Source organism: Bacillus sp. N6, assembly GCF_052805735.1.
On record NZ_CM127843.1, the window covers coordinates 4,244,662 to 4,302,332 of the forward strand.

Sequence of the window (57,671 nt, forward strand, 5' to 3'; positions counted from 1 at the left end):
AAACAAAGACAAACACTTCTCGAACCATATATCCAATTGCGGCGAATAGACTCAAACCTTTCACCTCCGCCAAAATAGTGGTCTTTATTATGTGTATGTGGGCTTGAGGTTGTTTGTGTCTGTACAGTTTATTTATAAAACTCAACACTTCCAACATTTAAAATATTTTATTGTTATATTATAATTATATAAAATTGTTATTTATATATGAATATGCTATTAAAGGGGAAACTATTCATGCTTACATTAGATCGATTATTAAATGTAACAATTTATTTAGGGGTATTTTTACTTTTCATTTCGTTCATTACTTTTGTTATTAAGAGAGGGCCTGATTTATTATTTTTTCAATTTGGAATTTCTTTGTTTTTTGGAGCTCAAATTATAATTGGAATGAAATTTTTTCATAATTATGGTTTCTCCTTTCACTCAAAACTAGAACTACTTATCTTTATTTTCTATGTAATTGGATTTATTACATGTATACTACTGTTCTTTAACTTTCAAAATCCGTATCGAATTTTTTTATTAATTTGTAGTTTTTTATTTTTAACTGGATCCAATTATTACTTTAAAGAAACATTAAATTTTAGTAAAAAAACTCCAAAGCAACATAAAACTTTTTTAAGTACACAAGAAGACTCTTTTCCAAAAGAAGTCCGTAAATTTTCAGAGGATTACAATAACATAATAAGGAATGATTTTTATGAAATACCGATGATTCCTACTGAATTACAGATTACAAGCAAAAAACATTCTTCCCATAGTACATCTTTCTTAGTTGAACTTTATAATAGCGAGAATGAAATTACTGATGACTCTGTACAATTAACTCCATCAGACCGTTTTTATATACTGTTAAATACACAAAAAACAAAAATATCAAAAATAGTATATGAAGGGCAAAATTTTTTCACATTAACAGTCACACTAAAGGCTCTTAATTTACAGCAAGAACCAGAAATTCATAATATGTTTTTAGAAATAGATAAACGTAGAGCGATGAATCTTCTTAATTTTGAAATTAAAGCCCATACTAAAGAATGGAAAGTAACATTTAAAAGTGATAATTCTTCTTCCAATCTTCCTATCACATTTAATTTTGAAAAACGAACAGACAAATTATAAAAATAAAAAGAGTTATTTTCTTTGAAAAATAACTCTTTTTATTTTACTTACTCCAAATCTTTCTCCCAGTTTGGGCATCAATATAACGAATTTCCCGACTACAATCAAAAGGTTCTTTATGTTTTTCATCTGTCGTTTGTTTGTACAGTAGTTTGTATTTCGTTTCCTCTGCATCATGATCCACAAACCATTCTAATTTAACTCGGATAGCCTCTCTGTATATTTCTAACGCTTTTTCTTTTGTTACTTTTGGTGTTGTTTCATATGTAAGTAATTCTTTTATAAAGTTGCCAGACTCTCCAGAGTAGTGCATCACAGCACCATTTTCTGCATTGATGTTGATCATAATATATTTCCGCTCTACATGAATGTCATTTACATAGATTGAAAAGGAAAACCTCTCTATCCCCTCTTCCTCCTCATAATTATCCCAAAGTTGAACATACTTTGTCGCATCTGGGATAATATGCTCTAAAAATTGAAGTGCCTTGCTTAAACATTGCTCTCTTGATAAGATTGTTTTCCTTTTTTTCTCATCCTTCCACATAAAAAAAGAAAGCAATTGATTTGTTTCTTTATCTAGAGTAATTACAACGAATTCATCATGTTTCAACATCGGAAAATGTTTTTTATAAAACTCATCCATTGAATATGAATCCTTCTCTTCTATTTCTTTTTGTAATTCTTCTTTTAATACAAATTTTATCCGGACTTCATCCTCATCTACTGTTTCATCTATTTTGACAAACTTCCCCTTGTCCCAATCAAATAAATCAAACACATCTTTTTTTTGACTACTCTTTAGCGGTTTATCAACAAGTACTGTAGAAGGTAATTTATAGTGTTCTAGCCCATATAAATCTTTACCTGTACTTGCATCAATAAACGCATGACTAGGCTCTGGTTCATATACAAGATGGTACCCTTTTACTTCTTCCCCGTTTTCATACTCACATGAAGAGTATGTTAAATCTACAAATACAAGTCTCATATCTTGTCTAGCTTTCAAATTTTCTAAAACGATATTCTCCCCAACAATTTCACTTGGCCATAACGGTTTTTTCTCTATGGCTTTTTGTCCATTGTAATGAAAATGCACAACATTACCTGAAGGGTGCACTCGCACAACACACCCAGTATTCGGCAATGGATAGCTATTCACTTCTTGCATATAATTTACTTCTTTCCAACCGCGCCTGTCGTCCTTAACCGTTACATATGTATAGAATTCATATTCTTCTTTTGTATATTTTTTTAAGAATGTATTTGCAACCTCTCTTGCTTTATTCTCCTCTATCGCTCCCTTATCACTCGAAAAAGAATTTCCATCATCTATCCTAAATTCGATTAATTTACCAGTATGTCTATTTAATGTAATTTGTATCTGTTTCTCTTCATCATCTTTATGTCCCCACCATAATAGATGATACGGGTCATCAATCCCTTCTTGATCATCTACAACAAGCCTATATTCATCTGGAATTTCAATAATATGAGCTACGTGCTCTTTTCTTTCTTTATCTTTTTGATTCACCATACCCTCTCCTTTGTTACAATTTAAGGTAATTATAACAAAGAAAACCAAAACTTATTAACAAAAAAAGACTAGAGATATCTCTAGTCTTCTACTTCGTCTCACGATGTAACGTTACTCGCTTTAATCGTGGACAATATTTTTTTAGTTCGATGCGTTCTGGATTGTTTCGTTTATTTTTTTTAGAAATATAATTACGATCACCGCACTCCGTACAAGCTAATGTAATATTTACACGCATAGGTAATTCTCCTTTCTTTCAAAGATCGCAAACTAAAACGTAATGATTACGATTTATATATTATAAAACTTCATTCTATTTGTCAATTGCAAAAACAAGAAGATTCCATTTAGAATCCCCTTGTTTTTATAGTTAAATAAATTTTATTAAAACGATTCGTATGTAACAAACTCACTAATTGGCTTTCGATATCCTCTTGGACGAACTTTAGTCGTATCACTTTTCCCTATCGTAATCATTAAAACAGGTATTACATGCTCTGGCATATTTAATTCACTTTGTACTGCTTTTTCATCGAAACCAATCATTGGACATGTATCATAGCCATAATATTTAGCTGCGTACATAAAAGTCATCGCGCTTAACGAAGCATTTCTAATCGCTTCATCCTCCATGAAACGCTCTCCTTTTCCTTCATATAAACCTTTCGTTTGCCTAATTGTATCTTCATATTCGCATTCATCAATCATTTTTAAAACTTTCATACCGAAGTAAATATTTTCAACATTTTGGTATGCTCTTTTATCACCACAAACGAGCACTACCGCTGATGCACTCGATACTTTATATTGACCGAACGCTAATTCTTTTAATCTTTCTTTTCGCTCTTGATCACGAATTACAACATAATGTGTGTGCTGCAAATTATAGCAAGATGGAGAAAGCTTAGTTAACTCAAATATTTTTTTAAAATCCTCATCAGGGATTTCTATACCTTGTATAAATTTCATTGCAGAACGTCTAGCAATTGCTAATTCTTCAAAGTTCACCATATATCCTCCTTAATAACTATAAATTTAAATATACATTAATTTATACAAATAGATAAATCAAATGAAAACACTTTAAATCCGAATAATAATTATGATTAACAGTAAAAAAGACAAAAAGCTGAAACAATTAGTTCATACGAAATTCACACGAATCTATTACTATAGAAATTGTACATAGTGAACTTATTAACAATCACGTTTATTTATATAGAATCTTACTCGAAAGGAGTTGAAAGTATGAAAACTAAATATCGCTTTATGATCTCATCATTTGCCGCTTGTGCTTATATGATTTGGTATTTAGTATAATAACAACCTCACTTGTAAATAGGAAAAGGTGTGTATATAAATGGAATATAATCAATCAACAGTTAACTACTGGAAAGCTTTTGTATTACCATATACATTTGCTTTAGAAGAGTTAAAAACTAAATTTGAAATTATGAACCGGGAAGCTCAATTTTTAGAGGATTACAACCCGTTTGAACATATAAAAACAAGACTAAAACAACCTGAAAGTATTATTAAAAAGCTTGAACGTAAAAATTTATTACCGACAGTTGAAAATGCCCAAACGCATTTACAAGATATTATTGGTATTCGTATTACATGTTGCTTCGTAGAAGATATTTATCATTTAAAAGAAGTCATTCAAAAGCGTGAAGATATGGAAATCATAGAGGTAAAAGATTATATCGCTAATCCAAAGGGAAACGGTTATAAAAGTTTACACATGATTATTAAATATCCTTTATCACTGAATTCTGGTACAAAAGATGTATTTGCAGAAATTCAGTTACGTACACTGGCAATGGACTTTTGGGCAAGTTTAGAACACAAACTTTATTATAAATATGAAGGGAAAATACCGGAGTATTTAAAAGATGAACTACATGATGCAGCAATGAAAGCTGAAGATCTTGATAATAAAATGGCCACAATTCGTCAAGATATTGATGATATTGAGGCATGCTCAAATCAAATTATGCTACCACTATAAAAAAGGTTCTCGCCAATGAGAACCTTTTTTGTACCATTTTTTAGAAGTGCGACTCCCACACTTATTAAAGTTTCACGTTATTTTTTCTCTATCGTGCGAACCTCTTCAATCTTCCATTTCTCATCTTCTTTTCCAAGAGCGTACTGTACTTTCTTTTGAAGAGTGACACTATCGTCTACTTCCTTTTCTTTCGTTTCAACAATAACATACCCTACTTTACTAGCTTTCATATCTATATGTTCCAATTCAATCTTCTTATTTCCCTTTTGAAATGCGGCTTCTTTTTGTGTTTTTAAGTCTTCAGCACTAGGCATCTTCTTTGAAAATAACTCCATATGTTCTGCAAGATTTTTTTCATTCGTCGTTCGCACAAATGTAGTAATAACATCTTGAATAGATTTCTCTTCTTCTTTTGTTATTTGTACCTTTTCCTCAGTTTTTTTAGTAGTAAATTTTTGTTCTACGTTATTCTCTTCTTGTTGACATCCAACTAGTAATACTACAAATACTAGAAGGAATCTTAATTTCCTAAATATTTTTTCCATATTCCCAACTCCTAAAAAGAAAAGTGAGGCATTTCGCCTCACTTTCGCTCTTAATTAACGTCTTCCTTTATTCGGATCGCCACCGCCAACAATATCAAAGACACGTTTCGCTATATTTGTATTCTCTTGAACGCCTGAGAATAAGTATTTACCTGGACCAAATGCATACACGTTCACATCTTCCCCTGTATGTCCACCAGTTGTCCAGCCTGTAACCGAGCGCTTATTGAAAATATCTTCAATTGCATTATCAATCTTTGTTACATCTTTTGACGGAGCTATATCATTTACAGCTTGAATTTCTTCTGGAGTTAATTGTAAATCAATATACTTTTTCAATGTTTCTTCTACATTTGCACCTTTTGCAATCTCATTTGCCATAAAGTCTGGTGTGCGTTTTGCAGCTTTAATTGGATCTACTTTAAAGTTATACTCGCCATTGGCCCCTAAAGATAATCCACCTGTAGCGTGGTCTGCCGTTGCAACAACTAACGTATTTTTATCTTTTTTCGCAAACTCAATCGCTGCTTTGAAAGCTTTTTCGAAGTCTTCCATTTCACTCATTGCACCAACGATATCATTATCATGTCCAGCCCAGTCGATTTGACTTCCTTCCACCATTAAGAAGAAACCATTTTTATTTTTGTTCAAACGCTCAATTGCTGCATTAGTCATTTCTTCTAATGAAGGTGTTTTATCATTACGGTCAATCATTTTATCTAATCCACCTGGTGCAAATAAACCAAGAATTTGATCATTTTTATCATTTAACAATTGATCTCGATCCGTTACATAGCTATAACCAGATTTCTTAAACTCTTCTGTAAGATTACGATCTTTTCTAACAAAGTTCTTTACGCCGCCGCCAAGCATAACATCTACTTTATGCTTCCCTTTAATTTTCTCATCAAAATAATCATTTGCAATTGCGTCCATATTTTTACGGCTAATGTCATGCGCACCGAAAGCAGCTGGTGTTGCATGTGTAATTTCAGAAGTTGCAACAAGTCCCGTTGATTTCCCTTTTTCTTTCGCTTGCTCAAGAACCGTTTTCACTTCCGCTTTATCATTATCAACTGCAATTGCAGCATTATATGTTTTAATCCCTGCTGACATAGCTGTTGCTGCTGATGCAGAGTCTGTAATATTTTCATGCTCATCTTCTGGGTATGTTTTTTGTGTTCCTACAAGATGCTTATCAAATTCTGTAGATTCCATTTCAAAGGTTTTTGGATTATCTTTCATATAACGGTGAGCCGTCATATATGAAGGGCCCATACCATCCCCAATTAATACGATAACATTTTTAATCTTTGCATTGCTTCCGTTCTCATCTGCATTAACCTCACTAGAACGAGTAAAATTCCATGTTGCTACCGAAGTAACTGCTAATGATGCCACAACTGCAAATGGCCATGCTTTTTTCACAAACTTTTTCACTGTCTTGTCCCCCTAATTAGGTTATTCATTTCCCACTATCAAATTTAATGGAAGACTATTAAGAGAAAATTAGCTGTATGTAAATTTTTTGTTAACTTATGTAAATATCAGTTATAATTTGTATAACTTTGTCTCTTCGTATCAGCCATCCTGCCCTTTACAATTTAAATATAAACAGGTTGGATTTCATTTAACGTAAATCTCTTTTTTTTACATTTTGACTCTATTTTTATGAAATTAAATAGAAATGCGGTGAGCCTTTATGAAAATAGTAAAGCTAAATGAGTCTTTTATTTTTGAATTACTTAATCTTTGCAAATCTGTTGGATGGTTACACGATGAAATTTTTATGAAAAAGCAATTCGAAATGTATCTTTCTATCGGCACACTTGTAGGTTATATTCATGAAAACAAACTCATTGCGACTGGAGGAGTATTTCCTTTTACAAGTAACTTCACTTCCATTGGTATGTTAATCGTTCACCCTAATTTTCAAGGACGAGGAATAGGGCGCATGTTGCTAAATCATTGCTTGGAACAAATTCATCCAAAACAACCAATTGCACTTATTGCGACAAAAGCTGGCGAACCTCTATACACATCATGTGGATTTCAAACAGCAACAACAATTCATCGTTTTGAAAAGCAAACTACTAAGACGTATCCTTCTCACTTAAAACAAGTACGAGAAGAAGACCTTATATCTCTTACTTCTCTTGATCAAATTGCAACTGGTGTGGATCGTTCTCTACTTTACTCTTTGCTATTACCAAGGGCCATACACGCTTTTAAAATTGAAAGAAATAACCGTATAGAAGCTTTTTCATTATGCATACAAAAGGGCAATATATTATGTATCCATCCACTTATCGCCAAGCAAGAAGAAGATGCTATTCAATTATTAAAAAAGATATGTGAATGTTGGAATGGTATAGTACGAATTGATGTCCCACACTCACAATTTATATTTCGTAAATTTCTTCAAACAGAAAATTTCCAAGAAACGCTCCTTTCACCTCTTATGATAAAAAATGGTAGCCAACTTCCTGGAAATCGTAATATGCTATTTGCTATGATAGATACAGCGTTATGTTAGAAAGGAGACACCTAATTGAAGCGATTTAGCTATTTTATGGTAGGTTGTCTTACTCTTACACTATTAGTAGGATGTAGTGCAGCAGAAAAGCCAGTAGAACAAGTAAAGCAAGTGAAAAATACAATTACAGCTAAACTAGCTACCGAGGAAAAAATGGTAGAAATAGATGGTCAAACCATTTACTTTAAAAAGATTGGTAATGAAAAACCACCTTTACTTATGATTCATGGCTTTGGAGGGTCATCAGATGGTTTTCAAAAGATTTACTCCGATTTAGCAAAAGATCATACAATTATTTCTGTAGATGCTTTAGGATTCGGGCGCTCATCTAAGCCAATGGATTTTTATTATTCTTTTCCAACTCATGCAAATTTGTATTATAAATTAATGAAAAAACTAGGGTATGATTCATTCGCAATACTGGGGCATTCCATGGGGGGAGAAATTTCTCTAAATTTAACGTATTTATATCCTGAAGCAGTTACTCACCTTATTTTAACTGATGCTACAGGTGGTCCTCATACATTCGTTACTAAACAAGGCTCACCAAAACCACAATTGCCGACTGATTTAAATGCCGTTTCTTCTATTACTGATTATGATGAGAGCAAAGTGAAATTCAAACGTAACGATGAAGAGCATTATAACAAAATGAAACTATGGCCTAGACGTCTTAAAATTAATGCGAATGAAATGAAACAGCCGACTTTAATTATATGGGGCAGAAATGATAGTAGCGTTTCTTGGAAAGAAGGAGAAACGTATCATCAATTCTTAAAAAATAGCACTTTACATATTATTGAAAAAGGTTATCATGCACCATTTCGCCAAGAACCACAAGAATTTGTCGGGTATGTACAAGACTTCTTTAAGAACAATCCGATCAAAGTTGAAAAATAACATAAACGGGTATCTCATTTTGAGATACCCGTTTTCATATATTAAGCAGCTTGCTTTTGGCGTTTTTGAGTTTTTGATCCTAATACTTTCGGGATAACAAAGCCATCCATTCCAAATTTCCCAGCGTTCATACCGGCAACAAGAACAAACATAGATAAGATAACCATCTCAGGGTTCACACCAATTGACCCACTAAACATATAGGAAAAGTTCATTACAAGACCAAAAAAGACCGCTGTTTTTGTTAAACAGCCTACAATTAAACCAATTCCGACTAAAATTTCTCCCCATGTTACAAGCGTATTAAACAAATCTACATTTGGAATTGCAAATTCTTGTAAGAATGATGCCCACCAAGATTGAACAGCCGGTTGTGCACCTTTAGATTTTTCAATTGCGCCTTGCAAATAACCTGTTGCATCGAATCCTTTTCCTTGTAGTTTACCGATTCCAGCCATTAACCATGTGTAACCAAGATATACTCGAATTACTGCTAATACAAAAGAAACTGCTTTGTTTTCTCTTAAAAATTGAATAACCATATCTTCCTCCTAAAGTTGTAATTAAGTTAGTTACAGTTAATATAATAACATTAGTTACTTATTTTTCAAACGTTAATTATGAATAATTCATGACATGTGTATGAAACATTAAAAACTAACGTTTATATAGTAACTTTTATTACCTGTAAAAACTTGAACATATCATACCACAGGTGATAATCATTTTCATTAAAAAAAATGTAAAAAAATTGTGAGTTAAATGTGAAACACGTTTATTCGAATATAGAATAAACGTGTTTCATACTAATTATAGAATCGAAATGTATGTGTCTCCTCATCAATTAAACTCGCTTCTTCTAACGTTTTCCCATGGTTAATAACCCCATAAAATAAGCGTATAGTAAACATAAGTGCTGCATTTCCATCTACATAATCAATCGATCCAATATATGATTTTGCACCACTATGTAAAAAAGATTTTGCAAGTTTTTGCTCCCCTAATGTGCACCCGCTATTTACAATATGTGTATTATGCAATTTTGCATATTTATAAATTTCTGCTTTACCAAAATACCCTCTCGGTTCATCTTGTTCATATACTTCTTCGCCTAACTCTTCCATGACAAACTTCCCTTCTTCACCATGAAAGCAAAAAATAATATAATTAATATCGTTAAATAAGTTCTTTCCAGAAAGAACTTCCACAAAATCTTTCGGTCTACCAATCCAATATGTCACAACCCTTGCACCAAAATACTCAAGAGATGCTCGTATTGATTGCGCCTCTAAATCCGAATTAAAACCAACTACTAATGCAATATTCAACAAACAACCTCCATCCTATAATCAGCCCTTATCAATCAGACTTTTATGGGATAAATCCATTTCATATATACCTGTTTCTTTCAAAAAATCTGATCTAGTTAAAACGACTTTCTGTAAATATTGCCTATATGCTGTAATTGTTCCATCGTGAGATACAATGCAAATTCTTTCCGCACCCAGTTCATAACACCAAAGAAGAAATTCATCTGCTATTTGCTGAAAACTATTCTCTGAAATAGTGTTTATACCTTCCTTCCATAACTGATTATTTGAGCTTTTCTCTATCGAAAAATGCGGAAATAACTTTGTTATCATTCCCTGATCTACTATATAATCGCACGGTAATGTTTTCGCTCCTTCTCGATAAGGAAAAATACGCGGAGATACATATGGATGGACTATTTTTTGACAAGCTACTTTCGCACTCCATATTGTCGCCGTTTGTAAAGTTCTAAGTGTAGGACTAACAATTAATATATCCGCTTCTTGTAATGATACATCACGTTGAAGTAATTTAGCTTGAGCCTTTCCTACTCTCGTCAATGGTGGGTCAAACACTTGTAAACTTTCTGGTAAATCCGTTGTATGTTTACCTTCACCATGCCGAACAAAAACGATTTTCATATTCAGTCTCCTCTTACTATAAAATCCTCACACATATTTCTTCCCTATTGCATTCTTTATTCCTGCTGTATAAAAACCGATATGTAAAAAAGGTTTGACACGAAAGTTTGTAAAATATTACAATATTACATGTAAAATACTTTTTACACCGAAAGGAGAATTACATATATGAAATGGATAATTGTCTTTATTGGAATGATTGTATGGGGATATATAAACGGCTTCTTTAGTAGTGATAAAACTGCTAATCCTTGGATTACAGATGATGAACGTGAAACAAAAATTAAACAAAAAGCAATTACGGCAAGCTGGTCCGGTGTTTTTATGTTTTGTACCATTAGCCTCTTAAATAAATGGTTAGGTTTAAGCACAAATGATAACTCACCGTACTTACCAGACCCTATCGCAGCTATTTTAAAGGCAAATGTAGAGTTACAAGTTTTACTCATGCTATTTGTTATGTATGGAATATTTTACTTACATTATCGAAGAAAATTAAGTGCCTAACTTCTAACTCATGATTATCCTCCTAAATGGTTATAGTAATCATGACAAAATGAAAGGAGAGATATAAACATGAGTAACTCGAATGAATTTTTAGATACACTACATGAAAAACAAGCAAAAGATGAACGAAATAGAAAGCGCCAAGGGAACGGAAACCCAGCGAAAAAAAAGCCAAATAAAACACATAAATAACAGTAAAAAACTGCCTAAAACAATCTTTTAGGCAGTTTTTTATTCTTCTTTCACCGAGATAACATTTTCCCAATTCCATTTCTCATAATGCCACTCTGGTACATCTACATTTTCAATCCACTTCTTTTCATGTTTTCCATCACTATGAGCTATCCATATATCAGCTTTCTTACGATCTGAACGTATCCATATTAATTGATTGCTCTTCTTCATGAAAATTGGATGATAATCGCCTTGCTTATTAGATGACTTTGTAATTTGATATTGTTTATCGCTTGTGCTATTTATCTCATATAAAGATGGGAATGGCCTTTTTTCTGGCAGAGTTTCAAACCCTCCCTCTTTTGCTCGTGAAACGATAATTACATTATTGTTCTTCCATGTAAAATCCCAATCCACATATCCTTTCGGCGTAAATGTTTGCTGCTGGAGTACTGGCAGTTCTTTTATTTTTAAATGTTTATTCTCTAATGCAACTCTCCCGCTTCCTTCAATATAAGCCAATATGTTTTTTGATGGCGCCCATTTGAACCATTCTGTATTTAATAGCATTTGATCTACTATTTCAAACCGACTACCATCTGCTCGAACTAAGCAAAGCGTATTACTATCAGCTGACCATGAAGCTGTCGGTACCGCTAAAAATGAAATCCACTTTTGATCTGGTGACCACTTAAAGCCACTTGCTACTAGCGCTAGAAAATCATCATGTTCATTTGGCAATGCATACAAATGCTTCATTTTGTGAGGATTCATATGTGCATCTTTTTGCACTTCATATAGCTGAGCCCCTGTCCATCCTGTTGGAAGTAAGTGCGCTTCAGAGGATACAAGAAAGTTCTTTCCATCAGGATACCATGCATAATCACCCACACCAGCCGATACATTTTCAAAATCTGCATTCTTTTTTTCTACATCAAATGTATTCAATGTACCTGTAAATATAAATGCAATTATATTTTCTGTTGGTGACCATTGATAATTCGATGCTTCTGAGTGAAACGGCGTAACTTTCTTTCCATCTTTCAGCCGATATAACTCAAGAATATTTTGTTTCTCCCCTTTTACATATGCCAGCCATTCTCCATCATGTGACCACTTTGGCCCTGTTATGTTCTCTCCTTTTGTAAGTTGTTTTTCTTTCCCATCAACTTTAATCCAAAGGTTATGATGACGAATAAAAGCAACTTTCACACTATTATTTTCTGCGCTAGTAATAGCGATAGAACATAAAAACATAAACAACACTACACTACCACTTACTATTAGCCTTTTCATACCATCACTCCATTTCCCTCATAGCATTCCTCACTTTCTTCCTACAATATGTGAAAAATATCGATTCGACATAATCAGAAAAAATTCCCCAAGAAATTTTCAATTCATAGAGGATTGGTATGAATTATGTCGAAAGTATAGTTTAGCCAACATTTATATTTATAAGTTCTAACTAAAATGTAAGATTACATTTCTGAATATTGGCACTTTTATTAGGGGGAGTATCAATGAAAAAAACTACATCTACACTATTAAGCATGGCGCTTGTCTTTTCTAGTTTTGGAGCTTTAAGCGCTCATGCTGAATCACTACAAAAGGAGAAGCAATTTAGTCCACAATTAAAAACAACGATTGAACAGTGGGGAGAACATAAAATTGCTCAAAATGTTGAAACGAAAACAACAAAAGAAATATCAGTAATTGTAGAATTGCAACATGCACCTCTCGCTGCTCAAAGTAATATTCAGCATGCTCCAGATTTACAAAATAGTAATGCGCAGTCTTATCATGCTGAGCTAAAAAAAGCACAAGAAGATACGACTAAGAAAATAAAAGAAAAAGCACCTGGTGCAAAAATTAAAGAAGTGTATAATACGTTATTTTCCGGATTCTCTATTTCAGTTCCTGGAGATCAAATTACCTCTCTTGCCTCTTTACCTGAAGTAAAAGCAGTCTATCCGAACTTAACATATAAATTGCATGAAACATCAAAAAGTACTACTAACGAAGAAGCACCAAATATCGGTGGACCGACAATTGGTGCACCTGAAGCGTGGAATTTAAAAGATCCATCTGGCAAACCGCTTGATGGAAAAGGCATGAAAGTAGCCATTATCGACTCTGGCGTAGACTATACACACCCTGACTTAAAGGCAAATTATATCGGTGGATATGACACGGTTGATGAAGATAGCGATCCAATGGATGGTAACGTACATGGTACTCATGTAGCTGGAATTATTGCGGGTAATGGAAAAATTAAAGGCGTTGCTCCAAACGCTTCTATTCTAGCCTATCGTGTAATGAATGACGGTGGAACTGGTACAACAGATGATATTATCCAAGGGATTGAGCGAGCGATTCAAGATGGTGCGGATGTGTTAAACCTCTCCCTTGGGCAGGATTTAAATGTACCTGATCAGCCTGTAACATTAACGTTAGAACGAGCAGCGAAACTTGGTGTTACTACTGTCGTTTCAAATGGAAATGACGGACCAAAACCTTGGTCTGTTGATGCTCCCGGTAACGCAAGTAGTGTCATTTCTGTTGGAGCATCTACGGTTTCTATCCCGTTTCCAACATTCCAAGTAGCTGGTTCCAGCAAAACATATCAAGGGTTACCGTTATCAAAATCCGATTTTCCAATAGGAAATGATTCCCCTCTTGTATACGTTGGCTATGGCAATCCAAGTGATTATGCAAAACAAGATGTGAAAGGGAAATTCGCACTTATTTTACAAGGTACTTCTAGTACATTAGTAAAAGCAGAACAAGCGAAGCAAGCTGGGGCACTTGGTGTGTTATTAATCTCTAGCGAAAAAGAAATTAATATGATGCCGGAATATTTTTCACGTGAACATCTAGCTGTCCCAGTAATGCAATTATCAAATACAAATGGGGAAGAATTAAAAACTTTAATTACAAAACGAAAGAAAAATATAAAAATTGGACAACCAAAGCAAACAGAACTTATCGGTAACTTTAGTTCAAGAGGACCATCACAAGGAAGTTGGCTAATAAAGCCTGATGTTGTTGCACCTGGAGTACAAATTACTAGTACAGTACCGCGAGGCGGCTATGAATCGCATAACGGAACAAGTATGGCTGCTCCGCAAGTAGCTGGAGCGGTTGCCCTCTTGCGTCAAATGCATCCTGATTGGACGACAGAACAATTGAAAGCGGCTCTTGCTAACAATGCAAAAACATTACATGATGTCAATGAAAATACATACCCTGTTATGGCACAAGGATCAGGTTTAATTAACATTCCGAAAGCAGCTCAAACAAATGTATTAGTAAAACCTAACAATGTCAGCTTTGGTCTTATTAAGCCAAATAGCGGAAAAGTAAAACTGACGCAAAATGTTACATTACAAAACCTTTCTAGTAAAAAGAAAAGTTTTGTAACTCGTGTGGAGTTACTAGATGCAAACACAAACACAAAATTAAAAGCTTCTGTCCCTTCATCGATTAGCATTCAACCGAATAGTAGTACCGAAAAACCATTTACTATCACTGTAGATAGCTCACTACCACAAGGTGTGTATACTGGAAATGTATATGTAAAAGAACAAGGGGCAAAAGAAGAAATTCGAATTCCATTCACATTTAGTATCGATCCTAAAGATTATAAACGTATCGATGGACTTGAAATTATTAATTCTACTTTTAGCCCAAATGGCGACCACGTACTAGATGATAATCTCATCAACTACTATTTAGTTGCGCCTGTGGATGATGTAACATTGCATGCAAATTTAGTTACGAAAGAACGTGTAACGTATCAAGGGATTATCCATCAAGCTAAAAATGCAACTCCTGGATACAAACCTTTCAAATGGAATGGTACAAAAACCGATGGAACTCCTTTAGCTGACGGGCTATATCAAATCGAAGCAGTTGCTTCTAATTCTGGCGGAGAAACAAAACAAACAGCTGCTGTATTTCTTGATCGAACTGCACCTAAGTTAACATACAAAGTTGACCAAGAAAATCTCGTAATTAGAGGAAAAGTTGATGATATTCTACTAGATTGGATGTCAGAATCTGGTTGGATAGCACCTGGTATTCCAGTGAGAATGCAATATGAAATTAACGGAAATGGTGTATGGGACCAGGCATTCCTGAACCCTTGGGAGAAAAGCTATGACATTTATTTCGATCGTACTCAATTACAAGAAGGAAAAAATACTATTCACATTGTAGCAACTGATGCAGCTGGCAATACCTCTAATTTAACTGTTAATTTAGAAGTGAAATAAAGTGAAACTTCAATCAGTAGAGATTTCGTTCATCCCCACTGATTATTACCCTTCACCAATCGGGAGTTACGGGCAGTTAATCTCCCATCTCACTTCTTTGCTCCAACCGAATTTTGAGGTAGGAATTTTACTGCTCATTAACACGGGATAAAAATTTTTGTTGACAATTTTTTTAATATAGTTTTATAATACAAAACATAGTTTAGTTGAACGAATTATATATCGGCTTTGAAGGAATACTAGTAGCGACTTATATCACTGTCTCAGAGAACTGATGGTTGGTGCGAATCAGTACATATACAAGCGTGAATTACAATTCTGGAGCTTCTTTCCCGTAATGCTTTTTATGCATGAAGAGAAAGACGGATCTTTCCGTTATCGTAAAGTGAGTGGTAAACAATTAGTTGTTTACAAATAGGGTGGTACCGCGATTTTTATCGTCCCTATCGGATTTTCCGATAGGGACTTTTTTGCGTCCATCCTCTTACACAATTTCATATATACGCGTTGAAAGAATCGCAGTAGTATCTTATATCCCTGTTACAGAGAGCTAATGGTCGGTGGAAATTAGCACATATATAAGTATGAATTACAATTCTGGAGCTTCTTTTTCGTAGTGCTTTTATGCATGAAGGAAAAGACGGAATTTTTCCGTTATCATTAATTGAGATGTAAGTATATTTTCACTTACAAATAGGGTGGTACCGCGATTCTTTCGCCCCTATCGGATTTTCCGATAGGGGCTTTTTCTATTTCTCACAGAAACAGATGTTAAATAATTCCGAATCTTATGATAAAATTTTATAAGCGCTTACAAATAATGAAGGGAGGTGATACAAGCTATACGAAATCGATATTCAATTTTATAGAAAAAAAGGAGGATGTCTAAATGACAAAGAAAACAGAAATTCCATCGCATTTAAAACCATTCGTATCCACACAACATTATGATCAATACACACCGGTGAATCACGCTGTGTGGCGTTACATTATGAGACAAAATCATAGCTTCTTAAAAGACGTTGCTCATCCAGCCTATGTGAACGGACTACAATCATCTGGTATTAATATAGATGCAATTCCAAAAGTAGAAGAAATGAATGAGTGTTTGGCACCAAGTGGCTGGGGCGCTGTAACGATTGACGGACTTATTCCCGGCGTAGCATTCTTCGATTTTCAAGGACACGGATTACTACCGATCGCAACAGATATTCGGAAAGTAGAAAATATCGAGTACACACCAGCTCCAGATATCGTACACGAAGCCGCAGGACACGCACCGATTTTACTTGATCCTACATATGCAAAATATGTGAAACGTTTTGGGCAAATTGGTGCAAAAGCTTTCTCTACAAAAGAAGAACATGATGCATTTGAAGCTGTTCGTACATTAACGATAGTGAAAGAAAGCCCTACTTCTACTCCTGATGAAGTTAAGGCTGCTGAAAATGCTGTAATTGAAAAACAAAACTTAGTTTCTGGTTTATCAGAAGCTGAACAAATTTCACGTCTTTTCTGGTGGACAGTAGAATATGGATTGATCGGAAATATAGATGATCCAAAGATATATGGTGCTGGTCTCCTTTCTTCTGTTGGCGAAAGCAAACATTGCTTAACAGACGCTGTAGAAAAGGTTCCATTTTCTATCGAAGCATGTATAGGGACAACTTATGACGTAACAAAAATGCAACCACAACTATTTGTTTGTGAATCCTTTGAAGAATTAACAGATGCGCTTGAAACATTTTCTAAAACAATGGCCTTTAAAACAGGTGGAAAAGAAGGTTTAGAAAAAGCAATTCGCTCTGAGAACTATGCAACAGCTGAGCTAAATAGTGGATTACAAATTACAGGTACATTTAGCGAGACAATTGAAAACGATGCAGGTGAATTAATTTACATGCGAACAAATTCGCCAACGGCATTAGCGCTTCATAATAAACAGTTAGCAAATCATTCTACTTCTGTACACAGTGACGGATTTGGAACACCGATTGGATTACTCACTGAAAATATTGCATTAGAAAATTGTACAGACGAACAACTACAATCATTAGGAATTACAATTGGAACTATCGCTGAGTTTACTTTTGCAAGTGGTATTCATGTAAAAGGAACAGTAACAGATATTGTAAAAAACGATAAGAAAATTGCTCTTATTTCCTTTATCGATTGCACAGTTACTTATAACGCCCGCGTTTTATTTGATGCTTCATGGGGCGCATTTGATATGGCTGTTGGCTCACAAATCACTTCAGTATTCCCAGGTGCCGCAGATGCCGCAGCATTTTTCCCAATGGATGAAGAAGTTCACGAAATTCCTGCTCCACTTGTACTGAATGAACTTGAACGTATGTATCAAACAGTTCGAGATATTCGAAGTGAGGGGATTTTACACGACGCGCATATCGATCAATTAGTAGCAATTCAAGAAGTATTAAATAAATTTTATGCGAAAGAATGGTTGCTGCGCCTTGAAGTATTAGAGTTACTTTTAGAGCATAACAAAGGGCATGAAACATCGGCAGCATTACTACATCAACTTTCTACTTTCACAACTGACGAAGCTGTAACACGCCTTATTAACAATGGTCTTGCGTTACTTCCAGTAAAGGATGTGAAAAATGATGCTAAGATTAACTGAAGAAGAAGTTCACGAAGAATTATTGAAGGTAGATAAATGGATGGTAAAAGATGAGAAATGGATTGAACGAAAATATATGTTTTCCGACTACTTAAAAGGAGTCGAATTTGTCTCTGAAGCCGCCAAACTATCAGAAGAACATAATCACCATCCATTTATCCTTATCCAGTATAAAGCAGTTATTATTACTTTGTCATCTTGGAATGCAAAAGGTTTAACGAAACTAGATTTTGAGCTTGCAAAACAATTTGATGAACTATTTTTACAAAACGAAAAAGCAATTATAAGAAAATAAAAGGAGAAGCCTTTTTAGGCTTCTCCTTTTATTTTGAAATGGATACAATGTCCAAATGGATCCTCGACTTGTAATATTCCATCTTTGTACGTAGCAATCTTGCCAATATTTTTTAAGCTTTCACATACTTGCTCTTTTTGTTTTTCATTCGCTAGTACAACTGTGAAATATTTCAAACCAACAGAACCTGGCATTTGCGGTGGTACCCCTTCACCTTGCCATGTATTTAAACCGATATGGTGATGATAACCACCTGCAGATACGAACAATGCTCCATTACGAGATGGAATCGTTACTTCAAAACCAAGACCATCAACATAGAAACGTTTCGCTTCCTCTAAATCAGCTACATGAAAATGAATATGCCCCATCACAGTACCAGCTGGAAAGCCATTCCATGTACTTCCTTGCTGTAATAATTCTTCACCAGCTAACGGGTTACTAACAAATGGGAGTTCTCCATTCTCATCACGCCAAACTTCTTTTTGTCGATCATGATAAATTTCAATCCCGTTTCCATCTGGATCAGCTAAATAAAGAGCTTCACTAAAGTAATGATCGGCTCCGCCATGTAGTGGATATACCATCTCTACAAGATGACGAAGAACATTCGCTAAATCCTGTCTACTTGGTAATAAAATTGCATAATGATATAACCCTGTTCTTCCTCTTTGCTTCGGAAAAGCTTCTTTCTTTTCTTCAATGATAAGAAGTGGTTCATCATTTTCATTCCCAAATGTAACGACTGCTTCTTCTTCTCTTAGCACCTTCATACTTAGTACTTCCGTATAAAACTCTAGTGATTTCTTTACATTAGATACGTATAAATGAACAACATCAAGTGTTGTATCGGGATGAAGTTGAAAACTCATCTTGTTAGCCCCCCCATTTAAATTAGTTCTTTTTTGACATTTTTTCTTTTAAGAAATTATCTACAAAACCATCAGCTTTTGCAACAAATAAGTATGCACCCATTGCTAATAATGCAAGTTCTAATTCGAAACCAGGATTTTTTCCATCTCCCAATAAACCAGCTGACCATTTCACTTTTACGATTGCTCCAACCATAACAAGTGCAAATAATAATCCAATATATCTTACACCTAAACCTAGAATTAATAATAGACCTCCAACTAATTCAAACGTTGCTACACCGTATGCAAGTCCTCCTGGTAAACCAATACTTGTAAACCATCCTGCAATATTGTCAATTCCTGATTGGAATTTTGTTAAACCGTGCATGAAGAATGTTACCCCTAACACGATACGAATAATTAAGTTACCAATATGTTGATTCATTTCATTCTCTCCTTTATAGTTTTCTTATACAAAACTTTTATTCACATTACAAAACATACACTAATTTTTTTTATTCGTCAATTCATTTTCACTGGGAAAAAATATATTTTTTTTGCTATGATACAAATAGTTGTTTACAAAAAGGAGCTTGATTTTATGAATATTGGTTCTGCAATACGTGAAATTCGTCAACGTAGAGGCATAACAATTGCACAAATTTGCGAGGGAACAGGTCTTTCTAAAGGATTTATGAGTCAGGTTGAAAATAATAAAACATCACCATCTATCTCAACTTTAGAAACGATCTCCAATTTTTTAAACGTTCCCCTTCCCTATTTATTGTTAGAGCAAAAAGATCGATTAAAAATTGTCAAAAAAGAAGAACGGAAATACAGTGTATACGGCAAAGATGAGCAAAGAATTGAACATGTTGCGGAGCAAGGGGGCCTTCGCCTATCTTTAGTAGAAATCCCAACTGGATTCCCGAAAGAAAACTCACCAAATGCCCATGAAGGGGAAGAATGTCACCTTGTATTACGCGGAAAACTAGAAGTTCAGCACGGTGAAGATATTGCAATTGTAGAAGAAGGTGATTCTTTCTCATGGAATGCATGCGTTCCTCATATTGTTCGTAATATAGGAGAAGAAACTGCATTATTACTCATCTCTAGTTATGCGGAAAATCGAAAACGTGTTTATTAAATAATAAAAAAAAGAAGCCTGTTAAACAGGCTTCTTTTTTATCCCCTTATAATTCCATAACTTGTCCCAACTAGTACAGTCTTTTCATGCTGATTGCGATAAACTGACTCGATTGAAACTTTTTTATAGCCTTCCATTTGCTCAACATTTGTTAAAGTTAGTTCACAAGTGATCGTATCTCCTGTGAAAACTGGTCTAATAAACTCACTTACTAATTCTCTTGCTATGTAATGTAACTCTTCTCCCACTTTCGTCCCAATGCTAGCAGTCAATAAACCATGAACCATTAATCTTCCATTTTCATCGTATTCCACATGGTGTCTACCTTTATCACCGGTAATATTTGCAAATTCAAAAACTTCTTCCTCAGTAAATCTTCTTTCATATTTAAATACATCCCCAGCTTTTACACTCATTTTTATCCCCCTAATAATAAACAGAATTTTCTTTTATTTTATCATAAAACGAGCCTCAATCCATTCTCTATTATCAAAAGTCTCAAAATTACCTCGCTATACTTTTTTACTTTCCATTCATTTATCGGTGACCATCTCTTTTCGCGACTTGGTATCCATAATACGCACATGTTCCATTTCTCGATAGCTCTCTAACTTCAAACCCACAACTTCTATAAAAATCAAAATTGTTCGCTGATGTATGCGCAAACCAATCACCGTGGGGAAGTTTTTGCAGGCAAAGAGCTACAAGCTTCTTACCTAATCCCTTCCCTCTATATTCACACTTCACAACTAAATTTACTATGTTCGCAATCATAATTCCATCAGAAATGACTCTAACCATCGCAACCATCTCTTCCTCATCCCAAATTGTGAAAGCCCATGTTGAATTTTCGAATGCTATCGTAAATTTTTCAATTTGCCAAGAAGGGATATTATCATTACTCCAACCAGCATCTTCAAACAAAGCTTTAATTGCATATGCTGGTACGCTACTCGTTCCCTCACGAATAATAAGTCCATTATGATAAATGTACATGTAACCCCTCCCTTTATTTTCATATACCATTCTTCAAAAAATGCAATTTACCTTTAAAAAAGTAATTTTTTCATCCAACACGCTTAATAGAATAAACTAGAACATCGATTCCATGAAATGACGTTGTTTTCTCATAGCTGAGCCCGGTTTTTCTAGCAACAAATATTGAGGCGGGATGATTCGGATTAATAAGAGAAATTAATTTATTCATTCGTAATGCTTGGAAACCATAGTCACGAAATGCTGCCGCCGCTTCTTTTGCATACCCTTTTCCCCAATACTGAGGAAGTAACCAATAACCAATTTCAATTTCCTCTTTTCCATCTATCTTCTGCTTTACCAGCCCTGCATGACCAATTCTTGTTCCCGTTTCCTTTTCAATCAATACAAATAAACCGAGACCGTTTTTATAGCTAGGAATCACCCATTCCTCCAGACTTTTTTTACACTGCATATATGTTTTTAACGTCCCATTTCCAATATAACGCATTACCTTCTCGTTCCCCCACAGTGAAGCGTAGAACTGTAAATCATCCATTGTATATTTGCGAATTTGTAAACGTTCTGTATGAAACATGCTGGCACTCCTTTCCACTAATTTTTTCTTCATTTCACGATCACGTTTTGTGTGTATACGAAATGTTACTATTCATTATAAAGTGAAACTTTAATCAGTGGGAAATTTTGTTCATCCCCACTGATTATTAGCCTTCACCAACCAGGCGTTTACGGGCAGTGTATCTCCCGTCTAACTTCTTTGCTTTAGCCGAATTTTTAGGCGGGAGTCTTACTGCCTGGAAAATAGCGGGATAAATGAACCAACAATAAAATACAGAATATTCATTCTTAATAACTAAAAAAAGCAGTAGACAAATATTGTCCACTGCATCCATATCATAACTAGCATAAAGAAAACTACAATTGAGGGGGGTGTAGGATTTTCAAATATACTAGATACTTATCCCGTTCTAACGGGCGGTAAACTTTCCAATTGTTTCAAGTGAAAAGTTTACCGCACATAAGAACTTCCTTCGTTCATTAAGATAGTATTGCTAAATAATCATATACACGCTTAGATTTCTCTCCACCCATTCGTGCATGTTGAAGAAGAGAAATACCATGAGGGCCAGATGCACGCAATGCTTCTGGTTGAGCTACTAAAATAGCTTGTACAACTTCTAATTCACCAAGCATAGCTGCTGCAAAAATATCCATCCGAGCACCCTTTTCTAGTAAATAAAGAGCAATATCTTTACGACCTACATGTGCCGATGCGCCTAACGCACTTTCCCAATCTGATCCACCCCAATTATAAGAGGCGTGAAGTAAGCTTGGCGATTCAGCTAATAGCTCTTGTACTTTCTCTAAATCCCCGTGAGCTGCCATAACAAATTCTCTTACTAATTCAGTGGTAATACGCTCTTCTGTTTGCATCGCTCTTCTCCCCTTCTAGAAATTCGTTTCGGTGTAAAAAACGGTTTGTCATTTCCTTGAAAAATATCTACATCTATGCCAAATACATGTTGAAACATTTCATGGCATAGTACTTCTTCTGGTATACCATCATACTGAATCTTTCCTCGCTTTAATACGAGTAAACGATCGCTATATTGAGCAGCTTGGTTAATGTCATGTAAAACCATTATAATTGTCATTCCAAACTCCTCATTTAATCGTTTCACAAGTTCCATTACTTCCAACTGGTGAACGATATCTAAAAAGGTTGTTGGTTCATCCAATAATAAGACATTTGTACGTTGCGCTAGCGTCATCGCAATCCAAGCACGTTGCCGTTCCCCTCCTGATAAAGAATGTAAAAGACGATATTCATACCCTTCAAGATTTGTAACAGACAATGCCCAATCAACAATTTCTTCATCTTCTTTATTTAAGCGGCTACTCCATGATTTATGTGGACCTCTTCCGAACTCAATTAGTTCTTTCACTGTCAAATCTAATTGATGATCATGCATTTGTGGTAACATCGCTAATTGCTTCGCTACATCAGCACTCTTCATTATATGAATATTTTTCCCATCTAAAATGATGTCCCCTTCGCTTTGTTTCAGTAGCCTTGCTATTAAACGAAGCAAAGTAGATTTTCCCGATCCATTCGGACCAATTAAACTAACGATTTCTCCAGCCTTAATATGTACATTCATATTTTGCATTTGAAATCTTTCAGAGTGTGCATAAAACACTTTGTTAACGGAAATCACGTTGTTTTCCTCCTCTATGAATTAAATATAAGAAGAAAGGACCACCTAAGAAGGACAGTAAAATACCAACAGGCAATTCGATTGGGTCAAACCAACTTCGAGCTATTGCATCTGCAAAAACAAGTAATACCCCGCCGCCAAGGCATGATAAAGGTAGCAAATATCTATAATCATTTCCAACTAATAAACGTAGCATATGTGGTACGACAAGACCGACAAATCCAATAAGACCAGACACACTTACCGCAATTCCAGCTAATAATGTACTTACTACGATTAAATAAAACCGACTTTTTTCCACATTATGTCCTAATAGTTTTGCCATTTCATCTCCAAGCATTAACACTCGAATATGCTTAATACCAAAGAAAGCTAATATAATGGCGAATATTGCATAATAAATAATCATGTTTAAATGTGCCCAACTTACACCACCAATGCCGCCCGCTAGCCACGGTAACACGGATTGTACTTTGTCACTATGTAATAACATTAAAGCTGACGTTGCTGCACCAATTAATGCATTGATTGACACTCCTACTAAGACGATTCTTGAAGGTGGTGCCCCTTTTTGCCATGATAAAGCATAAATAACCATCGCTGTTATGAAAGCTCCTAAAAACGCCCCTAGTGGTAAAAAAGCTAGATGCTGTGGGAATAAAATCATGATGACAATTGCTACAAGGCCTGCTCCAGATGAAACCCCGATAATACCAGGATCTGCAAGAGGGTTTCTCATAACCCCTTGCAGCAGTGTACCAGATGCAGCTAAACATGTTCCTACTATAAACCCAACGAGAACTCTCGGTATGCGAAGATCCCATACAATTCGATGAACTGTCGAATCTTCATCTTGTATACCTGTTAGAATGTCTCGTACAGAAAAAGATAAACTTCCTGCGAAAAGTCCGTAAAAGAGGCCTAGAATTGTTAATACAACTAAAGTAACTGCTATTATCCATCTTTTTTTCGCAAAAGGATGTTCCTTTTCTCTTACTACTTCACTACTTTCCATACGTATCATTTCCTTACATCTTGTATACTTTTATACATAAAGTCCATTGCTTCTGTAACTTTTGTCCCAGGATTAGATCCAAATAAATCAGGTGGCAAAATAACTACGCGGTTTTGTTTTACTGCATCTAAATTTTTCCACGCTTCATTTTTCATCATTTCGCCTTCGAATGCTTTTTTCACACTTTTTGGATCTCCGTGTGTAATTAAATAAATGACATCTGGATTCGCCTCAATAATACGTTCTACACTTAGCTGTGCATATTGCGGATATTCTTTCGTTTCTGGAAAATCAGAAGCAATATTTTTCCCGCCTGTTTTTTCTAAAACATTACCTGATAAAGATGTTGGTAATGCCGCTAAATAAGTACCTGGTGCGCCATACACTAGCAATGCTTTCACATCGCTCTTTTTCTCATATTTCTTCATTTGATCATTGATTTTTTGATTAAGTTCTTTTGCTTTATCTTCTTTCTTCATTACCATTCCATATAATTCAATATTCTTTTGAATATCTTGTACAGAATTCGCAGAAGAAATGATTACTTTCGTTCCCTGTCCTTCAACCGTTGGCACATTCTTTTGGAATCCATTGTTAGCAACAAGTACATCGGGCTTTAAACTAGCAATTTGCTCAAAGTTCGGTTGATGTGCATTCCCGATTACTTTTGCTTTCTTTAACTCCTCTGGAAGAGTTAATTTCGTATCCGGACGACCTACTACTTTTCCACCTAAAGCATGAATAATATCCATGTCTCCCATACTTAATGTTGCAAAACTTTCTGGTACTTTATCGAATGTTACCTTTCTCCCTGACAGGTCGGTAATTTCAATTTTTTCTTTTCCTTTTTCTATTTTGGTTGCAGACGCTTTTTCGTCCCCTTTGGCACTGCAACCTATTAACAAGAAAAAAATAGATAAAATCGCTGTAAATAGCGTAATAGATTTTTTCATTCCTTCACCTCTAATTGATAATGATAATCATTAACTACTATTCTACTTTAATTGATAAGGATTATCATTGTCAACATGAAACGCATACATTTTTCTACAAAAAACAAAAAGCGCGACAAAAAGATTCTTTCTTTTCGCCGCGCTCTAGTTAACAATATTATTCACATTCATTTTCCTCTAACTGGTCACGCATCACTTTCACACGCTGAAAGAAAAAGAACGATAAACTTAAAAATATAACGATGCTCCCCATCATAACAAAAAATTGGATTGTCTCTTTTGCTCCATCCGGAATCAACAAGCCACCCATTAACAATGTACTTACAGCGAGAAGAATTTGTCCAAACCTAGTATAATCTTCTATTTTCCCTTGTAATTCTTTCATTATATTCTCACTCCTCCATTTCACTTTATCATATTCTATGAAACTGAAAGACCAGTAAATACAGCCATTCTGGGAGATGTTTTCCAACAAAAAAAGAGCCGCTTTACTGCGGCTCTTTTTTAATCATTATTCACCTTTATATGCTTCCATATAAATTTCTTTCAGCTCTGAAATAAGCGGTAACTTTGGATTAGCAGTTGTACATTGATCTTCAAAAGCTCTTTCTGCTAATACTCCAACAACCTCTTCAAATTGCTCTTTATCTACCCCTTGTCCGGCAATACTCATATTAATATTTAAGCTTTTTCCAAGCTCAATAATTGCTTTGACGAGTGATTCCACACCTTCTGCTACTGAGCTTGCTGGAAGCCCGAGCATTCTCGCAATATGTGCATAGCGTTCATCTGCTACAAAGTGCTCATATTTTGGGAACAATGCGTGTTTTCTTGGCTTAATAGCATTATAGCGGACTACATGCGGCATAAGAATTGCATTTGCACGTCCGTGCGGAATATGGAATTCTGGACCAATTTTATGTGCTAAGCTGTGATTAATACCTAGAAAAGCATTTGCAAATGCCATCCCTGCAATTGCAGAAGCGTTATGCATTTTTTCCCGTGCTTCTTCATCATTTCCATCTTTATATGCTCTCGGTAAATATTTGAATACGAGATCAATAGCTTTTAATGCTAATCCATCTGTATAGTCATTTGCCATAACAGACACATACGCCTCAATTGCATGTGTTAAAACATCCATACCAGTATCTGCTGTTACATGTGGTGGTACTGTCATTACAAATTGCGGATCAACAATTGCTACATCTGGTGTTAATTCATAATCTGCGAGCGGATACTTTATATTATTTTTCTTATCTGTAATAACCGCAAATGGTGTCACTTCTGATCCTGTTCCTGATGTTGTTGGAATCGCAACAAACTGCGCCTTATTTCCTAATTCCGGATATTTACATGTACGTTTTCTTATATCTAAAAACTTCTGTTTAATGCCATAGAATGTCGTTTCTGGATGCTCATAGAATAACCACATTCCTTTTGCTGCATCCATAGCTGAACCACCACCAAGTGCGATAATTACATCTGGCTTAAAGCTTCTCATCATTTCCGCACCTTTAAAGACAGTTTCATCTGATGGATCTGGTTCGACCTCAAAGAAAACTTCAATTTTCACATCATTTGCATGCTTGTTTAAATAGTGCGTGACTGTATCCACATAGCCATGTTCAACCATTCCAGGATCCGTTACAATAAATGCACGTGAAATGTTAGGCATATTTGCTAAATACGCTGTAGCATGTTTTTCAAAATAAATTTTTGGTGGCAATTTGAACCACTGCATATTCTTTTTTCTATTTGCCAGCCTTTTTATATTTAATAAATGAGTCGCTGTTACATTTTGGGAAACTGAATTTTTTCCGTAAGAACCACAACCAAGTGTAAGTGATGGAATAAATCCGTTATATATATCCCCTATTCCACCTTGTGATGAAGGTGCATTTACAATGAGACGGCAAGCTTTCATACGTAATCCAAATTGCTTTTGCACTTCTTTATTTGTAGAATGAATAACTGCTGAATGTCCTAAACCACCGAGGTTCAACATTTCTTCGCAATATGTAAATCCTTTTTCTAATGAATTCGCCTTCACACAGGCTAATACTGGGCTCAGTTTCTCACGAGATAACGGGTATGCTGCTCCGATACCTTGAATTTCAGCTACAAGCATTTTTGTATGTTCAGGAACAGTAATCCCAACTAATTCGGCAATATACTGTGCTGATTTTCCTACAATATCACTATTTACTGCACATGTATTTTCATTTATAACGAGCTTTTCTAATTTTTTTCTTTCTTCTTCTGTTACAAAGTAACAATTGTTTTCGATCATTTCTGTTTTAACATCATCATAGATTTCTTTATCGACAATGATTGCTTGTTCCGATGCACAAATCATACCGTTATCAAATGTTTTCGATAAAATTAAATCATTAACAGCTCGTTTTACATGTGCTGATTTTTCTATATAACACGGTACATTACCAGGACCTACACCTAGCGCTGGTTTTCCAGTAGAGTAAGCTGATTTCACCATACCAGCGCCTCCAGTTGCTAGAACGAGTGCCACACCCTCATGGTTCATTAATTGTTTCGTCGCTTCGACAGACGGTCTTTCAATCCATTGAATACAATGTTTTGGTGCACCAGCTTTCATTGCTGCATCATATACGGTTTTCGCTGCTGCCACCGAACAATTTTGTGCAGAAGGATGAAATGCGAAAATAATTGGATTTCTCGTTTTTATCGCAATCAACGCTTTAAACATTGTTGTCGACGTTGGATTCGTTACTGGTGTTACCCCAGCTACTACACCGACAGGTTCTGCAATTTCTATTATTTCTTCATGAGGATCTTCGTGAATAATTCCTACCGTTTTATTTTGCTTTATACTATGCCAAATATATTCAGTGGCAAAAATATTTTTAATGCATTTGTCTTCATAGACACCACGGCCTGTTTCTTCAACAGCCAATTTTGCAAGTGGCATATGTTGATCAACACCTGCTAATGCCATTTCATGAACAATGTTGTCAATCTGCTCTTGTGTAAAACTTTCTAATGCTTGTAAAGCTTGTTGACCGTTATTTACTAACATATCAATCATCTCTTTTACCTCTTGCATTTCATTTACAACTTTCTCTTTGACTACCATGCAAATTTCCTCCTATTCTGTTATCACGGTCTTTATAAGTCCCTATAGGTCATAATAAGTCCCGATTAGCGAAAAAAAATAGAGTTACCGTCCTACATGAATCCCATTGTTTGTGAAACATTTCACAAGTTTGCTCGTGAATAACATTTCATGAATTCAATATACATGAAATCATTTCATTTGTGTATGTCTAATTTGTGAAATGTTTCACAAATTAACATAATAAAAATGCACTGCTCCACATTAGCAGTGCATTTTTTATTACGCTAGCGCTTGTGCTAAATCTTCAATTAAATCTTCACCATCTTCAATACCGACAGAAATACGAATTAATGTATCTGTAATTCCTAATTCTTTACGGCGATCTGCTGGGATTGATGCATGTGTCATTTGAGATGGGATAGAAATTAAACTTTCTACTGCTCCTAAGCTTTCAGCAAGTGTAAAGTATTGCAGTTTCTCAAGTACTTTATTTAATGTTTCCTCACTATCTACATCAAACGAAATAATAGCACCAAATCCATTTGCTTGTTCTGTTGCTAATTCGTGGTTTTGATGTGATTCAAGACCTGGGTAATATACTTTATTTACTTTTGGATGATTATTTAAGAATTCAGCAATAGCGCGTGAATTCGTTTCATGTTCTTCCATACGAATTCCTAACGTTTTTAAACCGCGAAGTAGTAAGAAGCTATCTTGTGGTCCAAGAATACCTCCTGTTGAGTTTTGTACAAAGTGAAGGTCTTCTGCTAGTTGTGGGCTATTTACCACTACTAGACCTGCAACTACGTCACTATGACCTCCTAAATATTTCGTTGCACTATGAAGTACAATGTCTGCTCCTAAAGAAATCGGCGACTGCCAATATGGCGTCATGAATGTATTATCAATAATTGTTAATAAATCTTTCTCTTTAGCAAGAGTAGATATTTTCTTAATATCAGTAATTTTTAGTAGTGGGTTCGTTGGTGTTTCCACATAGATCGCTTTCGTATTTGGACGAATTGCTTCTACAACTTCCTCTAAGTTTGTTGTGTCTACAAATGTATGTTCAATACCGAAGCGGTTTAATACTTTCGTAATAACACGATACGTTCCACCATAAACATCATCTGTTAAAATAACGTGGTCACCTTTTGAGAACAACATAATTGTCGCTGTAATAGCAGCCATTCCAGAACCGAATGCAAATCCAGCATGACCATTTTCTAATACGGCGATCATTTCTTCTAAAGCTGCACGTGTTGGGTTGCCTGTACGTGAATATTCATATCCTTGATGCTTACCAACCGCTTCTTGTTTGTACGTACTTGTTTGATAGATCGGTACGTTTACAGATCCAGTTGAAGGTTCTCCTATGCGAATACCATGAATTAACTTTGTCTTTGCTCTCATTTTTTATTCCCATCCTTTGTATATGTCTTTACTTAAATAGCGCTCACTGCTATCAGGAAAAATGGTTACAATATTTGTACCTGGTGCTGCCTTCTCTGCCTCAAGTAAGCTCGCATGAAATGCTGCTCCTGAAGAGCTCCCAACGAGAAGTCCTTCTTTTTGCGCTAATTCTTTCACTCGTAAAAATGCATTCCGATCAGAAATCGTATGAATTTCATCAAAATAAGATGTCTTCAAAAATGGCGGGATAAATTCCAGTCCAATTCCTTCGGTCTCATGTGAACCAGCCTTACCACCATTTAAAATAGATCCTTCTGGCTCTACGATAACTGTTTTAATATCTATATTTTTTTCTTTCAAATAAGATGCAGTCCCCATAAACGTACCGCCAGTTCCTGCTCCAGCAACAAATATGTTAATCTCTCCATTCAGTGCATCCCAAAGTTCAGGACCTAGTGTTTTGAAATAAGCACGCGGGTTTGCTTCATTCGCAAACTGACTTGGAGAGTATGAATTCGGTATTTCATTTACTAATTCTTTTGCTTTTGCAATTGCACCGGTCATTCCTTGCTCAGTCGGTGTATGCACGACCGTTGCACCTAGTGCTTTCATCAATTCTTGTTTTTCAATACTAAATTTCTCTGGTACACAAACGATAACACGTAAATCATGTTCTAATGCTGCAAGTGCCAGTCCAATACCAGTATTCCCAGCAGTCGGTTCAATAATTGTTCCACCTTGGGTAACAAGCCCTTTTTCTAGCGCATCTTCGATTAATTCTCTTCCTAAACGATCCTTAACGCTTCCGCCTGGGTTATAAAATTCAAGCTTTGCAAATAAGCGGACCCCTTTCGGAAGTGAAAAACGAGTAATTTCTACAATTGGTGTATGACCAATTAACTCATGAACTCCACGATATACATTCATCGTGTTCTCCCCCTTGTTTGCCAATAAAGAAAAGGCAACTGTATGTATTTTCTTTATATGAGACAGTTGCCTTTTTGTTACATTACTTTAACTCTTCTAACACTTTTACGATAAAGTTTGTAGAATGAAGAGCTGCTTGATCTAAAAACTGATCAAATGAAACATTTGATTCTTTACCAGCAATATCAGAAAGTGCGCGAATGATAACAAACGGAACTTCATATTGGTGGCATACTTGTGCGACAGCTGCTGCTTCCATTTCTACCGCATAAAGATTTTCAAATTTATCACGGATGGCTGCAACGCGGTTCGGATCACTCATAAATGAATCGCCTGTTGCAATCATGCCTTTTACAACTTGAATATTTTCTTCAGTTTGCATACATTTCTCAGCTAATGCAACTAACGCCTCATCAGCTTTAAATCCAGGCGGCATTCCTGGTACTTGACCATATTCATAGTTAAATGCTGTTACATCTACGTCATGGTGACGAACTTCAGTGGAAATAACTACATCACCAACGTTTAGAGAATGATGGAATCCACCAGCTGAACCAGTATTAATTACTTTTTCAGGCTTATATTTTTCTAATAAAATTGTCGTTGACATCGCTGCGTTTACTTTACCAATACCAGACTTTAACAAGATTACTTCATGTCCTGCTAATAGTCCTTTTGTAAATTCACAACCTGCAACCGTTTCTGTCTCTGCTTGTTCTAATTTGTCACGTAAAATACGTACTTCTTCTTCCATTGCTCCAATTACAGCAATTCTCAATCTAATCCCTCTTTCTATTGCTTAGTTGCCTCCATTACCCAAACGAAATGATTTAATCTCGTAAACGTTACATGGAAGCCATTGTTTTCAAAAATAGTCTGCATAACTGGAATGCGTGTATAGTATTCCGTTTGCAAATCGTTTGCTAACTGGTGAAAACCTCTTTGTTTTGCTGTTTCAACAGTTTTATCATATGCATCTTGATCTGCAAATATCGTATCAGCAAACACTATTTTACCACCTTTGTTTAGCAATTGACTATACTTCGCAACCGCTACATTTTTTTCATCATCTGTTAAATGATGAAATGCATAGGTGCTTACAATGGTATCAATTGAATTTGGGACTTCAAACGAAAGAAAATCACCTTCTGTAATCGAAAATTCTTTTGGCAATTTCTCTTTTGCAATCATACGCATTTCACGCGACGGTTCTATACCGTAAACTGTGCGGCCAGCAAGTAATAATTTATTTGTTAAATTACCTGTACCGACACCAAATTCTAATACATTACCAAATGACTTGTTAACTACATCCTCTAGAATATCCTCATAATGGGCGAAAACTTCTTTATATTGTATATCTTCGCCTTGTACGAATGAGTCGTACGTATGAGCCCACTCATCAAATAAACCATTAAATTCTGTGCCCATAAAAATTCCCCTTTTTCTTATCGGTTTTATCAGTATGATATTCCCTCTTTCTAAAAATGTCAATTGAAATGTACATGGTATTTCCTTCTTTTCTTTGTTACACTATAGTTGATTACATAGGAGAGGGGCCGTCTTCATGTCATTTACCTTTGAAATGCTAGAAGATAAAGTAGAATTTTTTGAAGCGGGAGACTTAGCTTCTTTAGAACGAAAAATTAGTGAACAAATCGATAATAATAAAGCACTTATGCTTGAAGTTCATCACATCTCACATCAAATGGTTATGGATCCTGAAAGCAAAAGACCGTATTATAGCGCGGTTGTTCATTTTAAATTAAAGAAATTGCGTTAACTAAAAAAGAGAAGCTCCTAAGGAGCTTCTCTTTTTTAGTTTAGAGTTTGAACAAGTACTGGTTTCCAGCCCTCATTGTCTACCCAATCAATATTTACGTAATATCTTTTTCCACTTTGCTTATCTTGAACGTCACCATAAGCTTTACTCTTTCCAGTTTTGTCTCTTCCAACAAAATGGAATACTAATTGCTCCTTCGGTACTTCAATACCTGCAGCAATTGCACTTTGCATCTCATTCCAATCTGATGACCCCTGTTTAAACGTCATCGCTGGTGATGAACCTTGCTCTGTTCCTACAGCTTTCCAAGAAGGTTTTGTATAAGCCTCTTTTGCCTTGGATACAGTTTTTTCAGCTGATACTTTCTCGTTAGCTTTCGCTTCTTCTTCAGCTTTTTTCTTTTCTTCCTCAGCCTTTAACTTCTCTTCTTCAGCTTTTTGCTTAGCTTCTGCTTGCTCTTTTTCTTTTTCTTTTTTCTTAGCAGATTCTTTATCTTCTGATTTTCCAGCTTTCTCATTCTTTGTTGTTTGTTGAGAGACTTTCTTATCAGTAGAAGATGCTTGCTCTTTCGTACTAGGAACGAACAATTGATATGCTACAATAGCTACTAATAGTAATACAATAGCGATTGCAATATTTAAAACACCGTTTTGACGACGTTTTTGTTGTTTCTGTTGGAATCTTGATCCTCCTGCCATTCTCCAAACCTCCATGCAGTTTTTCCTAATTGCTATTGTAACATTAAATCTAGAAAGGTTGAACATTTACAATGATATTTTCATGAAATGAAAACAATTCACTATAAATTGCAAGATTACTTTTCATTCTCCAATTGATAGATTGCTCCTACCATATCTTTAAAAATAGGTGTGACTTTATTCACTTTGTTATCAGTCTCTAGATCAACAACAACTAAAGCATATCTTGGATTCTCATACGGAAAATAACCTGCAAACCAGCGATTCACCCTCGTCCCTTTCCCTGTTTGCGCTGTCCCGGATTTTCCAGCGACACTGAGCGGCAACGAGCGGAATGCCGTTCCTGTTCCTTTCTCCCTTGTTACAACGCCTCTTAATAACTCTTGTAATGTTTTCACTGTTTCATACGAAAGCTGTTTTCCATGTAACGTATGGTTCTCAAATGTAAAAAAATCCGCTCCATTTTTATATACTATTTTTTCAACAGCTTTCACTTCCATTTTTTCTCCATTCCTCGCAATCGTCGCCATCATATTAGCAATTGCTAGAGGTGATATACGTACATCTTTCTGTCCAATCGCTGTTTGCTCTACCGCTTTTTTACTATTTTTATTTTCTTCATTCCCCCAAATAGTAGAGCCTTTTTCTTCTGGCATTTGCTCGAAATGAGGTGTATGAAATACAGAACCTTTCCATCCGACCTTTTCATTTGCTCCTAAAGCTGCTACGTATGTTTCTAGCACCGTCCTATCCTTTTGTAATAGCTCGTTACCTAACTCAGAAAATGTCCTGTTACAGCTCCTAGCAAAGCTCTCTTTGAAGTTAAGTGTACCCATCATAACTTGTGGGTCGTTTTCACCATATAAATCTTTATTACAATTAAATGTCCGATTAAACAAATTTACTTTTTGATCAATGACTGCAGCTGCAACTACTGTTTTAAAAACAGAGCCTGGAAAATGCGGCGTTAACATTTGATTTTCAAGTGTAGTCTTATATAAATTCTTATCTCTTACTTGTAAAGACGGCTTACTGACCATCGCTAATATTTCATTTGTCTTTACATCAAGTAATACTAATCCCCCCTTCTTTATTTCATTTGCTTCAATCACTTCTTCTGCTTTTTGCTGCAACCCTTTATGTAAAGTAGTTTGAATCCTAACGGGGTAAAATGGATTTCCTGGTGAAGTATATTTCGCTTGCTTTCCGAAAATCGGTTCTCCTTGCCGATCTACTTGATACAATACTTTTGCCTCTCCATCAGTCAATAAAAATTCATCAAATGATTGCTGTAATCCTGAAATACCTATCGGCGTTTGTTTTGAAATTTTTTTCACTTCTCCATATCGCTTTTGAAATTCTCTTTCGTTCTCCCCTACATCACCAATTAAATGATTTATCTCCCCAGTTTGTTTTAATCGCACTTCAGCTGCTACAATACCTAATACATGTAATTGATTCACCTTCTCCATCTGCTCTCTTGTCACTCGAAATGGAGCAGTTTCCCCTTGCAGTATAAATGCATTTTTTTTATTTTTCATTTGTCTTCTGATCTCTTGTCTCGACACACCAATGATATGCGCGATTTTCTCTAACATGTCATTTTTTATTTGTAAAAATGGAAAAACAATTAAAACAGGATACTTTTCCTCACCTATTTCTTTACCACTACGATCTATAAACTGCCCACGTCCATCGTCTACTGCAATGGATTGCGTACGTTGCGTAACACTTTTTTCAATTAAATTTATTTTGCGATCAGTAAATGATTCTGTATCTATAATTTGAATTTGAATTAAACGACAAAGCAATAAAAACATAATGCCCATAAAACAAATTAAAACAATTGTAATTCTCCGTTTTATTTTCATAAAAAAACACCTCGTCTATTATAGTTTGGACGGAGTGTTTCATCTTTTATACAAATAAAAAAATCACTCGTTTTTACACGAGTGATTTTTTTATTATTTTACAGAGACAATCTCTACTTGCATTTCTCCGCCTGGTGTTTGGATTGTTACTTTCTCACCAATTTGCTTACCTAATAAGCTTTTTGCGATTGGAGAATCGTTAGAAATTCTTCCTTCAAATGGATCAGCTTCCGCACTACCTACGATTGTGTACGCTTCTTCATCTCCATTTGGTAATTCTTTAAATGTTACTGTTTTACCTAATGTAACAACAGTAGATACTTCGCCATTATCTTTAATGATAACTGCGTTACGAATCATATTTTCTAATTGTGTAATACGTCCTTCTACGAATGCTTGCTCATCTTTCGCTGCATCGTACTCAGAGTTCTCAGAAAGGTCCCCGAAGCTACGTGCGATTTTAATACGTTCTACTACTTCTTTACGTCTTACTGTTTTTAATTGCTCAAGTTCGTTCTCTAGTTTTTGCTTACCCTCTTGCGTCATAGGGTATGTTTTTTCTGTTGACATATTTTCCACTCCTTTTATATACCAATCCCCCGAAAAAAAGAGGAGTTCCATATGAAAACTCCTCCGCTTCCATTGTTAGCGGAGGTTTCTAGTACCCTTGCACTAGCGGAGTTGTCACATACAACCCCGTATTTCCAATTCTTCTTTATATAAAGAAGATATGTATGGAAAGTTGATATAAATATGCCCTCACCTATATATAGATGAGGTTGCATGTTTCATTGTATTCGATGGGAAGGGAAAAAATCCCTTCCTACCGTATATCTTTTACTATGCTATTACAAATTTACTTTTTGTTCAAGAATTGTTGCAATTTTTGTCACCATAATATCAATTGCAACATGGTTTTGTCCACCTTCAGGGATAATAATATCCGCAAACTTCTTAGAAGGCTCAATAAATTGATTGTGCATTGGACGTACAACAGTTACGTACTGATCAATAACTGAATCCATCGTACGACCGCGCTCTTTAATATCACGCTGCATGCGGCGCAGAATACGAAGGTCAGCATCTGTATCAACGAATAACTTAATGTCCATCAACTCACAAAGACGTGGGTCTTCTAAAATAAGAATTCCTTCTAAAATAATTACATCTTTCGGCTCAACTGGAATAATTTCTTCTGAACGCGTATGCAATGTATAGTCATATACAGGCTTATCAATTTGCTCATATGCAAGCAACTGCTGCAAATGTTCAATTAACAGATCATTATCAAACGCAAGCGGATGATCATAATTTGTTTTTAAACGCTCTTCCATTGGTAAATGGCTTTGATCTTTGTAATAATAATCTTGCTCCAAGATTAAAATGGAATGACCTTTAAAATGGTCAAAAATCGCTTTCGTTACACTTGTTTTTCCTGATCCTGAACCACCAGCGATTCCAATTACAACAGGCTTATTCGTCCCCATTCGACTACCACTCTTTCTTATTGAAGTATGCTTTTGCGCATCATATTATTCACATACACTGGTTGATCCACTTTGAATTTCACGATTTGCAACGGATGTCTCGCTGCATCTAATTCGTTTCCATCCTCATCCCAAATTTTCTCCACCGTCTGCGTAAAGTTTTCTATTTCTGGTCCAAAGAACTCCACTTCATGTCCTGGTTTGAAATGATTACGTTGCTCAAGCGTTACGATGCCCGTTTCTTCATTATAATCTAACACTAAACCAGCAAAATCATACGTTGTTTTCTTACTATGATTTCCAAACATTTGCTCTTGATGTCCTGGAACCCCTTCAAAGAATGCAGGAGCTGTATCACGATTTGCACATTTATCAAGCTCATCTAACCATTCTTGTTTAAACTCAAAGTTATCCGGATCCGCACAATAAGCATCAATTACTTTACGATATACAGTTGCTACAGTCGCTACATAATGGATTGATTTCATACGTCCTTCTACCTTTAAACTATCGATTCCAATTTCAATCATTTTCGGAATTGATAAAATTAAATTTAAATCTTTTGGACTCATCGCAAAGTGAGCATCTTCTTCTTGGAATAGAGGAAGCTCTTTTGCATCTTTATGTTGTGATACTGTTTGAACTAAATCATAATCCCAGCGGCAAGATTGGCAACAACCGCCACGATTAGAATCACGCGCTGTCATATGGTTACTTAGTGTACATCTTCCTGAATATGCGATACACATTGCACCATGGACGAATGCTTCAATTTCAATATCCACTTTGTCTTTAATTTCTTTCATTTCTTCATAGCTTGCTTCACGAGCTAATACAAGACGATGTAAACCTTCTTCTTTCCAATACTGTGCTGCTTTCCAGTTGGATAGTGATTGCTGTGTGCTTAAATGCACCTCAACAGAAGGCGCTACACGTTTACACGTCTCAATGATAAGCGGATCAGCAACGATAATTCCCGTTACGCCAGCTTTTTCAATCCCTTTTAAATATTCCTCTAGCCCGTCCATATTTTCATTATGTGCGAAAATATTTGTTGTTACATATATTTTCGCTCCATATTTCTTTGCAAATTCAACGCCTTCTGCCATATCTTCCAGCGTAAAGTTACCTGCATTCGAACGAAGACCAAATTCTTGTCCACCTAAATATACAGCATCTGCCCCATAATGGATAGCTACTTTTAATTTTTCTAAGTTACCCGCAGGGATTAACAGTTCAGGTTTCTTCACAATAACGCGCTTGCCATCGATCACTCGTGAAATTTCTTGTACAGTCATTTCCTACACCCTCCTCGTTTAGTAAACCGTTTCTTTAAAGAAGAATCCTGTGTCTAACGGACGATTTACTGGTTGCATTTCTTCTATTTCTTTATATAGAGCATCTTTCACGTCATAATACGCATCACGATCTTCTACGCATAAATCAATCGCTTGACGATATTTCTTCGTTACTTCAATAATGTATTCAGAACTTTTTAGTACACCATCGATTTTTAAGCTGTCAACTTCAGCTTCGATTAGTTCCTCTAATTCATCGATGAAACAAATATCGTTCGGACTCATAATATGAGTACCATTTTCATCTTCATAGATTGGATATTTATTATTACGCTCTGGGTCATATAAGAACATATTTTCTTCATATTTTTTCTTTTCAATGTCAAGATTACGTCCTTGATACTCAAAGTAGTTTCCTACTAATGAACGCTTCGATTGGAACATACAAGTCATACCGTGAATTTGTACTTCTAGTTCCACTTCAGCATTTTCTTTTAAATCAACAATTTCATCTAAGCTCAGCTCACGAGCTAATACAGCACGCTTCGCTCCTCTTTGGCCCCAGTAATTACAAGTGAACCAATTGGTTGCTGTCGTTTCTGTATTCCAGTGCAACTGCATATTTGGCGCTACTTCGCGAACAGCCATTAATACTGCTGGATCTCCGAAAACAATTGCATCTACATTTACTTCATTTAAAAATGAAACGTAATCTGTTAATTCTTCTACTTTATCGTTGTGGAACATAGCGTTCATTGCTACGTATACTTTCACACCATTTTCATGCGCAATCTTCACAGTTTGTTTTACATCTTCACGTGAAAACTCCCCTGCTAAACGTAAACCAAACTTTTGCTCACCGATCATTACCGCATCTGCTCCTGCTTTCGCAAGAAGTTCGATATCCGCCACCGCTCTTGGCGTTACTAACAATTCAGGTTTCTTCATACCTTGGTCACCCTCTCTTTTTACTAACAGCTACTCCATCACCAATTGGGAAAATCGTTGTATCATATCCTTCATGGTTCATAAGCCACTCATTGTACGTCTTAATACGACGGATTAAACCACGTGTACGTCTGTTTTCAATCTTCTCTTTTGTCGTTACAAGACCATGGTACATAACATTATCTGAAATAATTACGCCACCAGGATTTAATAACGGTTCATATAAGTCAAAAAAGCGACGATACTGTCCTTTTGCTGCATCAATAAAAATAACGTCAAATGTCCCGTGTTCTTTTACTTGTTCACCTGTTTCTAACGCATCACCGTAAATAACTGAAATACGATCTGTTACTGGGGAACGTTCTATATATTCAAGTGCTTTTTCATATCGCTCACGATTGCGCTCAACTGTCACAATACGTGAATTTGGAATAGCTTGCATCATACGAATACTAGAATAACCGATTGCTGTTCCAAGTTCTAAAATGCTTTTCGGTCCAATTAAACGTAAAAATTGCAGCATAAATTCCATTCCAAGTCGATCCATAATCGGCACATGATTTTCTGTTGCATATTCTTCCATTTCAAGAATTAATTTATCTTTCGGATCAATAAATGATAATAGGTACTCGTTAACTGCATCCTCCATAAATGGTCCTCCTTATTTACATGGAGAAGTGCCTCTATGACGTCTTTTCCCACATAGAATGCAATAAAAATACAAGCCAGCTTTACCCTTAGCTTGTACGTCCCGTTTTGATATTAAAAACGATTCTTCTGCCAGTTTTTAACCCGATATATTTTACCACAAAAAAGAGGGATGTGCGACTTTTTTCGCTATCCCTCCCCATTTCACTGTTTTTTCGTAATGTATTTTTGCTTTAATGCATTATGCTCTTCTAATGTTTTCGCATAGTACACTTCACCACTTGGTGCAGCTAAGAAATAATAATAATCTGTTTGCGCAGGTTCTAACGCAGCTTCCACTGAATGTTTACCAGAGTTTGCGATCGGCCCTACCGGCAATCCCTTTACAACATACGTATTGTACGGTGAGTTGACCTTTAAGTCTTCGTATAATACACGTTGTTTATGCTTTCCAAGTGCATATAATACCGTTGGATCCGTTTGAAGCGGCATACCTTTTGCTAAACGATTATAAAAGACACTAGCGATCTTTTGACGATCTGTAAAACCAGTTGCCTCTTCTTCAATAAGTGAAGATAATGTTAAAAGCTGATGAACATCCCAGTTCTTCGCTTTCATTTTCGCCTCATTTTGAACAATGATTGCATTTGTTTTCTCAAGCATCGGAATTACAATTTCTTCTAACGTTGTATCTTTCTTATAAAACGAATACGTTGCAGGATATAAATAACCTTCTAATGGGTATTTAATATTACTATCAAAGATTTTATCCGTTAATAACTTCGGATACTTTTGCTGCATTTTTTGAATAAATGCTTTATCGTTTAATTGACGCGTAACATCATCTTTATTCCACTTTAGTTCTGTCGCAATCGTTTCTGCAATTTCAGTTACTTGCGCCCCTTCTTTAATCGTCACTTTATAAAGAGCTGGACGATGCACGTTGCCAGATGACATTTGTTCGATCACATCTTCAGCATTCATTGAAGGGTTTAATAAATATGTACCTGCTTGTAAACTTTTCGATTTAGCCTTTGTATAAAAACTAAAAACTGTACCGTTTTTTACAGCGCCTTTTTCTTCTAAAATTTCTCCAATTTTACTTGTAGATGATCCTTTCGGAATTTCTACTTCAATCTCTTTTTTATTCCCGCTATCAACTGGTCCTAATGCGGATGAAATATACGCATAGACTGAACCACAAACTAAAAGCAGTGCAATAATCGAAAATAAAAAGATGCGTCTACGCTTCTTTTTCACTTGATTCTCTATCAAAACATTTCCTCCTTACTTAATTGTAGACCGTATGTACACCTTTCTATACAGCACGATGTAAAAACGCAACAAATTCACTTATCTTTTTTTAATAGACACTTTATTTTTCTACAATCCGTCTCATTATACTACAAAGACTTACACAGTTTCGACAAAAAATCTTTCATTTTACATATAAATACAAAAAAAGATGGACTGTATGTCGTCCATCTTTTCAGTACCTATTATTCAGCTTCTTGCTCATCAGCAAGAGTGTTGAACATTTCTTGTACCATTTCCCACTCTTCTTCAGATTCGATTGGAAGTAAGCTTCCGCCCTCTTCTTCATTTTGCTCATAAGCCATTGCATCATAAATTGGGTCTCCATCTTCGTCTACTTCACCGATTGGAGAGAAGACTACATATGATTTTTTACCAAATTTTTCAGCATCAAAAGTGAAAATAATTTCACATAAATGTTCGTTACCTTTTTCGTCTACAATTGTAATTTGATTTTCTTCCATTTTGGTCACCTCTTATTTACTATCTAAAAATCCTTGTAAGATTACGACTGCAGCCATCTTATCGATTACTTGTTTTCGCTTCTTACGACTTACATCAGCTGAAATGAGTAGACGTTCCGCTGCCATCGTTGACAAACGCTCGTCCCACATTACAACGTCTAATTGTAACAGCTCTCGTAGGTTTTCTGCAAATTGTTGGCACGCTTCACCACGTGGGCCAATTGTACCATTCATATTTTTAGGTAAACCTACTACTATTTTATCCACATTGTACTGCTTTACTAACTCAGAAATACGATCAAAACCAAAGTGACCTCGTTCTTCGTTAATCTTAATTGTTTCTAATCCTTGTGCTGTCCAGCCCATTTCGTCGCTAATTGCAACTCCGACTGTTTTTGTACCTACATCTAAACCTAATATCCGCATAAACTACTCCTCACGATGATGTTTCAAGTAAGACTTCACAAGCTCTTCAATAATCTCATCACGTTCAAGCTTGCGAACGATGCTACGCGCATCTTTATGGCGAGGTATGTATGCTGGGTCTCCACTTAATAAATAACCGACGATTTGGTTAATCGGATTATAGCCTTTTTCTTGAAGTGCATCATACACAGTTAAAAGTACATCATTTACATGGACACTCTGTTTTTCATCTTGAATGCTAAACTTCATTGTTTTATCAAAACCGTCCATTTCAAGCACCTCACTTATATAGTAAGTATAGGGAGAAGAACTTCTCCTCTCCCTACCATTGTACACTACTATCTCTTTATTTTGAAACAGATTTAACGTACTCTTTTACAAATGCTAAAGCTTCTTCGACTTGAGCTGGGTTTTTACCGCCTGCTTGTGCCATATCAGGACGGCCACCACCGCCACCGCCGCAACGAGAAGCTACTTCTTTCACAAGTTTACCAGCATGGTAACCTTGGCCAATTAAGTCTTTCGTTACACCTGCTAGGATGTTTACTTTATCGTCATTAACAGACGCTAATACAACAACTGCTGACTCTAATTTATTTTTTAGATCATCCATCATCGTACGTAAGTTGTTCATATCTGCAACATTTACTTTCGCTGCTAATACATTCACACCATCAACTGTCATTACAGAATCAGTTAAGTTTCCAGCTTCGATATTGCTTAATTTCGCAGCAAGAGATTCATTTTCTTTTTGCAGTTGTTTTACTTCGGCAAATAGACCATCAACTCTTGTTAAAATATCTTTCGGATTTGTTTTCATTTTTCCTGCTGCGTCTTTTAATAAACCTACTTGATCGTTCATTAATTCGTATGCAGACTTACCAGTTACTGCTTCAATACGACGAGTTCCTGCACCGATACCAGACTCAGCAACGATTTTGAAAATACCGATAGAAGCTGTATTATCAACGTGACAACCACCACAAAGCTCTAAGCTGTAATCGCCAACTTGTACAACGCGTACAACATCACCGTATTTTTCACCGAATAATGCCATTGCGCCCATTTCTTTCGCTTCTTCGATTGCTTTTTGAGAAATCTCAACATCAATACTTTCCCAAATTTTCTCGTTTACCATACGCTCAATTTTTTCTAATTCGTCAGCTTGTACTTGACCGAAGTGAGAGAAGTCAAAGCGTAAACGTTCAGAAGTTACAAGAGAACCTGCTTGGTTAACGTGTGTTCCAAGTACATCTTTTAATGCTTGGTGTAGTAAGTGAGTTGCTGTATGATTTTTCACAACGCTACTACGGTTTTTCGTATCGATAATAGCTTTCACAGCCGCATCTTTCGTTAATGTACCTTCTTCAACAACAACTTTGTGTAAGTTTTGACCATTTGGTGCTTTTTGCACGTCTTTTACAAGAACTTTCACGCCATCAGCAAGAAGGTAACCACGGTCTGCAATTTGTCCACCGCTCTCAGCATAGAATGGTGTTACATCAAGCATTAATTGTCCTTCTTCACCAGCTTGTAAGCTGTCTGTGTATTCGCCGTTTTTCACAAGTGCAACAACGTTACTTTCTGTTGCAACTGTACCGTAACCAACGAACTCACTCGCTACTTTAACTTCTCCAAGTACACCGCCTTGAACTTGCATTGAGTCAACGTCTTGACGAGCAGCACGTGCACGCTCACGTTGTTTTTCCATTTCATTTTCAAAACCTTCATGATCAACTGTCATGCCAGCTTCTTCTGCATATTCTTCTGTTAATTCAATTGGGAAACCGTATGTGTCATATAGACGGAACGCATCTACTCCAGAAATAACAGTTGTTTTTTCTTCTTTTGCTTTTGTAATAACTTCAGCTAAAATTGCTTCACCATCATGAAGTGTTTCATGGAAACGCTCTTCTTCGTTTTTCACAACTTTCGCAATGAAATCTTTCTTTTCAAGTACTTCTGGATAGAAGTCTTTCATTACTTCTCCAACAACCGGTACTAATTCAAACATGAATGGACGGTTAATGTTTAATTTCTTCGAATAACGAACAGCGCGGCGTAATAAACGACGTAATACATAACCACGGCCTTCGTTAGAAGGAAGAGCACCGTCACCAACAGCAAATGTTACTGTACGGATATGGTCAGCAATTACTTTAAACGCCATATCTTTTTCTAAATCGCCATTACGATATTTCTCACCAGAAATTGATTCTGTTGCACCAATCATCGGCATGAATAGATCTGTATCAAAGTTCGTAGGCACATCTTGAACGATAGATGTCATACGTTCTAGACCCATCCCTGTATCAATGTTTTTCTTAGGAAGTGGTGTATATGAACCATCTGGATTATGATTAAATTGAGAGAATACAAGGTTCCATACTTCTAAGTAACGCTCGTTTTCTCCGCCTGGATATAATTCTGGGTCACTAAAGTCATTACCGTAAGCTTCTCCGCGGTCATAGAAAATCTCTGTATTCGGTCCACTTGGTCCTTCACCGATATCCCAGAAGTTTTCTTCTAAGCGGATAATACGCTCTTTTGGAACGCCCATTTTCTCATTCCAAATTGTGAATGCTTCTTCATCTTCTGGATGGATTGTAACTGATAGTAATTCTTTATTGAATCCGATCCATTTGTCGCTCGTTAAGAATTCCCAAGCCCATGTAATTGCTTCTTCTTTGAAGTAATCACCGATTGAGAAGTTTCCTAACATTTCAAAGAATGTATGGTGACGAGCTGTTTTCCCTACGTTTTCAATATCGTTTGTACGAATTGATTTTTGAGCATTTGTAATACGTGGATTTTGTGGGATTACACGTCCATCAAAATATTTTTTCAATGTAGCTACACCACTATTAATCCATAGAAGAGATGGATCTTCATGTGGAACTAGTGATGCACTAGGTTCTACTGCATGTCCTTTTTCTTGGAAAAAGTCTAAAAACATTTGACGAATTTGTGCGCCTGTTAGTTGTTTCATTGTATTTTCCTCCTTAAATATAAAAAACTCCCGTCCCTATAAAAGGGACGAGAGTTAACTCGCGATACCACCCTAATTATGAATTGATTACAATAACAATCAATTCATCACCTCATGGTGCCGTAACGTGGCAAGACGGCAGTGATTAGCTGCTCTCAGGATTAGCTTTCTGTTACCCTTCATTTAAAGCTTCTTTCAGCCATATGGAAGCTTCTCTCTATAAATGGACTGTAACGTACTTGTTCCGTCATTGATTTAATGTATTATATGACTAAATATAATAGAATTCTCTTAAGTTTGTCAATGTAGATAATCATTTATATTGTATTAATCGCTTATTAATCATAGGTATTCTACTATTCATTCTTAACAGCCTTTTCATATATTATGCGTTTATTAATAAATTGGAATCTCCTTACAATAATAATTTATAAAAATTTCTAAATATTACTTTTTTTGCTATAATTAAATTATTGTTAATAAAATAAAGGAGCGATCACAATGACAACCTTACTTAACAAAGCTAAAAACATATTAGCAACTGACGAAACGATATTATTTTACGCAGCATGTTCATTAGACATATTTATTTATCGTTCCGTCGCAAGGCCAGGATTGCTAATTTTAACGAACAAAAGGCTATTCTTTTACGGGCCAGATGTAAGTAAGAATCCAATATTTGAAGAGTACTCTTTTGCAAAAATTTCTAATCTAAAAGAACAAAAGCGTCTTTTCAACAATCAAATTGTATTTATGTATGATAATGAATGGAAAAAAATAAAACATATTCAAACAAATGATGTGAGCTCCCTCGTTCAAAAGATACACGAGCAGCTTTCTAAATAAATATATGATTAGCCCTCTATTTCTTACATAGAGGGCTTCTATACTTACACATTTTCTTTTTTCAAGAGAGGTCTCACATGAACAATGACAGTACGAATAACTGCTAAAATCGGAACCGATATTAGTAATCCTACAATACCAGCTACTTCCCCCCCAACTAGTAATGCAAGCATAATAATAACAGGATGCATACGAAGTGACTTACCAACAATGTAAGGCGATAAAATGTTACTTTCCACAAATTGCAAAATAGCAATCGTAATCCCCGCCTTAATAAGTAAACTCGTTGATACTGTTGCTGCAATCATTAACGTCGGGATCGCTCCTAAAATAGGACCAAAGTACGGGATTATATCCGTTACCCCAATAATAATGCCAAGCAATAATGGATATTTCATACCGATAAACCAAAAAGAAAGAGCTGATACTCCCCCTAATACTAAACAAACAAATAACTGTCCTCGAATATAACTTCCAAGTGACTTATCAATTTCTTTCGCAAGCATTTGCCCCGTACCTCGCCATTTACTTGGGACTAGTTTCCAAAAGATATGATAAAACTCACCATAATCTTTTAATATGTAAAATACAATGAACGGTATTAAGAAAATAATGAGCAATGAATCGAGTACACCACGAGCTGTACTCATCACTTTATTTAAAAGCGCTTGAATCTTCGTTTCCACACCCACAAAAAGTTGTTTCACCTTTTCATGAATGAACGAAGGGAAATTCGCTGTTTGTTCTGTAACGCCATCCATCCACGAATCGTACATCTTTGTAAACTGCGGAAATTGTTCATTAATCTCTTGTAACTGTTTAATAACGACTGGTGTTCCTTTATAAATCCCATAACCAATTCCACCAAAGAAAAGGATATAAATGAGCAAAATGGCAAGTGTACGGGGCATCCCTTCCTTATGAATTTTTTCAATTAAAGGGTGCAATAAATACGCAATAAAACAGGCGATAAGAAACGGCGTAATCGCTACTTTAAATACAAAAATAATCGGTGCCCATAGTGGCTTAATTTTTAAAAAGACGAGCAAACAAAGAAAAACAAGTAACAATAATCCTAAACGATATATCCAAATGATTTTAAGATTCTTCACATGAAAAACCTCCTCCACCTTTATTTTGAAAATAAATGGGTTAGGTTATGTGTGAAACTTTTAAAATCTTTTCATACGGACCATACTGTTTTTTAAAGACGTACATATAAATAACATAACAAGGACAACCACCCCTGAGAATACAGCATGAAATAATGTAATCAGGAGGGCTAATTATGGTTTTGTTTATGCTTGGATTATCAGCACTTTTTATGATTCTTGAATGGATTTGTATCGGCTTTGGTATTTGGAAGGGGTTCTTTATTCGTTCCTCACGTAAAGAAAAAGCGAAGCAATTATGGCAGTATGGAATACTTGGCGTCGGCTGTTACGGTCTATCTTATCTTTTCTCAGAAATTGGACTTTTTTATTTGCATATGAGTGCATAAAAAAACTCCCTTGTCTATAAGGGAGTTTTCACTTTATCGAAATGATTATAAGTAAGACTTAATCATCTTACGTGCTTTTTTCATATTGCGTTTTGAAAATACATCTTGCTTACGAGCATATTGATATGCTGCAGCTCCAACACCTAATGCGATTAATGAATTGCGTAGATTCAAAGTAAATCCCCCTTTTCGTTATCCAATCGTTCTTTCATTCTCATCAAATAAATCATCAAGAGAGCTTAATGAACCATCTTCCTCAACTTGATGCGTATGGATTTTCCCCTTTGAAACCGATAATTCGATATAACAATTCCAGCAATAAAATTGGTTGACACCTATTTTCCCAATGTCTTTCCCTTTGCAATTTGGACAAATGAACATATGGCTTTCATCTCCTTACAGTCTCCCAGATTCTATTCGCCATTATGTCCAAACCGCATTCATTTATACATTGCTGGAGCCTTTCAACGCTATGCGTTTGAAAGTTTCACTATATAATTTCACCTTGTTACATGAAATCATACGGTGAAATGTTTTCCACGTCCATTTCCTCGCCATTAACTGTGACCATCTGTACTTCTCCTTGTGATTCCTGCAAGCGACTAGCTAAAGTTGTTTGACGCATTGCATCATCAAGGCGATTTACACCAGATTGGAAAGCTACTTCTTCCCCGCAAATAATAAGGAACTTCTTACTTCTTGTAATGCCCGTGTAAATTAAATTACGGCGTAACATACGGTTGTAACTTTTCACAATCGGCATAATAACAATCGGAAATTCACTACCTTGTGATTTATGAATCGAACAACAATATGCATGTGTAATTTGATTTAAATCCGGCTTTGTATACGTTACCTCAATTCCATCAAATGAAACGATAATCATATCTTGTTGCTCAACGTTTTCTTTCGCATAAAACACCGAAACAATTTCTCCGATATCCCCATTAAAAACTTGGCTCTCCGGCTGATTAACGAGTTGCAGTACTTTATCGCCTCTTCGGTATACAACATCACCGTACTGGATTTCTTTACTCTTTTCCCTTTTCGGGTTAAATACTTGTTGCAGCGCTTCGTTTAATACATTAATACCAGCAGGCCCGCGGTACATCGGTGCTAATACTTGAACATCCCTTGCACTAAAGCCTTTTGTTTTAGCGTTTTCGCAAACTTTTTTCACAACCTCAACAATTTGAGCCCCTGTACAGCTGATAAACGAACGATCTTTTTTATTTTGCGCTAAATCTGGCGGGAGTGTGCCGTCTTTGATCGCATGGGCAAGTTGAATAACAGATGAGCCTTCTGCTTGACGATAAATTTCAGTAAGCTTCACTGTCGGAACTGCACCTGCATTTAATAAATCTTTTAATACTTGTCCAGGTCCTACAGATGGCAACTGATCTTCATCACCTACAACGATAACTTGAATATTCGTTGGTAGCGACTTAAATAGCTGATTTGCGAGCCAAATATCAACCATTGAAAATTCATCGATAATAAGGAGCTTACCTTGGACAGGATCCGTTTCATTACGCTGGAAAGATCCTTCTGGCGTCCAGCCAAGCAAACGGTGAATTGTGCAAGCTGGAAGTCCTGTCGATTCACTCATCCGCTTCGCTGCTCTTCCTGTTGGAGCTGTTAATAGTATTGGAAATGGATTATCATCACTGTATTCATTCGGATTTAACGATAATCCGTGAAGTGACGCATACATTTCAACAATCCCTTTAATAACGGTTGTTTTTCCTGTTCCTGGTCCACCTGTTAATAACATCATCGGTTTATGAAGTGCCGTTTGAATCGCTTCTTGCTGAAATGGTGCATATTGTACATTCAACTGTTCTTCAATTTCACCTAATGTTTTTAACACTTCTGCTTCAGGAAATGAAGGTGTTTCCTCTTGATTCATCAATCGACGAATAGACTTTACAACACCTTTTTCAGAGTAGAATAAAGTTGCTAAATACACTCGTTCTTCTTCTATGATGACTTTCCCTTCACTTTGCATCGTTTCAATACAACCTATAATATCTTCTTCAGTCACTCTTCCTTCTTGATTGTTTAAAAGTGACATCGTTTCTCTTACAAGTTGATCTTTCCTCATATAAACGTGACCAAGTTGCAATGAGACATTCTCTAATGTGTAAAAACATCCCGCTCGTACACGGTCGTCGTGATTACCCGATATCCCTAACGCACGCCCTATATCATCCGCTCGTCCAAAACCAATCCCGTCCACTTCTTCAATAAGTTGATACGGATTATTACGAATCACTTCTAATGTCATCTCTTTATATTGCTGGTAAATCTTAATAGAAAGTTTCGTTCCAAAACCGTAACCATTTAAAAAGCTCATTACTTTCTCTAATCCTTGATGTTCAACAATTGTCTCATATATTTCCTGAGCCTTTTGTTTGTTAACAACACCATTTAACGCCTCAGGGTCATCCATAATTTTAGAAATAGCATGTTCCCCGAGATGATCCACAATTTTTTCCGCTGTACGCTTTCCTATCCCTTTAAATAAATCACTCGCTAAATATTGCACCATACCTGCTTTTGTTTGCGGCAATTCTTTTTTAAATGTTTCAACCATATATTGTTTTCCATACTTTGGATGGTCCTTAAAGTGACCTGTCAATGTAAACACTTCATCTTCATGCATGCGGGGAAAATGACCGTTTATCATTACTTTCTTTTCGTCATACGTTTCATTCGTTTCAATGACTTTCATACTGACAACGGAATAGAGGTTTTCTTCGTTGTGGAAAATGGTATGAAGAACTTGCGCTTTTATAAATTTTTTCTCTTCCTCAAACAAATCCATTGCATGTTGATTTCCCATCTTTCCTCTCCTTTCCGATATTTTCACTTTAATGAGCAGTACATCCCCCACCTTTTTAGATGAGGGATAACTACCCATTAAACTATATTTTTATCTTATTCAGCTTCTTGCTCTAATAAACGAACGCCATTACCAGCTAAAAAGTGATCTGGCTGAATTTCAGTTGCTTTCTTAAATAAAGCGAGAGCTTTCTCGTTATTTTCTTCAAATACGTAAGCAACACCTAAATTGTAATACGCATCTGCATGCTCTTCATCCATTTCTAATACCTTTTCAAAATAAGGTTTCGCCTCTTGAATATGTTCTAGTCGCGCAAAGCAAAGTCCGCACTGGAATACAGCTTCTACATCGTTTTCATCTAATTCTGTTGCTCTTTGTAAGAATGGTAGTGCAAGACGATCATTTCCAAGCTGTACATGTGTAATACCTAACATAAATGTTACATCAGCTGATTGTAATCCAGCTTGCATTGCTTGTTCGAATACAACTTTCGCCTCAGTAAATTGCTCTTGGCCATAATATACGTTTCCTAAGCCATAATAAGCAGCTGCAGATTTATCATCTAACTCTAATGCACGTTTATAAAATAAAATCGCTCGCTCACTATCTCCTAATACGTCTAATAAATTTGCAAAATTAATGTATCCAAGCGCATCTTTCGGATTTTCTTCAATTGCTTCTGTAAAATTTTTAGCTGCTTCTTCCCAATTTCCTTCTTGCATATATTGAATACCTGTTTCAAGTTTGTTTGACATGTCCTTCACCTCTACAACAAATTATAACAAAGAATGTATTTTCCAAGCGAACGAAAATTCGCTTTATGTAAAAGAAACCTCTAACCGCTAATCGGCAGAGGCTTCTCATTTATCCTAAATAATCCAATTTCTTACCACTACGGTATACTTCATCAATTGTAGCACCGCCTAAGCACTCATCTCCATCATAGAAAACGACTGCTTGTCCTGGTGTAATTGCACGAATTGGCTCATCACAAAGAATACGAACTGTATTTTCATCAACGATTTGAACCGTTACTTTATTGTCTTCTTGACGATAACGGAATTTCGCCGTGCACTTAAATTCTGTTTCTTTTGCTTTGTTACTTACCCATCCTACATTCGTAGCAATAACTTCATCACCATATAGAAGTTCGTTATGGAATCCTTGATCAACATATAAAATGTTTTCTTTCAAGTTTTTCCCAACAGCAAACCACGGATCACCGTTACCACCAATTCCAAGGCCATGACGTTGTCCAATTGTATAGTACATTAAACCGTCATGCTTTCCTTTCACTTCACCAGATAATGTTTGCATTACACCTGGTTGTGCTGGTAAGTAGTTACTTAAGAAATCTTTAAAGTTACGCTCACCAATGAAGCAAATACCTGTACTATCTTTCTTCGCCGCTGTCGCTAAGCCAGCTTCTTTCGCCATTTCACGAATTTGCGGTTTCTTTAATTCACCTAACGGGAACATTGTTTTTGATAATTGCTCTTGGCTTAATTGATTTAAGAAGTATGTTTGATCTTTATTGTCATCAACGCCGCGAAGCATTTTATATTCGCCGTCCATATAAGCAACGCGTGCATAATGACCTGTTGCTACATAATCGGCACCAAGCGCAATTGCATGCTCTAAAAATGCTTTAAATTTAATTTCTTTATTACACATTACATCTGGGTTTGGTGTACGACCAGCTCGGTACTCATCTAAGAAGTACGTAAATACTTTATCCCAGTATTGTTTTTCAAAGTTTACTGCATAATACGGAATACCAATTTGGTTACACACTTCAATTACATCATTGTAATCTTCTGTTGCTGTGCAGACACCATTCTCATCTGTATCATCCCAGTTTTTCATAAAAATTCCGATTACATCATAACCTTGCTCTTTTAATAAAAGTGCTGCTACAGATGAATCGACGCCACCGGACATTCCGATGACAACGCGTGTTTCGTGAGGTAGTTTGTTCATCATGTCACCTCCCATGCTAATTTTGTGTTAATCGCTTCACGATTTTCACTGTTTCGTACGCCGCTTTTTCAATTTGCTCTTTCGTATTTCCAAGTCCAAAACTAAAGCGTACGGATGAACGTATTTGATCGGAGTCTTTTCCAAACATCGCTACTAATACATGTGATGGATCAATCGAACCGGCTGTACAAGCAGAACCACTTGATACTGCAATGCCAGCTAGGTCTAAGTTCACAAGAAACGGTTCAATGTTCATTCCTGTAAAACTTACATTAAGTACATGCGGTAAGCGATGTTCTAAGTTTCCGTTTACCTCGAAAGTAATGCCTTCATTTTTGAAGACAGATACCATTATATCTTTAAACTCTTCATATTGGGCATTTTTTTGCTCACGAGTTTTTTCAGCTATAAGAATTGCATGCTGAAGCCCAGCAATACTAGGCACATTTTCCGTACCAGCACGGCGTTTTCTTTCTTGCTCTCCGCCTATTAATAACGGCTCAAATTTCACATTTGCACCAGCGAATAAGAACCCTACACCTTTTGGCCCATTAATTTTATGAGCTGAAATTGATAATAAATCAATACCAAACTCTTTCACATTAATTTCTACTAAACCGTAAGCTTGTACCGCATCTGTATGGAAATAAGCTTGATGCTCTTTTAGCAGCTTTCCTATTTCCACAATTGGTTGCATTGTCCCTACTTCATTATTCCCAAACATAATAGATACAAGAATCGTCTCTTCTGTTAATGCCTTTTGTATGTCAGAAACTTGAATGCGTCCTGTTTCATCGACAGGTAAATATGTCACTTCAAACCCTTCACGCTCTAACAATTCGCACGTATGCAAAATCGCATGATGTTCAATTTGCGTCGTTATTATGTGGTTACCTTTATGACGGTTCGCACGTGCTACACCTATAAGCGCTAAATTATCAGCTTCTGTACCACCACTCGTAAATATAATTTCATTCGGATTCGCATGAATGCTGCGTGCACACACTCGTCTCGCCCCATCTACTGTGTGACGAGTTTGACGTCCATAAAAGTGAATACTAGACGGGTTCCCGAATATTTCTGTCATATATGGAATCATCTTTTCGACCACTTCTGGGTGAGTCGGAGATGTCGCAGCATGATCTAAGTAAATGCGTTCCATTAAATCTCCTTCTTTCCAAATCGTTTCACAAGGAATTAAATGTAAAACATATAGCCCCCGTGATTTTCTTCCTCATAACGTACTAAATCTTCTAACGTTGTACTATCTAACACTTCTTGCACCGCATCACGAACACGCATCCATAACTGGCGCTGTGCTGGCTCTTCTTCTTCTATCATTTCTACAACACTAATCGGTCCCTCTAATACACGGATTACATCCCCAGCTGTAATGTTAGCCGGTTGATCAGATAATACATATCCGCCATATGCCCCGCGCGTACTCTTTACAAGACGAGCGTTACGAAGTGGTGAAATTAATTGCTCTAAGTAATGCTCGGATAAGTCATGCGCCTGCGCAATTGATTTTAATGAAATCGGACCTTCACCAAACTTTTTTGCAAGATCAATCATAATTGTTAAGCCATAGCGGCCTTTTGTTGAAATCTTCATCTATTTTGCACCTCTTTTCAAATTTTCACTTCTATTGGTTATATCTTATTTATAAAAAGAACACAATTTAAAATCCTATGAAATTATAGCATAATATAGTATTATAAGAAATTTCAACTTGTGTATCAAAATGATAACATAAAATCACATTGAAAAACTCGGAAATTATTACAATTGAAAGAAAAATGAAAATATTCTTCTTCATTTTTCCCATAAAACAGCATCCTATTTCAAATTTCGTAGAAAAAAATGATACGATAGAACGAGATTATATATTAAGGGAGACGGTCTAAATGAAACAACCACTCGCACATCGAATGCGCCCTACAAATATTCAAGAAATTATTGGGCAACAACATTTAGTTGGTGAAGGAAAGATTTTATGGCGAATGGTCCAAGCAAATCATTTTCAATCTATGATTTTATACGGTCCTCCAGGTACAGGAAAAACATCCATTGCCAGTGCAATTGCAGGAAGTACCGGTACCCCGTTTCGTCTATTAAACGCTGTTACTCACAATAAAAAAGATATGGAAGTTGTCGTACAAGAAGCAAAGATGCATCGACACCTCGTTTTAATTCTAGATGAAGTTCACCGTCTAGATAAAGCAAAGCAAGACTTTCTATTACCCCACTTAGAAAGCGGACTTCTTACTTTAATTGGTGCAACGACAAGTAATCCATTCCATGCAATAAACTCCGCTATTCGAAGCAGGTGTCAAATTTTCGAATTACACGCACTAACAGAAGATGATATTTTAATTGGGTTAAAAAGAGCTTTAGAAGATAAAGAAAAAGGCCTTGGAGAATATGCTGTAACGGTAACAGATGAAGCACTACATCATTTTGCAAATGCCTCTGGTGGTGATATGCGTTCCGCTTATAACGCACTTGAACTTGCTGTATTATCTAGCTTTACTACAGACGATCAAGCGGCTGAAATCACACTCGAGATTGCAGAAGAATGCTTACAAAAGAAGAGCTTCGTTCACGACAAAGGCGGCGATGCTCATTATGACGTATTATCAGCATTTCAAAAATCAGTACGCGGAAGTGATGTAAATGCAGCGCTCCATTATTTAGCACGCCTTATTGAAGCAGGTGATTTACAAAGTATTGGCAGACGCCTTCTTATTATGGCTTATGAAGATATTGGACTTGCTAGCCCACAAGCTGGACCGCGTACACTAGCTGCAATTGAATCAGCTGAACGAGTTGGATTCCCAGAAGCACGCATCCCACTTGCAAATGCCGTTATAGAGCTATGCTTATCACCAAAATCAAATTCAGCTTATAAAGCACTTGATGCTGCATTACACGATTTACGCAACGGTCAAACAGGTGACATTCCAAGCCATTTAAAAGATAGTCATTACAAAGGCGCAGAATCACTCGGAAGAGGCATTGGATATTTATATCCACACGACCATCCAAATGGCTGGGTAAGGCAACAATACTTACCTGATAAAATAAAAAACAAGCAATATTATAAACCGAAAACGACAGGGAAATTTGAGCAAGCACTTTCTACTGTTTATGAAAGATTACAAACTTCGAATAAAACGAAAAATAAAGGGTAACATAAACGAAAACGTCACCATTATGGAGGCTTCGCTTATGAAAACACGTCAAGATGCATGGACAAAAGAAGATGATCTCCTTTTAGCAGAAACTGTTTTGCGACATATTCGCAGCGGAAGTACACAAATAAAAGCGTTTGATGAAGTTGGCGACGCTTTAAACCGCACTTCCGCAGCTTGTGGTTTTAGATGGAATGCTGAAGTAAGACCGAATTACGAAGATGCGGTGCAGCTTGCAAAAAAACAACGTAAAGAATTAAAACGTTCTGAAGCTAATATAGAAAAAGATCGGTTCACGAAAACGAAACAACTCGTAATTGACGCCGATTTTTCAGAAGATATTACGCCAAGTAAACAAGATCTTACAATGCAAAATGTCATCTCATTTTTACAAAATTTAGAACATAACAATCCTTCACTTGCAAAGTTGCAAACTGAAAATGATGTATTACAAGCTCAGCTCACTTCTCTGCAAAAAACGAATCATGAACTTGAAACGAAATTAGCGGTACTCACAAAAAAACAACAAGCAATCGAAGAAGATTACGCGATGCTTGTTCGAATTATGGATCGCGCTCGAAAACTTGTTTCGGTTGAAGAACAAGAAGAACATATTGCTCCCATTTTCAAAACAGATCAAAATGGAAATTTAGATATTATATATTCTGCAGAGAATTAAAAACAAGGATGTCACTTTTTTGACTAAGTGACATCCTTGTTTGTTTTCGGTAAACCATATATATACATGTCGGTAAATGAATTTATATCAACGATTTTTCGAATATATCTATCGTAACTTGCAATATATCAACGGTTTTTCGAATATATCTATCACAACTTGCAATATATCAACGATTTTTCAAATATATCTATCACAACTTACAATATATCAACGATTCAATAAAGGAGATCGATTTAATGACAAAGATTTACAATAACATTACTCCCTGTCATACAAGAAAACTCCTAAAACATATTGGATAATTTTCACTAAAATGTTATTATAACCATATACCTTTAAAGGGAGATGGTTGCTATTTCATTAATAATCTTCAAAATAGCTCTTGGCCTTCTCGTCCTGACTTTAGCTCTTTTCACCATTAACAGTCTAAAAAAGACATCCGCCTATAAATCAGATAAATATGATTATTACTTACTAACCTTACTTACATTTGAACTAGTAGTGATGCAAATATCCATATTTCTTTAATACATATAAAAAAGCATATATCCAAAATGGATATATGCTTTTCTTTTATTCTTGCCCTACACGTTTCACTTCTACATTTTTAATACGTTCACGTACAACGTGACTTGCCATAATTAAGCCTGCCACAGATGGTACGAATGCATTTGATGAAGGCGGTAATTTCGCTTTACGAATTTTTGCATTCTCGTCTGGTACGATTTCTTTACGTACTTCTTCACGAATTACGATTGGGTTTTCGTCAGAGAAGACAACTTTTACACCTTTTTTAATACCCTCTTTACGAAGCTTCGTACGAATTACTTTCGCAATTGGATCTGTATGTGTTTTAGAAATGTCCGCAATACGGAAACGAGTTGGGTCCATTTTATTTGCTGCACCCATACATGAGATAATTTTAATTTTACGACGTAAACATTGTTTAATTAAATGGATTTTGAACGTAATCGTATCCGATGCATCCACTACGAAATCTAAACCGTGTTTAAAGAACTCTTCATATGTTTCATCTGTATAAAACATTTCTAATCCAATTACTTCACATTCCGGATTAATGTCTGCAATACGCTCTTTCATTAATTCTACTTTTGAACGTCCTACAGTAGATACTAAAGCGTGAATTTGACGGTTTACGTTTGTAATATCTACAACGTCTTTATCAACTAATACGAGACGTCCTACTCCAGAACGCGCTAACGCTTCAGCTGAAAATGAACCTACGCCGCCAATTCCTAAAATACCGACTGTACTATTTTTTAATATTTCAAGTCCTTCTTTACCGAAGGCTAATTCATTACGTGAAAATTGATGTAACATTCAGCTCTACACTCCTATTACAAAAATGGTCTACCATGTATTCTAGCGTTTTTCCGACTATTTGTATAGAAAAAGTTATAGAATTCCTAAAAATACATATTTCGATAATGAAAACATAGTGTAAACCGGGATTTTGTTTCTTCTTTTAATTATCCATTAAAAAAGTCTAGATGGTTATAGTATAACCATCTAGACCCTATTCTTACTTTTCTTCTTTTAAGCTTAATTT

The 57,671-nt window shown here is 35.9% G+C and carries 62 protein-coding genes and 3 other annotated features (2 of these 65 only partly in view); of the genes, 15 read left to right on the forward strand and 47 right to left on the reverse strand.

Translation table 11 applies throughout. The features are described 5' to 3' along the window. Positions 1 to 55, reverse strand: partial view of an RNA polymerase sporulation sigma factor SigK gene (gene sigK, locus ACUXVC_RS21860; RefSeq protein ID WP_000051382.1) — the start only. Its footprint begins 659 nt before the window's first position; only the first 55 of its 714 coding nucleotides appear in the window; it begins with the start codon at positions 53 to 55; the stop codon falls past the left edge of the window. A gap of 152 nt (positions 56 to 207) precedes the next feature. Between sigK and ACUXVC_RS21865 the strand changes: the two genes are divergently transcribed. After that, the gene (locus ACUXVC_RS21865) at positions 208 to 1,128 is read left to right on the forward strand and encodes a hypothetical protein (RefSeq protein ID WP_003271732.1); all 921 of its coding nucleotides are present in this window, start codon (positions 208 to 210) and stop codon (positions 1,126 to 1,128) included. 43 nt (positions 1,129 to 1,171) lie between these two features. Here ACUXVC_RS21865 and ACUXVC_RS21870 read toward each other — a convergent pair whose 3' ends face one another. From ACUXVC_RS21870 to ACUXVC_RS21880, 3 genes are all read right to left on the reverse strand, one after another. Continuing rightward, positions 1,172 to 2,665, reverse strand: a complete 1,494-nt coding sequence (locus ACUXVC_RS21870; RefSeq protein WP_144465077.1) for a YcdB/YcdC domain-containing protein — start codon at positions 2,663 to 2,665, stop codon at positions 1,172 to 1,174. Positions 2,666 to 2,753: 88 nt separating this feature from the next. After that, positions 2,754 to 2,903: a 50S ribosomal protein L33 gene (gene rpmG, locus ACUXVC_RS21875; RefSeq protein ID WP_001265617.1), complete on the reverse strand. Its 150-nt coding sequence runs from the start codon at positions 2,901 to 2,903 to the stop codon at positions 2,754 to 2,756. A 146-nt stretch (positions 2,904 to 3,049) separates the two neighbouring features. Then, on the reverse strand, positions 3,050 to 3,676 hold the full coding sequence (locus tag ACUXVC_RS21880) for a nitroreductase family protein (protein WP_000245980.1): 627 nt from the start codon (positions 3,674 to 3,676) through the stop codon (positions 3,050 to 3,052). 349 nt (positions 3,677 to 4,025) lie between these two features. On the opposite strand from ACUXVC_RS21880, the gene ACUXVC_RS21885 reads away from it, so the two are divergent. Next, entirely contained in the window at positions 4,026 to 4,676 is a 651-nt protein-coding gene (locus ACUXVC_RS21885) for a GTP pyrophosphokinase (protein ID WP_000456213.1), read from the forward strand. Between the two features lie 77 nt (positions 4,677 to 4,753). Here ACUXVC_RS21885 and ACUXVC_RS21890 read toward each other — a convergent pair whose 3' ends face one another. Both ACUXVC_RS21890 and ACUXVC_RS21895 read right to left on the reverse strand, forming a co-directional pair. Further along, positions 4,754 to 5,221: a hypothetical protein gene (locus ACUXVC_RS21890; RefSeq protein ID WP_053563631.1), complete on the reverse strand. Its 468-nt coding sequence runs from the start codon at positions 5,219 to 5,221 to the stop codon at positions 4,754 to 4,756. Between the two features lie 54 nt (positions 5,222 to 5,275). Next, positions 5,276 to 6,661: an alkaline phosphatase gene (locus ACUXVC_RS21895; RefSeq protein WP_000714908.1), complete on the reverse strand. Its 1,386-nt coding sequence runs from the start codon at positions 6,659 to 6,661 to the stop codon at positions 5,276 to 5,278. Between the two features lie 262 nt (positions 6,662 to 6,923). Between ACUXVC_RS21895 and ACUXVC_RS21900 the strand changes: the two genes are divergently transcribed. After that, positions 6,924 to 7,757 (forward strand): GNAT family N-acetyltransferase, encoded by an 834-nt coding sequence (locus ACUXVC_RS21900; RefSeq protein WP_340782667.1) that lies wholly within the window; start codon positions 6,924 to 6,926, stop codon positions 7,755 to 7,757. A 15-nt stretch (positions 7,758 to 7,772) separates the two neighbouring features. Continuing rightward, positions 7,773 to 8,657 carry an alpha/beta fold hydrolase gene (locus ACUXVC_RS21905; RefSeq protein WP_000819813.1) on the forward strand — a complete coding sequence of 295 codons (885 nt, stop codon included), beginning with the start codon at positions 7,773 to 7,775 and terminating at the stop codon, positions 8,655 to 8,657. A gap of 41 nt (positions 8,658 to 8,698) precedes the next feature. Here ACUXVC_RS21905 and ACUXVC_RS21910 read toward each other — a convergent pair whose 3' ends face one another. From ACUXVC_RS21910 to ACUXVC_RS21920, 3 genes are all read right to left on the reverse strand, one after another. Next, positions 8,699 to 9,199, reverse strand: coding sequence for a DoxX family protein (locus tag ACUXVC_RS21910; protein WP_000236608.1), 501 nt, complete (start codon positions 9,197 to 9,199; stop codon positions 8,699 to 8,701). Positions 9,200 to 9,463: 264 nt separating this feature from the next. After that, a complete protein-coding gene (locus ACUXVC_RS21915) occupies positions 9,464 to 9,988 on the reverse strand; it encodes a delta-aminolevulinic acid dehydratase (protein ID WP_340782661.1) in 525 nt (174 codons plus the stop codon). A gap of 18 nt (positions 9,989 to 10,006) precedes the next feature. After that, positions 10,007 to 10,609, reverse strand: a complete 603-nt coding sequence (locus ACUXVC_RS21920; protein ID WP_340782659.1) for a histidine phosphatase family protein — start codon at positions 10,607 to 10,609, stop codon at positions 10,007 to 10,009. A 168-nt stretch (positions 10,610 to 10,777) separates the two neighbouring features. Here ACUXVC_RS21920 and ACUXVC_RS21925 point away from each other — a divergent pair, with 168 nt between their 5' ends. Both ACUXVC_RS21925 and ACUXVC_RS21930 read left to right on the forward strand, forming a co-directional pair. Then, positions 10,778 to 11,116, forward strand: a complete 339-nt coding sequence (locus tag ACUXVC_RS21925; protein WP_000871151.1) for a hypothetical protein — start codon at positions 10,778 to 10,780, stop codon at positions 11,114 to 11,116. Positions 11,117 to 11,185: 69 nt separating this feature from the next. Next, positions 11,186 to 11,308, forward strand: coding sequence for a DUF4023 domain-containing protein (locus tag ACUXVC_RS21930; protein ID WP_016512308.1), 123 nt, complete (start codon positions 11,186 to 11,188; stop codon positions 11,306 to 11,308). Between the two features lie 39 nt (positions 11,309 to 11,347). On the opposite strand, the gene ACUXVC_RS21935 is transcribed toward ACUXVC_RS21930, so the two are convergent. Next, positions 11,348 to 12,586, reverse strand: a complete 1,239-nt coding sequence (locus tag ACUXVC_RS21935; protein WP_075718785.1) for a TolB family protein — start codon at positions 12,584 to 12,586, stop codon at positions 11,348 to 11,350. A gap of 227 nt (positions 12,587 to 12,813) precedes the next feature. Here ACUXVC_RS21935 and ACUXVC_RS21940 point away from each other — a divergent pair, with 227 nt between their 5' ends. The 3 genes from ACUXVC_RS21940 to ACUXVC_RS21950 all read left to right on the forward strand — a co-directional run bounded on the left by ACUXVC_RS21940 (position 12,814) and on the right by ACUXVC_RS21950 (position 18,506). Beyond that, positions 12,814 to 15,567 (forward strand): S8 family serine peptidase, encoded by a 2,754-nt coding sequence (locus tag ACUXVC_RS21940; protein WP_340782654.1) that lies wholly within the window; start codon positions 12,814 to 12,816, stop codon positions 15,565 to 15,567. Between the two features lie 219 nt (positions 15,568 to 15,786). After that, positions 15,787 to 16,015 (forward strand) — a binding site (T-box leader). A gap of 50 nt (positions 16,016 to 16,065) precedes the next feature. Then, positions 16,066 to 16,293, forward strand: a binding site (T-box leader). A gap of 163 nt (positions 16,294 to 16,456) precedes the next feature. Further along, entirely contained in the window at positions 16,457 to 18,211 is a 1,755-nt protein-coding gene (locus tag ACUXVC_RS21945) for an aromatic amino acid hydroxylase (RefSeq protein WP_000163188.1), read from the forward strand. Beyond that, a complete protein-coding gene (locus ACUXVC_RS21950; protein WP_000979537.1) occupies positions 18,192 to 18,506 on the forward strand; it encodes a 4a-hydroxytetrahydrobiopterin dehydratase in 315 nt (104 codons plus the stop codon). The genes ACUXVC_RS21945 and ACUXVC_RS21950 overlap by 20 nt, the downstream gene beginning before the upstream one ends. A gap of 14 nt (positions 18,507 to 18,520) precedes the next feature. Here the strand turns inward: ACUXVC_RS21950 and ACUXVC_RS21955 are convergent, their stop codons facing one another. After that, entirely contained in the window at positions 18,521 to 19,378 is an 858-nt protein-coding gene (locus tag ACUXVC_RS21955) for a VOC family protein (protein ID WP_000009849.1), read from the reverse strand. A gap of 22 nt (positions 19,379 to 19,400) precedes the next feature. Continuing rightward, entirely contained in the window at positions 19,401 to 19,805 is a 405-nt protein-coding gene (locus tag ACUXVC_RS21960; protein ID WP_001071553.1) for a DoxX family protein, read from the reverse strand. Between the two features lie 156 nt (positions 19,806 to 19,961). On the opposite strand from ACUXVC_RS21960, the gene ACUXVC_RS21965 reads away from it, so the two are divergent. Continuing rightward, on the forward strand, positions 19,962 to 20,507 hold the full coding sequence (locus ACUXVC_RS21965; RefSeq protein ID WP_001020693.1) for a helix-turn-helix domain-containing protein: 546 nt from the start codon (positions 19,962 to 19,964) through the stop codon (positions 20,505 to 20,507). 38 nt (positions 20,508 to 20,545) lie between these two features. Here ACUXVC_RS21965 and ACUXVC_RS21970 read toward each other — a convergent pair whose 3' ends face one another. The 13 genes from ACUXVC_RS21970 to ACUXVC_RS22030 form a co-directional block, all read right to left on the reverse strand. Next, a complete protein-coding gene (locus ACUXVC_RS21970; RefSeq protein ID WP_000111564.1) occupies positions 20,546 to 20,923 on the reverse strand; it encodes a MaoC/PaaZ C-terminal domain-containing protein in 378 nt (125 codons plus the stop codon). A 121-nt stretch (positions 20,924 to 21,044) separates the two neighbouring features. Beyond that, a complete protein-coding gene (locus ACUXVC_RS21975) occupies positions 21,045 to 21,503 on the reverse strand; it encodes a GNAT family N-acetyltransferase (RefSeq protein ID WP_000276127.1) in 459 nt (152 codons plus the stop codon). A 70-nt stretch (positions 21,504 to 21,573) separates the two neighbouring features. Continuing rightward, positions 21,574 to 22,113 carry a GNAT family N-acetyltransferase gene (locus ACUXVC_RS21980; RefSeq protein ID WP_002024815.1) on the reverse strand — a complete coding sequence of 180 codons (540 nt, stop codon included), beginning with the start codon at positions 22,111 to 22,113 and terminating at the stop codon, positions 21,574 to 21,576. A gap of 428 nt (positions 22,114 to 22,541) precedes the next feature. Then, positions 22,542 to 22,937 (reverse strand): ankyrin repeat domain-containing protein, encoded by a 396-nt coding sequence (locus tag ACUXVC_RS21985; RefSeq protein WP_016080225.1) that lies wholly within the window; start codon positions 22,935 to 22,937, stop codon positions 22,542 to 22,544. Further along, positions 22,904 to 23,722: an ABC transporter ATP-binding protein gene (locus ACUXVC_RS21990; RefSeq protein ID WP_071729617.1), complete on the reverse strand. Its 819-nt coding sequence runs from the start codon at positions 23,720 to 23,722 to the stop codon at positions 22,904 to 22,906. Before ACUXVC_RS21990 ends, ACUXVC_RS21985 begins: the two co-directional genes overlap by 34 nt. After that, complete coding sequence (locus ACUXVC_RS21995; RefSeq protein WP_141240980.1) at positions 23,709 to 24,737, reverse strand: FecCD family ABC transporter permease; 1,029 nt, start codon at positions 24,735 to 24,737, stop codon at positions 23,709 to 23,711. The genes ACUXVC_RS21990 and ACUXVC_RS21995 overlap by 14 nt, the downstream gene beginning before the upstream one ends. A 5-nt stretch (positions 24,738 to 24,742) precedes the next feature. Beyond that, a complete protein-coding gene (locus tag ACUXVC_RS22000; protein WP_095690187.1) occupies positions 24,743 to 25,690 on the reverse strand; it encodes an ABC transporter substrate-binding protein in 948 nt (315 codons plus the stop codon). A 157-nt stretch (positions 25,691 to 25,847) separates the two neighbouring features. Then, positions 25,848 to 26,075: a YrhC family protein gene (locus ACUXVC_RS22005; protein ID WP_098126827.1), complete on the reverse strand. Its 228-nt coding sequence runs from the start codon at positions 26,073 to 26,075 to the stop codon at positions 25,848 to 25,850. Between the two features lie 126 nt (positions 26,076 to 26,201). Further along, positions 26,202 to 28,805, reverse strand: a complete 2,604-nt coding sequence (gene adhE / locus ACUXVC_RS22010) for a bifunctional acetaldehyde-CoA/alcohol dehydrogenase (protein WP_098126826.1) — start codon at positions 28,803 to 28,805, stop codon at positions 26,202 to 26,204. A 261-nt stretch (positions 28,806 to 29,066) separates the two neighbouring features. Next, a complete protein-coding gene (locus ACUXVC_RS22015) occupies positions 29,067 to 30,200 on the reverse strand; it encodes a bifunctional cystathionine gamma-lyase/homocysteine desulfhydrase (protein ID WP_001201921.1) in 1,134 nt (377 codons plus the stop codon). 3 nt (positions 30,201 to 30,203) lie between these two features. After that, a complete protein-coding gene (locus ACUXVC_RS22020; RefSeq protein ID WP_001103877.1) occupies positions 30,204 to 31,127 on the reverse strand; it encodes an O-acetylserine dependent cystathionine beta-synthase in 924 nt (307 codons plus the stop codon). A gap of 82 nt (positions 31,128 to 31,209) precedes the next feature. After that, a complete protein-coding gene (mtnN, locus tag ACUXVC_RS22025; RefSeq protein ID WP_001217027.1) occupies positions 31,210 to 31,905 on the reverse strand; it encodes a 5'-methylthioadenosine/S-adenosylhomocysteine nucleosidase in 696 nt (231 codons plus the stop codon). Positions 31,906 to 31,919: 14 nt separating this feature from the next. Next, entirely contained in the window at positions 31,920 to 32,558 is a 639-nt protein-coding gene (locus tag ACUXVC_RS22030) for a class I SAM-dependent DNA methyltransferase (protein ID WP_000536323.1), read from the reverse strand. 136 nt (positions 32,559 to 32,694) lie between these two features. Here ACUXVC_RS22030 and ACUXVC_RS22035 point away from each other — a divergent pair, with 136 nt between their 5' ends. Next, complete coding sequence (locus ACUXVC_RS22035; RefSeq protein WP_000010984.1) at positions 32,695 to 32,910, forward strand: YrzA family protein; 216 nt, start codon at positions 32,695 to 32,697, stop codon at positions 32,908 to 32,910. A gap of 35 nt (positions 32,911 to 32,945) precedes the next feature. Here the strand turns inward: ACUXVC_RS22035 and ACUXVC_RS22040 are convergent, their stop codons facing one another. From ACUXVC_RS22040 to alaS, 12 genes are all read right to left on the reverse strand, one after another. Further along, the gene (locus ACUXVC_RS22040; RefSeq protein ID WP_000897094.1) at positions 32,946 to 33,608 is read right to left on the reverse strand and encodes a YrrS family protein; all 663 of its coding nucleotides are present in this window, start codon (positions 33,606 to 33,608) and stop codon (positions 32,946 to 32,948) included. 116 nt (positions 33,609 to 33,724) lie between these two features. Continuing rightward, entirely contained in the window at positions 33,725 to 35,479 is a 1,755-nt protein-coding gene (locus ACUXVC_RS22045) for a peptidoglycan D,D-transpeptidase FtsI family protein (RefSeq protein WP_071729611.1), read from the reverse strand. A 93-nt stretch (positions 35,480 to 35,572) separates the two neighbouring features. Further along, on the reverse strand, positions 35,573 to 36,049 hold the full coding sequence (gene greA, locus ACUXVC_RS22050) for a transcription elongation factor GreA (RefSeq protein WP_014894880.1): 477 nt from the start codon (positions 36,047 to 36,049) through the stop codon (positions 35,573 to 35,575). 278 nt (positions 36,050 to 36,327) lie between these two features. Beyond that, positions 36,328 to 36,966 (reverse strand): uridine kinase, encoded by a 639-nt coding sequence (gene udk, locus ACUXVC_RS22055; RefSeq protein WP_000537080.1) that lies wholly within the window; start codon positions 36,964 to 36,966, stop codon positions 36,328 to 36,330. 17 nt (positions 36,967 to 36,983) lie between these two features. Next, positions 36,984 to 38,264 carry a peptidase U32 family protein gene (locus tag ACUXVC_RS22060; RefSeq protein WP_000217961.1) on the reverse strand — a complete coding sequence of 427 codons (1,281 nt, stop codon included), beginning with the start codon at positions 38,262 to 38,264 and terminating at the stop codon, positions 36,984 to 36,986. Between the two features lie 18 nt (positions 38,265 to 38,282). Beyond that, entirely contained in the window at positions 38,283 to 39,212 is a 930-nt protein-coding gene (locus tag ACUXVC_RS22065; protein ID WP_000742793.1) for a peptidase U32 family protein, read from the reverse strand. A 7-nt stretch (positions 39,213 to 39,219) separates the two neighbouring features. Then, positions 39,220 to 39,861 carry an O-methyltransferase gene (locus tag ACUXVC_RS22070; protein ID WP_000389102.1) on the reverse strand — a complete coding sequence of 214 codons (642 nt, stop codon included), beginning with the start codon at positions 39,859 to 39,861 and terminating at the stop codon, positions 39,220 to 39,222. A gap of 203 nt (positions 39,862 to 40,064) precedes the next feature. Beyond that, positions 40,065 to 41,135, reverse strand: coding sequence for an endolytic transglycosylase MltG (gene mltG, locus ACUXVC_RS22075; protein ID WP_000572135.1), 1,071 nt, complete (start codon positions 41,133 to 41,135; stop codon positions 40,065 to 40,067). 224 nt (positions 41,136 to 41,359) lie between these two features. After that, on the reverse strand, positions 41,360 to 41,638 hold the full coding sequence (locus tag ACUXVC_RS22080; protein WP_000392245.1) for a DUF1292 domain-containing protein: 279 nt from the start codon (positions 41,636 to 41,638) through the stop codon (positions 41,360 to 41,362). A 12-nt stretch (positions 41,639 to 41,650) separates the two neighbouring features. Then, positions 41,651 to 42,064 carry a Holliday junction resolvase RuvX gene (gene ruvX, locus ACUXVC_RS22085; RefSeq protein WP_001221193.1) on the reverse strand — a complete coding sequence of 138 codons (414 nt, stop codon included), beginning with the start codon at positions 42,062 to 42,064 and terminating at the stop codon, positions 41,651 to 41,653. 3 nt (positions 42,065 to 42,067) lie between these two features. Further along, a complete protein-coding gene (locus tag ACUXVC_RS22090) occupies positions 42,068 to 42,334 on the reverse strand; it encodes an IreB family regulatory phosphoprotein (RefSeq protein WP_000348591.1) in 267 nt (88 codons plus the stop codon). Between the two features lie 76 nt (positions 42,335 to 42,410). Further along, positions 42,411 to 45,053: an alanine--tRNA ligase gene (gene alaS / locus ACUXVC_RS22095; protein ID WP_098126822.1), complete on the reverse strand. Its 2,643-nt coding sequence runs from the start codon at positions 45,051 to 45,053 to the stop codon at positions 42,411 to 42,413. A 40-nt stretch (positions 45,054 to 45,093) separates the two neighbouring features. Beyond that, positions 45,094 to 45,313, reverse strand: a binding site (T-box leader). 241 nt (positions 45,314 to 45,554) lie between these two features. On the opposite strand from alaS, the gene ACUXVC_RS22100 reads away from it, so the two are divergent. Beyond that, a complete protein-coding gene (locus tag ACUXVC_RS22100; RefSeq protein WP_000209466.1) occupies positions 45,555 to 45,899 on the forward strand; it encodes a PH domain-containing protein in 345 nt (114 codons plus the stop codon). A 44-nt stretch (positions 45,900 to 45,943) separates the two neighbouring features. On the opposite strand, the gene ACUXVC_RS22105 is transcribed toward ACUXVC_RS22100, so the two are convergent. After that, complete coding sequence (locus ACUXVC_RS22105; RefSeq protein WP_000793129.1) at positions 45,944 to 47,011, reverse strand: AI-2E family transporter; 1,068 nt, start codon at positions 47,009 to 47,011, stop codon at positions 45,944 to 45,946. A gap of 176 nt (positions 47,012 to 47,187) precedes the next feature. On the opposite strand from ACUXVC_RS22105, the gene ACUXVC_RS22110 reads away from it, so the two are divergent. Then, the gene (locus ACUXVC_RS22110; RefSeq protein WP_000242539.1) at positions 47,188 to 47,400 is read left to right on the forward strand and encodes a hypothetical protein; all 213 of its coding nucleotides are present in this window, start codon (positions 47,188 to 47,190) and stop codon (positions 47,398 to 47,400) included. Between the two features lie 45 nt (positions 47,401 to 47,445). Here ACUXVC_RS22110 and ACUXVC_RS22115 read toward each other — a convergent pair whose 3' ends face one another. From ACUXVC_RS22115 to cymR, 7 genes are all read right to left on the reverse strand, one after another. Next, positions 47,446 to 47,574 (reverse strand): YrzQ family protein, encoded by a 129-nt coding sequence (locus ACUXVC_RS22115; RefSeq protein WP_001053553.1) that lies wholly within the window; start codon positions 47,572 to 47,574, stop codon positions 47,446 to 47,448. A gap of 18 nt (positions 47,575 to 47,592) precedes the next feature. Beyond that, a complete protein-coding gene (locus tag ACUXVC_RS22120; RefSeq protein WP_000469281.1) occupies positions 47,593 to 47,781 on the reverse strand; it encodes a hypothetical protein in 189 nt (62 codons plus the stop codon). A gap of 127 nt (positions 47,782 to 47,908) precedes the next feature. Further along, positions 47,909 to 50,245: an SF1B family DNA helicase RecD2 gene (gene recD2 / locus ACUXVC_RS22125; protein WP_000528080.1), complete on the reverse strand. Its 2,337-nt coding sequence runs from the start codon at positions 50,243 to 50,245 to the stop codon at positions 47,909 to 47,911. A 95-nt stretch (positions 50,246 to 50,340) separates the two neighbouring features. Next, positions 50,341 to 51,000 carry a tetratricopeptide repeat protein gene (locus ACUXVC_RS22130; protein WP_000066411.1) on the reverse strand — a complete coding sequence of 220 codons (660 nt, stop codon included), beginning with the start codon at positions 50,998 to 51,000 and terminating at the stop codon, positions 50,341 to 50,343. A 109-nt stretch (positions 51,001 to 51,109) separates the two neighbouring features. Further along, the gene (gene mnmA, locus ACUXVC_RS22135; protein WP_098976546.1) at positions 51,110 to 52,225 is read right to left on the reverse strand and encodes a tRNA 2-thiouridine(34) synthase MnmA; all 1,116 of its coding nucleotides are present in this window, start codon (positions 52,223 to 52,225) and stop codon (positions 51,110 to 51,112) included. A gap of 16 nt (positions 52,226 to 52,241) precedes the next feature. Continuing rightward, positions 52,242 to 53,387, reverse strand: a complete 1,146-nt coding sequence (locus ACUXVC_RS22140) for a cysteine desulfurase family protein (RefSeq protein WP_053563619.1) — start codon at positions 53,385 to 53,387, stop codon at positions 52,242 to 52,244. Positions 53,388 to 53,422: 35 nt separating this feature from the next. Then, positions 53,423 to 53,839 (reverse strand): cysteine metabolism transcriptional regulator CymR, encoded by a 417-nt coding sequence (gene cymR / locus ACUXVC_RS22145; RefSeq protein ID WP_000704116.1) that lies wholly within the window; start codon positions 53,837 to 53,839, stop codon positions 53,423 to 53,425. A gap of 293 nt (positions 53,840 to 54,132) precedes the next feature. On the opposite strand from cymR, the gene ACUXVC_RS22150 reads away from it, so the two are divergent. Beyond that, positions 54,133 to 55,419 carry a replication-associated recombination protein A gene (locus ACUXVC_RS22150; RefSeq protein WP_000812919.1) on the forward strand — a complete coding sequence of 429 codons (1,287 nt, stop codon included), beginning with the start codon at positions 54,133 to 54,135 and terminating at the stop codon, positions 55,417 to 55,419. 37 nt (positions 55,420 to 55,456) lie between these two features. Then, complete coding sequence (locus ACUXVC_RS22155; protein ID WP_000857708.1) at positions 55,457 to 56,098, forward strand: RsfA family transcriptional regulator; 642 nt, start codon at positions 55,457 to 55,459, stop codon at positions 56,096 to 56,098. A 576-nt stretch (positions 56,099 to 56,674) separates the two neighbouring features. Here ACUXVC_RS22155 and ACUXVC_RS22160 read toward each other — a convergent pair. Next, positions 56,675 to 57,442, reverse strand: coding sequence for a tRNA threonylcarbamoyladenosine dehydratase (locus tag ACUXVC_RS22160; RefSeq protein WP_000903182.1), 768 nt, complete (start codon positions 57,440 to 57,442; stop codon positions 56,675 to 56,677). Between the two features lie 202 nt (positions 57,443 to 57,644). Continuing rightward, positions 57,645 to 57,671, reverse strand: partial view of an aspartate--tRNA ligase gene (gene aspS / locus ACUXVC_RS22165; protein ID WP_000840885.1) — the 3' end only. Its footprint extends 1,749 nt past the window's final position; only the last 27 of its 1,776 coding nucleotides appear in the window; the start codon falls outside the window, past its right edge; its stop codon occupies positions 57,645 to 57,647.

Excerpts from the sequence above, each read along its gene's own strand:
- ACUXVC_RS21865 (WP_003271732.1), top strand. The coding sequence starts at position 208 with ATGAATATGCTATTAAAGGGGAAACTATTCATGCTTACATTAGATCGA.
- ACUXVC_RS21870 (WP_144465077.1), bottom strand. The coding sequence starts at position 2,665 with ATGGTGAATCAAAAAGATAAAGAAAGAAAAGAGCACGTAGCTCATATT.
- rpmG (WP_001265617.1), bottom strand. The coding sequence starts at position 2,903 with ATGCGTGTAAATATTACATTAGCTTGTACGGAGTGCGGTGATCGTAAT.
- ACUXVC_RS21880 (WP_000245980.1), bottom strand. The coding sequence starts at position 3,676 with ATGGTGAACTTTGAAGAATTAGCAATTGCTAGACGTTCTGCAATGAAA.
- ACUXVC_RS21885 (WP_000456213.1), top strand. The coding sequence starts at position 4,026 with ATGGAATATAATCAATCAACAGTTAACTACTGGAAAGCTTTTGTATTA.
- ACUXVC_RS21890 (WP_053563631.1), bottom strand. The coding sequence starts at position 5,221 with ATGGAAAAAATATTTAGGAAATTAAGATTCCTTCTAGTATTTGTAGTA.
- ACUXVC_RS21900 (WP_340782667.1), top strand. The coding sequence starts at position 6,924 with ATGAAAATAGTAAAGCTAAATGAGTCTTTTATTTTTGAATTACTTAAT.
- ACUXVC_RS21910 (WP_000236608.1), bottom strand. The coding sequence starts at position 9,199 with ATGGTTATTCAATTTTTAAGAGAAAACAAAGCAGTTTCTTTTGTATTA.
- ACUXVC_RS21920 (WP_340782659.1), bottom strand. The coding sequence starts at position 10,609 with ATGAAAATCGTTTTTGTTCGGCATGGTGAAGGTAAACATACAACGGAT.
- ACUXVC_RS21925 (WP_000871151.1), top strand. The coding sequence starts at position 10,778 with ATGAAATGGATAATTGTCTTTATTGGAATGATTGTATGGGGATATATA.
- ACUXVC_RS21930 (WP_016512308.1), top strand. The coding sequence starts at position 11,186 with ATGAGTAACTCGAATGAATTTTTAGATACACTACATGAAAAACAAGCA.
- ACUXVC_RS21935 (WP_075718785.1), bottom strand. The coding sequence starts at position 12,586 with ATGAAAAGGCTAATAGTAAGTGGTAGTGTAGTGTTGTTTATGTTTTTA.
- ACUXVC_RS21940 (WP_340782654.1), top strand. The coding sequence starts at position 12,814 with ATGAAAAAAACTACATCTACACTATTAAGCATGGCGCTTGTCTTTTCT.
- ACUXVC_RS21945 (WP_000163188.1), top strand. The coding sequence starts at position 16,457 with ATGACAAAGAAAACAGAAATTCCATCGCATTTAAAACCATTCGTATCC.
- ACUXVC_RS21950 (WP_000979537.1), top strand. The coding sequence starts at position 18,192 with ATGATGCTAAGATTAACTGAAGAAGAAGTTCACGAAGAATTATTGAAG.
- ACUXVC_RS21955 (WP_000009849.1), bottom strand. The coding sequence starts at position 19,378 with ATGAGTTTTCAACTTCATCCCGATACAACACTTGATGTTGTTCATTTA.
- ACUXVC_RS21960 (WP_001071553.1), bottom strand. The coding sequence starts at position 19,805 with ATGAATCAACATATTGGTAACTTAATTATTCGTATCGTGTTAGGGGTA.
- ACUXVC_RS21965 (WP_001020693.1), top strand. The coding sequence starts at position 19,962 with ATGAATATTGGTTCTGCAATACGTGAAATTCGTCAACGTAGAGGCATA.
- ACUXVC_RS21970 (WP_000111564.1), bottom strand. The coding sequence starts at position 20,923 with ATGAGTGTAAAAGCTGGGGATGTATTTAAATATGAAAGAAGATTTACT.
- ACUXVC_RS21975 (WP_000276127.1), bottom strand. The coding sequence starts at position 21,503 with ATGTACATTTATCATAATGGACTTATTATTCGTGAGGGAACGAGTAGC.
- ACUXVC_RS21980 (WP_002024815.1), bottom strand. The coding sequence starts at position 22,113 with ATGAAGAAAAAATTAGTGGAAAGGAGTGCCAGCATGTTTCATACAGAA.
- ACUXVC_RS21985 (WP_016080225.1), bottom strand. The coding sequence starts at position 22,937 with ATGCAAACAGAAGAGCGTATTACCACTGAATTAGTAAGAGAATTTGTT.
- ACUXVC_RS21995 (WP_141240980.1), bottom strand. The coding sequence starts at position 24,737 with ATGGAAAGTAGTGAAGTAGTAAGAGAAAAGGAACATCCTTTTGCGAAA.
- ACUXVC_RS22000 (WP_095690187.1), bottom strand. The coding sequence starts at position 25,690 with ATGAAAAAATCTATTACGCTATTTACAGCGATTTTATCTATTTTTTTC.
- ACUXVC_RS22005 (WP_098126827.1), bottom strand. The coding sequence starts at position 26,075 with ATGAAAGAATTACAAGGGAAAATAGAAGATTATACTAGGTTTGGACAA.
- adhE (WP_098126826.1), bottom strand. The coding sequence starts at position 28,805 with ATGGTAGTCAAAGAGAAAGTTGTAAATGAAATGCAAGAGGTAAAAGAG.
- ACUXVC_RS22015 (WP_001201921.1), bottom strand. The coding sequence starts at position 30,200 with ATGAGAGCAAAGACAAAGTTAATTCATGGTATTCGCATAGGAGAACCT.
- ACUXVC_RS22020 (WP_001103877.1), bottom strand. The coding sequence starts at position 31,127 with ATGAATGTATATCGTGGAGTTCATGAGTTAATTGGTCATACACCAATT.
- ACUXVC_RS22030 (WP_000536323.1), bottom strand. The coding sequence starts at position 32,558 with ATGGGCACAGAATTTAATGGTTTATTTGATGAGTGGGCTCATACGTAC.
- ACUXVC_RS22035 (WP_000010984.1), top strand. The coding sequence starts at position 32,695 with ATGTCATTTACCTTTGAAATGCTAGAAGATAAAGTAGAATTTTTTGAA.
- ACUXVC_RS22040 (WP_000897094.1), bottom strand. The coding sequence starts at position 33,608 with ATGGCAGGAGGATCAAGATTCCAACAGAAACAACAAAAACGTCGTCAA.
- ACUXVC_RS22045 (WP_071729611.1), bottom strand. The coding sequence starts at position 35,479 with ATGAAAATAAAACGGAGAATTACAATTGTTTTAATTTGTTTTATGGGC.
- greA (WP_014894880.1), bottom strand. The coding sequence starts at position 36,049 with ATGTCAACAGAAAAAACATACCCTATGACGCAAGAGGGTAAGCAAAAA.
- udk (WP_000537080.1), bottom strand. The coding sequence starts at position 36,966 with ATGGGGACGAATAAGCCTGTTGTAATTGGAATCGCTGGTGGTTCAGGA.
- ACUXVC_RS22060 (WP_000217961.1), bottom strand. The coding sequence starts at position 38,264 with ATGACTGTACAAGAAATTTCACGAGTGATCGATGGCAAGCGCGTTATT.
- ACUXVC_RS22065 (WP_000742793.1), bottom strand. The coding sequence starts at position 39,212 with ATGAAGAAACCTGAATTGTTAGTAACGCCAAGAGCGGTGGCGGATATC.
- ACUXVC_RS22070 (WP_000389102.1), bottom strand. The coding sequence starts at position 39,861 with ATGGAGGATGCAGTTAACGAGTACCTATTATCATTTATTGATCCGAAA.
- ACUXVC_RS22080 (WP_000392245.1), bottom strand. The coding sequence starts at position 41,638 with ATGGAAGAAAATCAAATTACAATTGTAGACGAAAAAGGTAACGAACAT.
- ruvX (WP_001221193.1), bottom strand. The coding sequence starts at position 42,064 with ATGCGGATATTAGGTTTAGATGTAGGTACAAAAACAGTCGGAGTTGCA.
- ACUXVC_RS22090 (WP_000348591.1), bottom strand. The coding sequence starts at position 42,334 with ATGGACGGTTTTGATAAAACAATGAAGTTTAGCATTCAAGATGAAAAA.
- alaS (WP_098126822.1), bottom strand. The coding sequence starts at position 45,053 with ATGAAACAACTAACAGGCGCACAAATTCGTCAAATGTTTTTAGACTTT.
- ACUXVC_RS22100 (WP_000209466.1), top strand. The coding sequence starts at position 45,555 with ATGACAACCTTACTTAACAAAGCTAAAAACATATTAGCAACTGACGAA.
- ACUXVC_RS22110 (WP_000242539.1), top strand. The coding sequence starts at position 47,188 with ATGGTTTTGTTTATGCTTGGATTATCAGCACTTTTTATGATTCTTGAA.
- ACUXVC_RS22120 (WP_000469281.1), bottom strand. The coding sequence starts at position 47,781 with ATGTTCATTTGTCCAAATTGCAAAGGGAAAGACATTGGGAAAATAGGT.
- recD2 (WP_000528080.1), bottom strand. The coding sequence starts at position 50,245 with ATGGGAAATCAACATGCAATGGATTTGTTTGAGGAAGAGAAAAAATTT.
- ACUXVC_RS22130 (WP_000066411.1), bottom strand. The coding sequence starts at position 51,000 with ATGTCAAACAAACTTGAAACAGGTATTCAATATATGCAAGAAGGAAAT.
- mnmA (WP_098976546.1), bottom strand. The coding sequence starts at position 52,225 with ATGAACAAACTACCTCACGAAACACGCGTTGTCATCGGAATGTCCGGT.
- ACUXVC_RS22140 (WP_053563619.1), bottom strand. The coding sequence starts at position 53,387 with ATGGAACGCATTTACTTAGATCATGCTGCGACATCTCCGACTCACCCA.
- cymR (WP_000704116.1), bottom strand. The coding sequence starts at position 53,839 with ATGAAGATTTCAACAAAAGGCCGCTATGGCTTAACAATTATGATTGAT.
- ACUXVC_RS22150 (WP_000812919.1), top strand. The coding sequence starts at position 54,133 with ATGAAACAACCACTCGCACATCGAATGCGCCCTACAAATATTCAAGAA.
- ACUXVC_RS22155 (WP_000857708.1), top strand. The coding sequence starts at position 55,457 with ATGAAAACACGTCAAGATGCATGGACAAAAGAAGATGATCTCCTTTTA.
- ACUXVC_RS22160 (WP_000903182.1), bottom strand. The coding sequence starts at position 57,442 with ATGTTACATCAATTTTCACGTAATGAATTAGCCTTCGGTAAAGAAGGA.